53 protein-coding genes (2 of these 53 running past the window's edge) are annotated in these 55733 nt (G+C 70.4%); 38 read left to right on the top strand and 15 right to left on the bottom strand.

Annotated elements, in window-relative coordinates; genetic code table 11:
* Positions 1 to 935 carry the 3' portion of a cysteine synthase A gene (locus tag ACVBD7_RS09920; RefSeq protein WP_458097320.1) on the top strand. It extends 61 nt beyond the left edge of the window, so only the last 935 of its 996 coding nucleotides appear in the window; the start codon falls outside the window, past its left edge; it ends in the stop codon at positions 933 to 935.
* 24 nt (positions 936 to 959) lie between these two features.
* Positions 960 to 1592 (top strand): serine O-acetyltransferase, encoded by a 633-nt coding sequence (gene cysE / locus ACVBD7_RS09915; RefSeq protein WP_458097319.1) that lies wholly within the window; start codon positions 960 to 962, stop codon positions 1590 to 1592.
* Positions 1593 to 1620: 28 nt separating this feature from the next.
* On the opposite strand, the gene ACVBD7_RS09910 is transcribed toward cysE, so the two are convergent.
* On the bottom strand, positions 1621 to 2727 hold the full coding sequence (locus ACVBD7_RS09910; RefSeq protein WP_458097318.1) for an OmpA family protein: 1107 nt from the start codon (positions 2725 to 2727) through the stop codon (positions 1621 to 1623).
* 253 nt (positions 2728 to 2980) lie between these two features.
* Between ACVBD7_RS09910 and ACVBD7_RS09905 the strand changes: the two genes are divergently transcribed.
* Positions 2981 to 4000 (top strand): YncE family protein, encoded by a 1020-nt coding sequence (locus ACVBD7_RS09905; protein ID WP_458097317.1) that lies wholly within the window; start codon positions 2981 to 2983, stop codon positions 3998 to 4000.
* Positions 4001 to 4059: 59 nt separating this feature from the next.
* Here ACVBD7_RS09905 and ACVBD7_RS09900 read toward each other — a convergent pair whose 3' ends face one another.
* Positions 4060 to 6207, bottom strand: a complete 2148-nt coding sequence (locus tag ACVBD7_RS09900; protein ID WP_458097316.1) for a malate synthase G — start codon at positions 6205 to 6207, stop codon at positions 4060 to 4062.
* Positions 6208 to 6365: 158 nt separating this feature from the next.
* Here ACVBD7_RS09900 and ACVBD7_RS09895 point away from each other — a divergent pair, with 158 nt between their 5' ends.
* The 4 genes from ACVBD7_RS09895 (at position 6366) to ACVBD7_RS09880 (ending at position 11326) form a co-directional block, all read left to right on the top strand.
* Entirely contained in the window at positions 6366 to 7970 is a 1605-nt protein-coding gene (locus ACVBD7_RS09895; RefSeq protein WP_458097315.1) for a gamma-glutamyltransferase, read from the top strand.
* Positions 7971 to 8046: 76 nt separating this feature from the next.
* Positions 8047 to 9021, top strand: a complete 975-nt coding sequence (locus tag ACVBD7_RS09890; RefSeq protein ID WP_458097314.1) for a Bug family tripartite tricarboxylate transporter substrate binding protein — start codon at positions 8047 to 8049, stop codon at positions 9019 to 9021.
* Positions 9022 to 9065: 44 nt separating this feature from the next.
* Entirely contained in the window at positions 9066 to 9704 is a 639-nt protein-coding gene (locus ACVBD7_RS09885; RefSeq protein ID WP_458097313.1) for a GOLPH3/VPS74 family protein, read from the top strand.
* Positions 9705 to 9928: 224 nt separating this feature from the next.
* Positions 9929 to 11326 (top strand): amidase, encoded by a 1398-nt coding sequence (locus ACVBD7_RS09880; protein ID WP_458097312.1) that lies wholly within the window; start codon positions 9929 to 9931, stop codon positions 11324 to 11326.
* A gap of 15 nt (positions 11327 to 11341) precedes the next feature.
* On the opposite strand, the gene ACVBD7_RS09875 is transcribed toward ACVBD7_RS09880, so the two are convergent.
* A complete protein-coding gene (locus tag ACVBD7_RS09875; RefSeq protein ID WP_458097311.1) occupies positions 11342 to 12403 on the bottom strand; it encodes an SDR family oxidoreductase in 1062 nt (353 codons plus the stop codon).
* Between the two features lie 94 nt (positions 12404 to 12497).
* Here ACVBD7_RS09875 and ACVBD7_RS09870 point away from each other — a divergent pair, with 94 nt between their 5' ends.
* The 5 genes from ACVBD7_RS09870 (at position 12498) to ACVBD7_RS09850 (ending at position 16749) form a co-directional block, all read left to right on the top strand.
* Positions 12498 to 12908, top strand: a complete 411-nt coding sequence (locus ACVBD7_RS09870) for a winged helix-turn-helix transcriptional regulator (RefSeq protein WP_458097310.1) — start codon at positions 12498 to 12500, stop codon at positions 12906 to 12908.
* A gap of 85 nt (positions 12909 to 12993) precedes the next feature.
* The gene (locus ACVBD7_RS09865) at positions 12994 to 14193 is read left to right on the top strand and encodes a M20 family metallopeptidase (RefSeq protein WP_458097309.1); all 1200 of its coding nucleotides are present in this window, start codon (positions 12994 to 12996) and stop codon (positions 14191 to 14193) included.
* Positions 14194 to 14197: 4 nt separating this feature from the next.
* A complete protein-coding gene (locus ACVBD7_RS09860; RefSeq protein ID WP_458097308.1) occupies positions 14198 to 14491 on the top strand; it encodes a hypothetical protein in 294 nt (97 codons plus the stop codon).
* Positions 14492 to 14534: 43 nt separating this feature from the next.
* Positions 14535 to 15731, top strand: a complete 1197-nt coding sequence (locus ACVBD7_RS09855) for a diaminopropionate ammonia-lyase (RefSeq protein WP_458097307.1) — start codon at positions 14535 to 14537, stop codon at positions 15729 to 15731.
* 31 nt (positions 15732 to 15762) lie between these two features.
* Entirely contained in the window at positions 15763 to 16749 is a 987-nt protein-coding gene (locus ACVBD7_RS09850; protein WP_458097306.1) for a Bug family tripartite tricarboxylate transporter substrate binding protein, read from the top strand.
* A 4-nt stretch (positions 16750 to 16753) separates the two neighbouring features.
* On the opposite strand, the gene ACVBD7_RS09845 is transcribed toward ACVBD7_RS09850, so the two are convergent.
* Complete coding sequence (locus ACVBD7_RS09845) at positions 16754 to 17122, bottom strand: hypothetical protein (protein WP_458097305.1); 369 nt, start codon at positions 17120 to 17122, stop codon at positions 16754 to 16756.
* Positions 17123 to 17383: 261 nt separating this feature from the next.
* On the opposite strand from ACVBD7_RS09845, the gene ku reads away from it, so the two are divergent.
* Positions 17384 to 18325, top strand: a complete 942-nt coding sequence (gene ku, locus ACVBD7_RS09840) for a non-homologous end joining protein Ku (RefSeq protein WP_458097304.1) — start codon at positions 17384 to 17386, stop codon at positions 18323 to 18325.
* Here ku and ligD read toward each other — a convergent pair whose 3' ends face one another.
* The 3 genes from ligD to ACVBD7_RS09825 form a co-directional block, all read right to left on the bottom strand.
* Complete coding sequence (ligD, locus tag ACVBD7_RS09835) at positions 18326 to 20896, bottom strand: DNA ligase D (RefSeq protein WP_458097303.1); 2571 nt, start codon at positions 20894 to 20896, stop codon at positions 18326 to 18328. It abuts the gene before it with no gap.
* Between the two features lie 831 nt (positions 20897 to 21727).
* Entirely contained in the window at positions 21728 to 23155 is a 1428-nt protein-coding gene (locus ACVBD7_RS09830) for a M20 family metallopeptidase (RefSeq protein ID WP_458097302.1), read from the bottom strand.
* Between the two features lie 13 nt (positions 23156 to 23168).
* Positions 23169 to 24449: an ABC transporter substrate-binding protein gene (locus tag ACVBD7_RS09825; RefSeq protein ID WP_458097301.1), complete on the bottom strand. Its 1281-nt coding sequence runs from the start codon at positions 24447 to 24449 to the stop codon at positions 23169 to 23171.
* A gap of 189 nt (positions 24450 to 24638) precedes the next feature.
* Here ACVBD7_RS09825 and ACVBD7_RS09820 point away from each other — a divergent pair, with 189 nt between their 5' ends.
* From ACVBD7_RS09820 to ACVBD7_RS09795, 6 genes are all read left to right on the top strand, one after another.
* Positions 24639 to 25643, top strand: coding sequence for an NAD(P)H-quinone oxidoreductase (locus tag ACVBD7_RS09820; RefSeq protein WP_458097300.1), 1005 nt, complete (start codon positions 24639 to 24641; stop codon positions 25641 to 25643).
* 10 nt (positions 25644 to 25653) lie between these two features.
* Positions 25654 to 26514 carry a DMT family transporter gene (locus tag ACVBD7_RS09815; RefSeq protein ID WP_458097299.1) on the top strand — a complete coding sequence of 287 codons (861 nt, stop codon included), beginning with the start codon at positions 25654 to 25656 and terminating at the stop codon, positions 26512 to 26514.
* 10 nt (positions 26515 to 26524) lie between these two features.
* The gene (locus ACVBD7_RS09810) at positions 26525 to 27280 is read left to right on the top strand and encodes an alpha/beta fold hydrolase (RefSeq protein ID WP_458097298.1); all 756 of its coding nucleotides are present in this window, start codon (positions 26525 to 26527) and stop codon (positions 27278 to 27280) included.
* 148 nt (positions 27281 to 27428) lie between these two features.
* Positions 27429 to 28757, top strand: coding sequence for a cytochrome P450 (locus tag ACVBD7_RS09805; RefSeq protein ID WP_458097297.1), 1329 nt, complete (start codon positions 27429 to 27431; stop codon positions 28755 to 28757).
* On the top strand, positions 28750 to 29619 hold the full coding sequence (locus ACVBD7_RS09800; RefSeq protein WP_458097296.1) for a lysophospholipid acyltransferase family protein: 870 nt from the start codon (positions 28750 to 28752) through the stop codon (positions 29617 to 29619). Before ACVBD7_RS09805 ends, ACVBD7_RS09800 begins: the two co-directional genes overlap by 8 nt.
* A gap of 1 nt (position 29620) precedes the next feature.
* Positions 29621 to 30319, top strand: a complete 699-nt coding sequence (locus ACVBD7_RS09795; RefSeq protein WP_458097295.1) for a DUF7002 family protein — start codon at positions 29621 to 29623, stop codon at positions 30317 to 30319.
* A 6-nt stretch (positions 30320 to 30325) separates the two neighbouring features.
* Here ACVBD7_RS09795 and ACVBD7_RS09790 read toward each other — a convergent pair whose 3' ends face one another.
* Together ACVBD7_RS09790 and ACVBD7_RS09785 are read right to left on the bottom strand one after the other, a co-directional pair.
* Positions 30326 to 30970, bottom strand: coding sequence for a DNA-3-methyladenine glycosylase family protein (locus ACVBD7_RS09790; RefSeq protein ID WP_458097294.1), 645 nt, complete (start codon positions 30968 to 30970; stop codon positions 30326 to 30328).
* Positions 30971 to 30979: 9 nt separating this feature from the next.
* A complete protein-coding gene (locus ACVBD7_RS09785; protein WP_458097293.1) occupies positions 30980 to 32383 on the bottom strand; it encodes a hypothetical protein in 1404 nt (467 codons plus the stop codon).
* Between the two features lie 177 nt (positions 32384 to 32560).
* On the opposite strand from ACVBD7_RS09785, the gene ACVBD7_RS09780 reads away from it, so the two are divergent.
* From ACVBD7_RS09780 to ACVBD7_RS09770, 3 genes are read left to right on the top strand one after another with little or no spacing between them, the layout of a single operon-like run.
* Positions 32561 to 34102, top strand: a complete 1542-nt coding sequence (locus ACVBD7_RS09780; RefSeq protein ID WP_458097292.1) for a glucan biosynthesis protein — start codon at positions 32561 to 32563, stop codon at positions 34100 to 34102.
* The gene (gene mdoH / locus ACVBD7_RS09775) at positions 34078 to 36231 is read left to right on the top strand and encodes a glucans biosynthesis glucosyltransferase MdoH (RefSeq protein WP_458097291.1); all 2154 of its coding nucleotides are present in this window, start codon (positions 34078 to 34080) and stop codon (positions 36229 to 36231) included. The genes ACVBD7_RS09780 and mdoH overlap by 25 nt, the downstream gene beginning before the upstream one ends.
* Positions 36228 to 36734 (top strand): 2'-5' RNA ligase family protein, encoded by a 507-nt coding sequence (locus ACVBD7_RS09770; RefSeq protein WP_458097290.1) that lies wholly within the window; start codon positions 36228 to 36230, stop codon positions 36732 to 36734. The genes mdoH and ACVBD7_RS09770 overlap by 4 nt, the downstream gene beginning before the upstream one ends.
* Before the next feature lie 5 nt (positions 36735 to 36739).
* Here the strand turns inward: ACVBD7_RS09770 and ACVBD7_RS09765 are convergent, their stop codons facing one another.
* Positions 36740 to 37048, bottom strand: coding sequence for a hypothetical protein (locus ACVBD7_RS09765; protein ID WP_458097289.1), 309 nt, complete (start codon positions 37046 to 37048; stop codon positions 36740 to 36742).
* Positions 37049 to 37150: 102 nt separating this feature from the next.
* Positions 37151 to 38311: a M20/M25/M40 family metallo-hydrolase gene (locus ACVBD7_RS09760; protein WP_458097288.1), complete on the bottom strand. Its 1161-nt coding sequence runs from the start codon at positions 38309 to 38311 to the stop codon at positions 37151 to 37153.
* 291 nt (positions 38312 to 38602) lie between these two features.
* Here ACVBD7_RS09760 and ACVBD7_RS09755 point away from each other — a divergent pair, with 291 nt between their 5' ends.
* Both ACVBD7_RS09755 and ACVBD7_RS09750 read left to right on the top strand, forming a co-directional pair.
* Complete coding sequence (locus ACVBD7_RS09755) at positions 38603 to 39346, top strand: hypothetical protein (protein WP_458097287.1); 744 nt, start codon at positions 38603 to 38605, stop codon at positions 39344 to 39346.
* Positions 39347 to 39351: 5 nt separating this feature from the next.
* The gene (locus ACVBD7_RS09750) at positions 39352 to 40086 is read left to right on the top strand and encodes an aspartate/glutamate racemase family protein (RefSeq protein ID WP_458097286.1); all 735 of its coding nucleotides are present in this window, start codon (positions 39352 to 39354) and stop codon (positions 40084 to 40086) included.
* Between the two features lie 141 nt (positions 40087 to 40227).
* Here the strand turns inward: ACVBD7_RS09750 and ACVBD7_RS09745 are convergent, their stop codons facing one another.
* Positions 40228 to 40830 carry a transposase gene (locus tag ACVBD7_RS09745; RefSeq protein ID WP_458097285.1) on the bottom strand — a complete coding sequence of 201 codons (603 nt, stop codon included), beginning with the start codon at positions 40828 to 40830 and terminating at the stop codon, positions 40228 to 40230.
* 1026 nt (positions 40831 to 41856) lie between these two features.
* On the bottom strand, positions 41857 to 42609 hold the full coding sequence (locus ACVBD7_RS09740; RefSeq protein WP_458097284.1) for an alpha/beta fold hydrolase: 753 nt from the start codon (positions 42607 to 42609) through the stop codon (positions 41857 to 41859).
* Positions 42610 to 42716: 107 nt separating this feature from the next.
* Between ACVBD7_RS09740 and ACVBD7_RS09735 the strand changes: the two genes are divergently transcribed.
* The 6 genes from ACVBD7_RS09735 to ACVBD7_RS09710 all read left to right on the top strand — a co-directional run bounded on the left by ACVBD7_RS09735 (position 42717) and on the right by ACVBD7_RS09710 (position 48102).
* On the top strand, positions 42717 to 43838 hold the full coding sequence (locus tag ACVBD7_RS09735) for a glycosyltransferase family 4 protein (RefSeq protein ID WP_458097283.1): 1122 nt from the start codon (positions 42717 to 42719) through the stop codon (positions 43836 to 43838).
* Positions 43835 to 44752, top strand: a complete 918-nt coding sequence (locus tag ACVBD7_RS09730) for a glycosyltransferase family 9 protein (RefSeq protein WP_458097282.1) — start codon at positions 43835 to 43837, stop codon at positions 44750 to 44752. The genes ACVBD7_RS09735 and ACVBD7_RS09730 overlap by 4 nt, the downstream gene beginning before the upstream one ends.
* Before the next feature lie 117 nt (positions 44753 to 44869).
* A complete protein-coding gene (locus ACVBD7_RS09725; RefSeq protein WP_458097281.1) occupies positions 44870 to 45862 on the top strand; it encodes a TRAP transporter substrate-binding protein in 993 nt (330 codons plus the stop codon).
* Positions 45863 to 45866: 4 nt separating this feature from the next.
* Positions 45867 to 46403 carry a TRAP transporter small permease gene (locus ACVBD7_RS09720; protein ID WP_458097280.1) on the top strand — a complete coding sequence of 179 codons (537 nt, stop codon included), beginning with the start codon at positions 45867 to 45869 and terminating at the stop codon, positions 46401 to 46403.
* 6 nt (positions 46404 to 46409) lie between these two features.
* Positions 46410 to 47711 (top strand): TRAP transporter large permease, encoded by a 1302-nt coding sequence (locus ACVBD7_RS09715; protein ID WP_458097279.1) that lies wholly within the window; start codon positions 46410 to 46412, stop codon positions 47709 to 47711.
* 13 nt (positions 47712 to 47724) lie between these two features.
* The gene (locus ACVBD7_RS09710; RefSeq protein WP_458097278.1) at positions 47725 to 48102 is read left to right on the top strand and encodes a YkvA family protein; all 378 of its coding nucleotides are present in this window, start codon (positions 47725 to 47727) and stop codon (positions 48100 to 48102) included.
* Between the two features lie 79 nt (positions 48103 to 48181).
* Here ACVBD7_RS09710 and ACVBD7_RS09705 read toward each other — a convergent pair whose 3' ends face one another.
* Positions 48182 to 48577, bottom strand: coding sequence for a hypothetical protein (locus ACVBD7_RS09705; protein ID WP_458097277.1), 396 nt, complete (start codon positions 48575 to 48577; stop codon positions 48182 to 48184).
* Positions 48578 to 48721: 144 nt separating this feature from the next.
* On the opposite strand from ACVBD7_RS09705, the gene ACVBD7_RS09700 reads away from it, so the two are divergent.
* Both ACVBD7_RS09700 and mscL read left to right on the top strand, forming a co-directional pair.
* Entirely contained in the window at positions 48722 to 49993 is a 1272-nt protein-coding gene (locus ACVBD7_RS09700; RefSeq protein ID WP_458097276.1) for a TAXI family TRAP transporter solute-binding subunit, read from the top strand.
* Positions 49994 to 49995: 2 nt separating this feature from the next.
* Positions 49996 to 50472, top strand: coding sequence for a large conductance mechanosensitive channel protein MscL (gene mscL / locus ACVBD7_RS09695; protein ID WP_458097275.1), 477 nt, complete (start codon positions 49996 to 49998; stop codon positions 50470 to 50472).
* Positions 50473 to 50503: 31 nt separating this feature from the next.
* Here the strand turns inward: mscL and ACVBD7_RS09690 are convergent, their stop codons facing one another.
* The gene (locus tag ACVBD7_RS09690) at positions 50504 to 51826 is read right to left on the bottom strand and encodes a DUF445 domain-containing protein (protein ID WP_458097274.1); all 1323 of its coding nucleotides are present in this window, start codon (positions 51824 to 51826) and stop codon (positions 50504 to 50506) included.
* Between the two features lie 156 nt (positions 51827 to 51982).
* Here ACVBD7_RS09690 and ACVBD7_RS09685 point away from each other — a divergent pair, with 156 nt between their 5' ends.
* The 6 genes from ACVBD7_RS09685 to ACVBD7_RS09660 form a co-directional block, all read left to right on the top strand.
* Positions 51983 to 52126: a hypothetical protein gene (locus tag ACVBD7_RS09685; protein ID WP_458097273.1), complete on the top strand. Its 144-nt coding sequence runs from the start codon at positions 51983 to 51985 to the stop codon at positions 52124 to 52126.
* Positions 52123 to 52854 (top strand): metal ABC transporter ATP-binding protein, encoded by a 732-nt coding sequence (locus tag ACVBD7_RS09680; RefSeq protein WP_458097272.1) that lies wholly within the window; start codon positions 52123 to 52125, stop codon positions 52852 to 52854. The genes ACVBD7_RS09685 and ACVBD7_RS09680 overlap by 4 nt, the downstream gene beginning before the upstream one ends.
* Positions 52855 to 52858: 4 nt before the next feature.
* On the top strand, positions 52859 to 53755 hold the full coding sequence (locus tag ACVBD7_RS09675; RefSeq protein WP_458097271.1) for a metal ABC transporter permease: 897 nt from the start codon (positions 52859 to 52861) through the stop codon (positions 53753 to 53755).
* 76 nt (positions 53756 to 53831) lie between these two features.
* The gene (locus ACVBD7_RS09670; protein ID WP_458097270.1) at positions 53832 to 55142 is read left to right on the top strand and encodes a cation:proton antiporter; all 1311 of its coding nucleotides are present in this window, start codon (positions 53832 to 53834) and stop codon (positions 55140 to 55142) included.
* 69 nt (positions 55143 to 55211) lie between these two features.
* Positions 55212 to 55430 (top strand): hypothetical protein, encoded by a 219-nt coding sequence (locus ACVBD7_RS09665; RefSeq protein WP_458097269.1) that lies wholly within the window; start codon positions 55212 to 55214, stop codon positions 55428 to 55430.
* Positions 55431 to 55490: 60 nt separating this feature from the next.
* A protein-coding gene (locus ACVBD7_RS09660) for a RidA family protein (RefSeq protein WP_458097268.1) crosses the window boundary here: on the top strand, positions 55491 to 55733 show its 5' portion. It continues 108 nt past the right edge of the window; 243 of the gene's 351 nt are visible here — the first part of the coding sequence; it begins with the start codon at positions 55491 to 55493; its stop codon lies beyond the right edge, outside the window.

Below are 55733 nucleotides of genomic sequence, written 5' to 3'. Positions count from 1 at the left end.
GCCGCGCCTCCGAGGAGACGGGGTGCGAGATCCTCGGCAAGGCCGAGTTCATGAACCCCGGTGGCAGCGTGAAGGACCGCGCGGCCATCGGCATCCTGGGAGAGGCCGTGACGCGCGGCCTTCTCACCCCGTTCCAGCCCGGCACGGTGGTGGAGGGGACGGCGGGCAACACCGGCATCGGCCTGGCGCTCGCCGCCAATGCGCGCGGTTGGAAATCCGTCATCGTCGTGCCGCGCACGCAGAGCCAGGAGAAGCTGGACTTCCTGCGCATGATCGGTGCCGACCTGCGGCTGGTGGACCCGAAGCCGCTCGCGGATCCCGGCCACTATGTAAACTTCTCCCGCCGGCTCGCGGAGGAAATGGGTGCGGTATGGGCGAACCAGTTCGGCAATGCCGCCAATGCCACTGCGCATGAGGCGACGACAGGCGTGGAGATCTGGGAGCAGACGGGTGGCAAGGTGGATGCCTTCACCTGCGCCTGCGGCACGGGCGGCACGCTTCATGGCACCGCGCGCGCGCTGAAGGCGCGCAATCCCGGGGTCAAGATCGTGCTGGCCGATCCGCACGGCTCGGGCCTGTATTCCTGGGTGAAGACGGGCACGGTCTCCGCCGAGGGCAACTCCGTCACCGAGGGCATCGGTCAGGCCAGCAAGGTGCCGGCAGTGCTGCAGGACGCACCGATCGACGATGCCGTCCGCATCTCGGATACCGAGGCGCTGGAGCAGTGCTTCGCCGTTTTGGTGGAAGAAGGGCTGAGCGTCGGCGGCTCGGCAGGGCTGAACGTGGCCGCGGCGATCCGTGTGGCGAAGGATCTCGGCCCGGGCCACACGGTCGTGACGGTGCTGTGCGATGGCGGCGCGCGTTACCAGTCCAAGCTGTTCAACCCGGAATGGCTGCGCGAGCGGAACCTGCCGGTCCCGCCCTGGTTGGCATGACGGGGCTGGCGTGAAGGGCTTGCTATGATTGAGGCCCTTGAGATCGCGCGCAGTATCCGGGCGCGCGATCCGGCGCGGCCGACCACCATGGAATCCATTCTCTGCTATGCCGGGCTTCATGCGGTCGTTTGGCATCGGCTGGCGCACCGGCTGTGGCGCGCGGGGCTACGGGCGCCGGCGCGCTGCGTCTCCCATCTCTCTCGCTTCCTGACCGGCATCGAGATTCATCCCGGCGCACGGATCGGCCGGCGGCTGTTCATCGACCACGGCATGGGCGTGGTGATCGGCGAGACGGCGGAGATCGGTGACGACGTGCTGATCTACCACGGCGTGACGCTGGGCGGGCTGACCACGCGCCCCGGCAAGCGCCACCCAACGCTGGAGGATGGCGTGATCATCGGCGCGGGCGCGCAGGTGTTGGGCCCGATCCGCATCGGGCGGAACGCGCGCATCGGCGCCAATGCGGTGTGCGTGGACGCCGTGCCGGATGGCGTGACGGTGGTCGGCATCCCCGCCCGTCCACCGGGCCGGCCTTGCGAGGACCCGACCACGGGCTACGGCATCGCGCCCGGCGCGGTGGACCCGGTTGCGGAGCAGATCGCGGCTCTGCGGGCCGAGATCGCGGCGATGAAGGAGCGGGATTCGCTCCGGGCCTGAGCCCTGGTGCGGTGCGAGGTGCCCCCGCCTACCGCATGTTGATCTCGACTCGGCGGTTCTGCGGCTCACGCACGCCATCGGCCGTCGGGTACAGCGGACGGCTCTCGCCGAAGGCCTGGATCGTGATCTGGCTGCGAGCGATGCCCTGGCGAACAAGTTCCGCCGCGACCGTTTCGCCCCGCCGCTGCGAGAGGCGCCGGTTGTAGGCCAGGTCTCCCGACCGATCGGCATGGCTTGGCAGCTCCAGCCGGGTGGTACCCTGCCGGCGGGTGGTCTGCACTGCCTCGGTGATGATCTGCCGGCCTCTCTCGCTGAGCTCGGCACTGTCGAAATCGAAGAAGACGAAGTACCAAGCATCCACTTGAGCCGGGGCTGTAAAACGCGGTGCGGCGGCGGGCGCCGGGCTCGGTGCGTTGAAGGCGTAGCGCAGGCCGATCAGCAGGGAATGATTGAAGTTCCCCACCTCCAACCGCCCGCGGTCAATCACCGCACCGGTCGCCTGATTGCGCACGCTGACCTGCATCTCCGGCAGCAGTGTGCCGAGGAAGCGGTATTCGGCGGTCAGGGAAAGCCCGGGCGCCCCGAGCGGAAGCGAGAGGCCTGCGATGGCCTGATAAGCGAAGCGCCCATCCGTGTCGTCCACCACACCCTGAAGGGGCCCGAAGCGGCCGCGCAGCCCATCATACCGGTGCCAGACATAGCCGACGCCGAGGCCGAGGTAAGGTGAGACCGGCCAGCCCGGGACGGTGAAGTCGTACACGGCGTTGACCAGCGCGCCGTAGCTGCGGGCCCGCCCGCCCGTCGCCGTTGCCCTGCTGCCGTAGATGGAGACGCCATCGAGGTCGTTCTCCCGCAGATTGCCCTCGACCTCCAGGCGCAGCCCATTGCCAAAACCCCAACCGATCGAGGCCAGGCCGGCCCAGCCCGTATCCCAGCTCAGCCGCGAGCGGCCTGATCCGGCATTGCCGCCGAGGACGCGCAGGATCGGCAGGTCGACGTCGCTGCCCGAGCGCATCAGCCAGTTCGCGCCGGCGCCTGCGCCAACAAAGAGGCCCTCGGTCGGCTGCGCGCGGGCGGCGAGAGGCAAGGTCATCGCGGCAGTGGCCAGAAGGACGAGGCGGAACGTCAAGGACACGGTCTCCGATGCATGAGCGGAAGGAGCCGATAATCCCGGCCGGTTCTGCGATCCAGGGTTGCAGCGGACCTGCTGGTCCGAGCGCGGACGGGTGATGCGCCGGGGACGCACCCCGCCCCGTCAGGCTACGCACTCGTGCCCCGACGGGTTACCGAAGCGCGCCGCGCGCGTTGGGTCGGGTGGCGGAGCGGATCGCGGCGACAGAGGGGTGGGTACGCTCCGGGCCCGAACCTACGCCCCAGGGAGGATCGCCATGCATCGCAGAAACCTGCTCCTGACCGGCCTTGCGGCCTCCGTGCCGGCCATTACCCCAATTGCCGGCCCTGCCAGGGCGCAGGGACAGTCGGGAACGTTGCTTGTTATCGAGAAGGCGGGGCATCGCCTGGCTTTTCTGGATGCCTCTGATGGACGGCGCGTCGGTGAGGTCAGGCTGCCCGATTTCCCGCATGAGATGGTGGTGGATGCGGCGGGGCGGCACGCCTTCATCGGGCATTACGGGGTGGAGGTCTCGGCCAGCCCCGGCGAGGGTGGCCATTCCGTGTTCGTCGTCGATCTGGCCGCACGCCGGCTCCTCCGCACCATCGACCTGTCCCCCTATAGCCGGCTGCATGGCATGGCGATCGACAGCGCGGACCGGCTCTCGGTGCTGAGCGAGGATCGGGCGGTCCTGCTCACGCTGGACAAGCCGCTGGAGGATACGGCGCCCGCTTTCGCCGTCGCGGCGGGTGGCATCAAGACGCACCTCTTCGCCCTCTCGCGCGACGGAGAGCGCGCCTATGTCACCGGGCTGTTCTCCAACACAGTCAGCCTCGTGCGGCCCCGCGATGCCGCTGTCGCGCCGATGACGATCACGCTGGGGCGGATGCCCGAGGGATGCTGCCTCTCGCCCGATGAGCGGACGCTCTATGTCGGCAGCCGCCGCAGCGGCACGCTGAGCGCGGTGGATGCGGAGAGCATGCGGGTGCGCGCGACGCGGGAAGTCGGCGGCGACCCGCTGCGGGTCTATGCCTTGCAGGACGGGCGGCTGCTGCTGGCCGATCTGGCCCGGGGTACCCTGTCCCTTCTGCGCCCGGACATGGGCGAGATCTGGAAGCTCGAACTGGGTGCGAAGCCGAGCGCGGCCTCGCTGCATCCGGCGCGGCCCGTGGCCTATGTTTCGCTGGCCTCGGACGAAGTGGCGGTGGTCGATCTGGAGAGTGCGCGCATCGAGGGCAGCATGAAGGCCGGCCCGCAGGCCGATGTGACAAAGCTGCTGCCCAACCTGCCCGCCTGACTTCGGGCGACCTGCGCGCACGGCGACCGCGCGCCCAATCGGGCGCGCGGCGCGTGTCGTCAGCCCGCCTTCGCCTCGCGGCGCCGGCGGGTCAGCACGAACTCGGTATAGCCATTGGGCTGCGCCGCACCCTCGAAGACGAGGTCGCAGGCTGCCTTGAACGCCACGCCGTCGAACTTCGGCGCCATCGGGGTATAGGCGGGGTCGTCCGCGTTCTGCTTATCCACCACGCCCGCCATGCGCCGCATCGTCTCCTCCACCTGGGCGCGGTCCACGATGCCGTGGCGCATCCAGTTGGCGATGTGCTGGGCGGAGATGCGCAGCGTCGCGCGGTCCTCCATCAGCCCGACATCATGGATGTCCGGCACCTTGGAGCAGCCCACCCCCTGGTCGATCCAGCGCACCACATAGCCGAGGATGCCCTGGGCGTTGTTGTCCAGCTCCGCCTGGATGTCCTCCGGCGCCCAGTTGGTGTTCTCGGCCAGCGGCACCGTCAGCAGGTCCGCCAGCTTCGCCCGCGGCCCGGCCGCGGCCAGCTCCGCCTGCCGCGCCGCCACATCCACCTGGTGGTAGTGCATGGCGTGCAGCGTGGCCGCGGTGGGGGAGGGGACCCAGGCCGTGCTGGCGCCCGCCTTCGGATGCCCCACCTTCTGCTCGAGCATCGAGGCCATCGCATCGGGCGCCGCCCACATGCCCTTGCCGATCTGCGCGTGCCCGCGCAGCCCGCAGGCCAGGCCGACATCGACGTTGTTGTCCTCATAGGCCGCGATCCAGGCGGCCTTGCGCATGTCGTTCTTGCGGACGACGGCGCCGGCCTCCATCGCGGTGTGGATCTCGTCGCCGGTGCGGTCGAGGAAGCCGGTGTTGATGAAGAACACCCGCTCCTTCGCCATCATGATGCAGCGGGCGAGGTTCACGGTGGTGCGCCGCTCCTCGTCCATGATGCCCATCTTCAGCGTGTTGCGCGCGAGGCCCAGCGCGTCCTCCACCTCGCCGAACAGCCGCACCGCCCATGCCACCTCGGACGGGCCGTGCATCTTCGGCTTCACGATGTACACGCTGCCGGCGCGGCTGTTCATGCGCTTGCCGCGCAGGTCGTGCAGCGCGATCAGCGAGGTGACATAGGCGTCGAGGATCGTCTCCGCCGTCTCACGCCCGTCCAGCGTCACCGCATCCGTCAGCATGTGGTGGCCGACATTGCGGATGAGCATGAGCGAGCGGCCGGGCAGCGTCACCTCGCCACCAGCGGGCGCCTGGAAGACGCGGTCCGGGTTCAGCCGGCGCTCCAGCGTCTCGCCGCCCTTCTGGAAGCTGGCGGACAGGTCGCCGCGCATCAGGCCGAGCCAGTTGCGGTACACGCCCACCTTGTCCTCGGCATCCACCGCGGCCACCGAATCCTCGGCATCCATGATGGTGGACAGCGCGGCCTCCAGCACGAGATCGGAGACACCCGCCGCATCGGTGCGGCCGATCTGGTGGCTGCGGTCGATCACGATCTCCATGTGCAGGCCATTCCTGGCCAGCAGGATCGCGCTCGGCTCGGACTCGCTGCCGAGGTATCCGCGGAACTGCGAGGGATCGCGCAGCCCGAAGCTGGCGCCGCTGCCCTGCAGCACGCGCAGCACGCCGCCTTCCACGCGGTAGGCCGTGGCAAGGGCGTGGCTGCCCGCTTCCAGCGGCGCTGCGGTGTCGAGCACCGCGCGGGCGCGGGCAATCACGGCCGCGCCGCGCGTCGCGTCATAACCTCGGGGGCGCGGACCTTCCTGCGGGATGGCATCGGTGCCGTAGAGGGCGTCGTACAGGCTGCCCCAACGCGCATTGGCGGCGTTCAGCGCGTAGCGGGCGTTGTTCACGGGCACGACGAGCTGCGGCCCGGCCAGGCGCGAGATCTCGTCATCCACATTCGCGGTCGTCACCTGGAAAGGCGCCGGCGGGTCGAGCAGGTAGCCGATGCCGCGCAGGAAGGCCTCATAGGCCTCGCGGTCCACCGGGCGCGCCGGGTTGGCGCGGTGCCATTCGTCGATGCGGTCCTGCAGGCTGTCGCGCTCGCCCAGCAGGTCGGCGTTGACGGGGCCGAGGCCGCGCAGCGTCCGCTCCATGGCCGCCCAGAAGGCCGCGGCCTCCACCCCGGTTCCGGGAAGCGCCTCCTCCTCGATGAAGCGGCGGAGGACGGGGGCGACCTCCAGACCCTGGGCTGTTCCGCTCATGCCGCGTCCTCCATCACCTGTTCCCCGCCAGATAAGCCGGCCGGGCGGCGGCGGCAAACAGCATGGGAGGGGAAGGGGCAGCCTTGCCGGGCGGGCGCTCCGGCGCGACCCTCCCCCCGGCCGCTTCAAGACCACGCGCTTCCGAACCAAGGTGCCCGATGCCCGATCTCTCCGCCTACGCCCCCCCGCCGCATACCAGCCAGCACTGGGCCCTCGCCAAGCCGGCGGCCTCGGGCACCGGGGGCATCGTCGCCTCCCAGTCCCGCGCGGCGGCCGAGGCCGGGGTGGCGGTGCTGGAGGCCGGCGGCAACGCGGCGGATGCGGCGGTGGCGGCCTGCTTCGCGCTGGCCGCGGTGGAGCCCTGGAACAGCGGGCTGGGCGGGATCGGCTTCGCCCTCGTCCACCGGCCGGGCGCCCCGCCCCAGGTGGTGGATTTCGGCCCCGTCGCCTCCCGCCACGTCGATCCCTCGGCCTATCCGCTCACGGGCAAGTGGAAGCAGGACCTGTTCGCCTGGCCGGAGGTGGTGGGCGACGTGAACATCCACGGCCCGCTCTCCTTCGTCATCCCCTCCTCGGTGGCCGGCTACGACCTGCTGCGGGAGCGTTTCGGGACCGGGATGGGGCTGGATTCGCTGTTGGGCCCCGCGGTCGCGCTGGCGCAGCGCGGCTTGCCGCAGGACTGGTTCACGCTGCTGAAGGTGTCCTCCTCGGCCAAGGTGCTGCGGCTGTACGAGGAGAGCGCGCGCATCTACCTGCCGGACGGCCTGCCGCCCAACCCGCCCTACCAGGGCGCGCCCGGCTTCTTCCGCCTGGGCAACCTCGCCGACACGCTGGCCCGCCTGCGCGACCACGGGTTGCGCGATTTCTACGAGGGCGGCGTGGCCGCCGATCTGGCCGCCGACATCGCGGCCATGGGCGGCGCGGTGGCCGCGGACGACCTCGCCGCCTGCCGCGCGGTGGTGCGGGACGCCACCCCGATCGCCTGGCGCGGCACCCATACCATTCACACCGCCGGCGGGCTGACGGCCGCGCCCACCATGGCGGCCGTGATCGCGCAAATGGAAGGCGTGGCGCTCTCGTCCGGGCTCGGCGCGGATTGGTATCGCGGCTTCGCCAGGGCGATGCGCGCGGGCTACGCCGAGCGTCTCGCGGGCCTCGGCGCCGCGACCGCGAAGGAAACGGCGGAGACCTGCACCACCCATCTGACCGTCTGCGACAAGGATGGGATGATGGTGTCTGTCACCACCACGCTGCTCTCCTCCATGGGCAGCCGCGTGGTGCTGCCGCGAACCGGCGTGCTGATGAACAACGGCATGATGTGGTTCGACCCGCAGCCCGGCAGCGCCAATGCCATCCGCCCCGGCGCGCGCCCGCTCTGCAACATGAGCCCGGTGACGGTGACGCGGGCCGGCGACGACGCGAACCCCATTCTCGCCGGCGGCGCCTCCGGCGGGCGCCGCATCCTGGCGAGCGTGATGCAAATGCTCGCCTTCCAGCTCGATTTCGGGATGGGGCCCGAGGAAGCCGCGCATCTGCCGCGGATCGACGTCTCCGGCCCGGATGGCGTCACCGCGGACCGGCGCCTGGCCGCGGAGGTGTTGTCCGGCCTGGCCGAGGACGGCCCGCTGGAGGTGGTGGAGCACGCCGTGCTGCCCGTGAACTTCGCCTGCCCGAACTTCATTGCCCGCGATGCAGACGGGGTGGCGGTCGGGATCACCGATGTGATGTCGCCCTGGTCCGCCGCGCTCGCGGCCAGCGCATAGGACGTTCCGGGCCCGGCACGGGGTTTGCTGGGGAGGCCTTCGAACGGGCGCATCGCCCGAGACGAAGGACCTCCCCATGATCCATCGCCGCTCCCTGCTCATCGCCGGCGCGAGCAGCCTTGCGCTGCCAGCCCTGGCTCAGCCCACCTGGCGCCCCCGCCAGACCATACGCCTCATCGCCACCTTCCCGCCCGGCGGCCTGGCCGATGTGGTGGCGCGTCTCGTCGCCCCTGCGATCGGTGGGAATCTCGGCGCCACCATCGTGGTGGAGAACCGCCCCGGCGCCGGCGGCACCATCGGCGCCGACACCGCTGCCAGGGCTGTGCCGGACGGGCACACGCTGGTCATCAGCCATGCCTCGCCCCACGGCATCGCGCCGGGCATCTATCCCAGCCTGCCCTACGACCCCGTGGCGGACTTCACCCATATCGCCATGCTCTGCGACACGGCGAACGTGCTGATGGTGAACAAGGGCTCGCCCACGCCGAACCTCGATGCCTTCCTCGACAAGGCGCGGGGCCCCGGCGCGCGCTACGGCTCCTCCGGCATCGGCTCTATCACCCATCTCATGGGCGAGGTGCTCACGCGCGAAGCACGCGCGCCGAAGCTGGACCATGTCCCCTATCGCGGCAGCGCGCCCGCCATGCAGGACCTCTTCGCCGGCCATATCGAGAGCGTCTTCGACCCGCTGACCACCAATGTCGCGATGATCCGCGACGGCAGCGTCACCGCGCTCGCCGTCTCCTCCGCCGCGCGCGTGCCGGCGGTGCCGGATGTCCCCACCTTCGCGGAACTCGGCCTGCCCGCGCTCACCGCTACCACCTGGATCGGCATCTCCGGCCCGAAGGGCCTATCCACGCCCATGGTCGATGCGGTGCGGGAGGCGACACTCGCCGCCATCGCCCAGCCCGAAATCCGCGCGAAGATGGCCGACCTTGCCTCCTACGCACCGGCCCAGCCGCTGGTCGGCGCGGAATACACCGCCATGATCGCGCGCTTCGCCGCTTCCTGGACCGCCGTGGCGCGCGGAGCCGGGATCACCGCCGCCTGAATCCCATGCCCGCGCGGGGACCTTCCGCTAGGCTCCCGCGCGCCATGAGCCCGATTCTTCCGATGCCGGAGGAGATCCTTCTCCTCACCCTCGACGACGAGACGGGCCGCCCTCACGGCGTACCCGCCGCGGCCGTCTCCCTTGCCCTGGCAGGGGCGGCGCTGATGGAACTGGCCCTCACCGGCCGGCTGGACAGCGACCCCGACCACCTCTTCGTCACCGATGGCTCGCCCTCCGGTGATCCTCTGCTCGACCCCGTCCTGGCCCGCGTCGCCGCCGGTCCTGCCGGCCGCGACAGCCGCTGGTGGATGGGCGAGCTCGCGCGCGACACCACGGCCCTCCGCCGCGCCCTGCTGGATCGCCTGGTCGGGCGCGGGCTGCTGCGCGTCGCGGAGCGCCGCCGCTTTCTCCTCCTGCGGGATCGCCATTACCCGAAAGCCGACCTCGCCATCGCCCGCGCCGGCCGCGACCGCCTGCGCACCGTGCTGCTGGAGGACGGCATCCCCGACGCCAGGGACTGCCTGATGACCGGCCTCTGCCGCGCCACCGGCCTGATCGCCCTCGTCCTGTCCGGAGCGGAGGCGGAAGCGGCCGCTGCCCGCATCGCCGCCGTGGCCGGGCTGGAGGAGATGAGCCGATCTCTCGTTGCCGAGACGCGGGACCGGCTGGCGGCGGGGTACTAAGACCGGTGCCGGAGGAGTGGGAGTTGCCCTGCTAGACCTCCCTCATCTTTGTTTAAGGGGCACGGCGGCAGGCCTATTGCTGGGTGCCGGTGCCCCGTCGGGGGGTGCATGGAGCTAATCCCCTGCCGGCTGGCTCGCACACCCTGTCCCCGCCCAGGGGTTCCGCCTCACGGCCCGCAGGTTCATCCTGCTCGCCACTCTTCGCATCCCGTTCCAGGACCTGCATGACCGATACCGATCCCGCGCTGATGAACGCGGAAACGCTGCTCGCCCTTTACGCCCGCCGCGCCCTCAGCCCGGTCGAGGCGCTCAAAGCGGTGATGGAGCGCATCGCGCGCCACAACCCCTCGATCAACGCCTTCGCCGTGATGAATCCCCATGCACTGCGCCAGGCCGGGGAGAGCGAGGCTCGCTGGGCGGCGGGGCGGCCGCTCGGCGTGCTGGACGGCGTGCCCTGCACGGTGAAGGACCTGCTGCACATGGCCGGTTTCCCCACGCGCCGGGGCAGCCGCACCAGCGACCCCCGTCCGCAGGCCGAAGATGCACCGGCGGTGATGGGCCTGAAATCGGCGGGTGCCGTGATCATCGGCAAGACGACGACGACCGAGTACGGCTGGAAGACCCCGGGCGACTGCCCGTTGCACGGCATCACCCGCAATCCCTGGAACAACCGGCGCACCACGGGCGGATCGTCCTCAGGTGCCGGAGCGGCGGCCTCGGCGGGATTTGGTCCGCTGCATATCGGCACGGATGCGGGCGGCTCCATCCGCATCCCCGCTGCCTACTGTGGCATCATCGGCTTTAAGCCGAGTTACGGTCGCGTGCCGCAATGGCCGCATGGGGCCTTCTCGGCGGTTGCCTGCGCCGGGCCGATGACACGCACGGTGCGGGACGCCGCGCTGATGCTGAATGCGATTGCCCGCGCGGATGTGCGGGACCCGCTCTGCCTGCCGGACGAGCCGCGCGAATGGCGCCTGGGCATCGAGGACGGGGTGCGCGGCATGCGCGTCGCCCTCGTCCGCCGCTGGGGCTACGAGCCGCCGCTGGATGCGGATGGCGAGGCCGCATTGCAGCGCGCCGCCGATACGCTGCGGGCCGAGGGCGCGCTGGTGGAGGAGGCGGATCCGCAGCTGCCGGATACGCGCCACATCTTCGGCCGCGTCTGGGGCGTTGCGCTGGCCAAGCTCGTCGCCATGACGCCGGAGGACAAGCGCGGCGATCTGGATTCCGGGCTGCTGGAGGTGGCGCGGCGCGAGGGCGACCTCTCCGCGATCGACTTCCTGAACGCCGATGCGATGCGGGTCGAGGCCGCGCACCAGATGGGCCTGTTCCACCTGCGCTACGACCTGATCCTGACGGCGGCGACGCCGACGGCCGCCTTCGCCGCCGACCAGCCGACGCTGAAGCCCACCGAGGCGCTGTGGCGGGATTGGGCGCCCTGGACCTTCACCCAGAACCTGACCCGCCAGCCCGCCATCGCGCTGGCCGCCGGGCTGGACGGGGAGGGGATGCCGCGCGCCGTGCAGATCGTCGCTGCCCAGGGACGGGACGACCTGTGCCTGCGCGGCGCACGGGCGCTGGAGCGGGCGCTGGAGATGCCCGAAGCCAACCCGATGGCGTGAGGGAACGGCCCCGCGTCAGGGGATGATGCGAGTGGTCCGGAGACGCTCGAACAGGTCGAAGAAGGCGTCGTCGGTCGGCTGGTAATCGAGGAAGCCCAACCGCCGGCTCTTGCCCATATCCGTCACCACCTCGATCGGGCGGCCGAGATCGGCATCGGTGTGCCAGGCGGAGGCCAGCCGGCTGAGATCGGGCTCGGCCAGCCCGTGCCTCGCCGCGATCTCCGCCCAGACCGGCCCGGCATCCGCCAGCTGCGTCTCCAGCGGCGTGCCCTCGCCGGGGAAGGGCGCGGGCTCCAACCCGAACCAGCCGGCAATGCGGCCCCACATCCAGCTCCAGCGGAAGACGTCGCCGTTAACCACGTTGAAGGCCTGGTTCCGCGCGGCCGGCGTCGTTGAGGCCCATTCCAGCTGGCTGGCGAGCAGCCGCGCATCCGTCATGTCCGTCAGCCCGTTCCACTGCGCGGCGGAGCCGGGGAACAGGAAGGGGCGGCCGGTCTCGCGGCAGATGGTCGCGTAGGCCGCGAGCGTCACGCCCATGTTCATGGCGTTGCCGAGCGCGTAGCCGATGATGGTGTGCGGCCGGTGCACGCTCCAGCCATATCCTTCCCGCGCGCTGGCCGCGAACACCTCGTCCTCCTGCGAATAGTAGAAGTTCTCGATGTCCAGCCGCGGCTGCTCCTCGCGGAAGGGCGTGGCGGGCAGCGTGCCTTTTCCATAGGCCTCGAACGGGCCGAGATAGTGCTTCAGCCCCGTCACCAGCGCGACATGCTGCACCTCGCCACCCCGTAGCGCGTCCAACAGGTTGCGCACCATGGCGGCGTTGACGCGGATGTTCTCCGCCTCCGTCGGCTGGCGCATCCAGGTGGTGATGAAGACATGGCTGGGCCGGGTGCCGGACAGCGCGGCCTTCAGCCCGGCGGCATCCAGCAGGTCGGCCGCGACCGGTCGCAGCCCCTCGATATCCGCGGGCGGGCGGCGGGCCAGGCCGCTCACCTCCCAGTCGCGCCCTAGCAGCCGCCGGGCGAGGTTGCTTCCCACGATGCCGCTTGAGCCGACGACGAGTGCGTGATGGGCCATGGTGCTGCCTTCCGATGCTGGCGCGGCAGGTAGGCGGCCAGCGCCAGCACCGCTAGAAGGCACCCGGAGGGGACATAGTCACCTCGAGGTGCCCATGACGCGCAGCCTGCCCGAGACCCATGAGGAGGACTGCGCCCCGCGCCGGGTGCTGGAGCTCTTCGGCGCCAAATGGACGAGCATGGTGCTGCACGCCCTGCACGCGATCCACGGTGGACGCTGCCGCACCGGCGAGCTGCAGCGCAGCCTGCCCGGCATCAGCAAGAAGATGTTGACCCAAACCCTGCGCGAGATGGAGCGGGACGGCCTGCTCTCCCGCAAGGTGTTCGATGTCGTCCCGCCACGGGTGGAGTACAGCCTGACCGAGTTGGGCCAGGAGTTCATCGAGCCGATCGAGATGCTCTACGACTGGGGCCGGCGCCACGCCGATGCCCTCGACCGGCTCGGCCGCCGCCCGCGCTCCCGCCGCGCGGGCACAAAGGGGGAGAGGCCGGGCACGCCGGGGTAGTGGCGGCCCGGCTTGCAACGACCCGGCTTGCGTCCCTCGGCCGCCGGGTCCATCCCCGGGGTCCCTCATGCAAGGAGCTGACCCGATGAGCGCCAACACCGAGGCCCGCATCCTGGACTGGCTGTCCGGCCAGCAGGACGAGATGCTCGCCGTGCTGGAAGCCATGGTGAACACCGATGGCGGCTCCTACGATAAGGCGGGCGTCGATGCCGTGGGCGCCCAGGTCCGCGCCTTCTTCGACGCGCGCGGCATCCCCGTCGAGACCGTCCCCGGTGCGCGGTTCGGCGACTGCCTGCGCGCCACGCTCCCCCCTGTGAACGAAGCCGGCGACGATGCGGGCAACGAGGGCAATGCCCGGCGCAACATCGTGCTGATGGGTCACCGCGACACCGTGTTCCCCAAGGGCGAGCCGGAGCGGCGGCCCTTCCGCATCGAGAACGGGATCGCCACCGGCCCCGGCGTTGCCGACATGAAGGCCGGGCTGGTGATGAACATGTTCGTCCTTGCCGCCTTCAAGGAACTCGGGGGCGCGCCCGGCCCGATGGTCGCGCTGTTCACCGGAGATGAGGAGATCGGCTCCCCCGAAGGCCGCCCGGTGATCGAGGCGGAGGCCCGCCGCGCCCGCGCCGTGTTCAACTCCGAGCCGGGCCGCGCCAATGGCGGCATCGTCACGGGCCGCAAGGGCGGCGTCTTCATGGCCGTGGAGATCGAGGGCCGCGCCGCCCATTCCGGCGGCAACTTCGAGGCCGGGATCAGCGCCATCGGCGAACTGGCGGCGAAGGTGACGGCCATCCACGCGCTGACCGACCTAGCCCGCGGCATCACCCTCAATGTCGGCCTCGTCAGCGGCGGGCAGAGCGTGAACACCGTGGCCCCCTCCGCCCAGCTGCAGATCGACCTGCGCTATGTCGAGCCCGCGGACCGCGAGGAGGTGATGGGCAAAATCCACGACATCGTCGGCCGCTCCTTCGTGCCCGGCACGCGGGCCGCAATGACCATTCGCGGCGAGTTCCTGCCGCTTACCCAGACCCCCGCCGCCGCGCGCATGTTCGAGATGTATCGTAGCGCCGCCGGTGAGAGCGGGCTGTCCATCACTGGCGAGTTCTCCGGCGGCTGTGCCGATAGCGGCTTCACCGCGGCCATGGGCGCGCCCACCCTCTGCGCCGTCGGCCCTGTGGGCGGCAAGGCGCACAGCCCGGAGGAATACCTGGAGGTGTCGAGCCTCGTGCCGCGCGCCCAGGCACTTGCCCGCGCCATCCTGCGGCTCGAACAGGCGGGGCTGTAGCCGGTTGCTGCACCGCGCCCGCCTTCTGGCCCCGCTGCTACTCGGGCTTTCAGGCCCGGTGCCCGCGGCCGCCCTGTGCGACATGCCCACCGCCCAGGTGCCCGCCGTTCAACCAGCGCCCGCGCCGCCGCGGCGCTGCGAGGGCGGGCGGGACACGGTGGCCTTCGGGCGGCTGCTGGTCGATTACGGCGTTTCCACCCTCCGCTACGGCGTCGGCATCGTGCTCATCTTTCTCGGGTTGGTGGTGATGGCGCTGGGCTACCTGCTGGTGCTGATCGACCTGCTGTTCTGCTGGTAGGGCCAGTTGTCGGCCGGCACGAGGCGTGACCATCTGCGCTCCCATGACCACCCCGCCGTTCCGCCTCCTCCCGAACACCCGGCACGGCGTGCCCGGCGTGGTGGTGCTGCCCGAGGGCGGGTGGCGGCGGGCGCGGGATGCCATCACGGCCTGGCCGGGCTACGCGCCGACGCCGCTCCTCGCTCTGCCCGATGTCGCGGCCGCGCTCGGCCTGGCTGCCATCCACCTCAAGGACGAGTCCTCGCGCTTCGGTCTGGGTTCCTTCAAGGCGCTCGGCGGAGCCCATGCCGTGGCCGGGGTGATCGCGCGGGAGCTGGCACGGCTGGGCGTGGCCAATGCCGCCCCTGCCGCGGATCTCGAATCCGGCCGCTTCGCCGCCGAGACCGCCGGCATAACCGTCACCTGTGCGACGGACGGCAATCACGGCCGCAGCGTCGCCTGGGGCGCGCGTCGCTTCGGGACGCGCTGCGTCATCTTCGTCCATCCCGGGGTGAGCGGGGGGAGGCGAGACGCCATGGCCGCCTTCGGTGCCGAAGTGCGGGAGGTGCCGGGTACCTATGACGATTCCGTCCGCGCGTCCGAAGTGGCGGCGCAAGAGGGCGGCTGGCACCTCGTTTCCGACACCTCCTGGCCCGGCTATACGGAGATCCCGCGCGAGGTCATGCAGGGCTACCGGCTGATGGCCGAAGAAGCGTTGGATGCCATGCCGGCTGCGCCGACCCATGCCTTCATCCAGGGCGGGGTCGGCGGCGTCGCTGCCGCCGTCTCGGTCGCGCTCCGGGCCCGGCACGGCCGTGGGCCGAAGCTCATCGTGGTGGAGCCGGACCGCGCCGCCTGCCTGCTGGCCAGCGCCGAGGCCGGTGCCCCTACCGCCGTGCCGGGTGAACTGGACACGATCATGGCCGGGCTGGCCTGCGGCGAGCCGAGCCTACTCGCTTGGCAGGAGCTGGAGCGCGCCGCCTTCGCCTTCATGTCGGTTCCTGATTCCACGGCCATCGCCGCCATGCGCCTCCTCGCCGGGCGAAACCCGGCGGTGGAGGCCGGGGAGAGCGGGGCGGCGGGCTTGGCCGGGCTCGCCCTCGCTGCCCGGGATCGCGCGGCGAGGGAGGGGCTGGGGCTCGGCCCGGAGAGCCGAGTGCTGCTGTTCGGCACCGAGGGCGCGACGGATCGCAACCTTTATGAGCGGCTCGTGACCGGAGGCGGCGTTGACTCCGGCCCCGTGTCCCCCCTTTTGGGCTAACGAAACCTCCATCTTTTGGGAACACTGCCTGATGATCCAGCGCCGCCACCTCATCGCCGGGGCCGCGGGCCTCGCGGCCGCGCCGCTTGCCGCCCCCGCCCTGCGCGCCCAAGGCAGCTGGCCGAACGCGCCCGTCCGCCTTGTGGTTCCCTTCGCCGCTGGTGGCCCGACGGACATCCCGGCGCGGCTTCTGGCCGATGAGTTGTCCAAGGCCCTGCCGCAGCGCGTGATCGTGGAGAACCGCACGGGCGCCGGCGTCGTCGTCGGCTCCGATGTCGTCGCGAAGGCGCCGAAGGACGGGCAGACGCTGCTCTACACCACGATCGCGCACTCCACCCTGCGCGCCATCTTCCCGCGCCTGCCCTTCGATCCGGTGGCCGACTTCACGCCCGTGGCGCTGACGGGCGTCATTCCGATGCTGGTGATGGTGAACAAGGACCTGCCTGTGAACTCCCTCCAGGAGCTCATCACCTTGTACAAGGCGAATCCTAACAAGTACGACTACGCCTCCACCGGCAACGGCGCCGCGCTCCACCTCGCGACCGAGCTCTTCCTGCGCCAGGCCGGTGACCTGAAGGTCAACCACGTGCCCTATCGTGGCGAGGCGGCGGCTATGCCGGACCTGCTGAATGGCACCGTTTCCATGATGATCTCCATCGCCAACAACGCGCTGCCCTTCGTGACGCGTGGCGAGGTGAAAGGGCTGGCCATCACCTCCCCCCAGCGCATCCCGCAGCTCCCGAACCTGCCGACCGTGTCCGAGGCCGGCGTTCCCGGATTCGAGGCCTATACCTGGCACATGGTGATGGCGCCGAGCGGCACGCCCGAGCCGCTGGTGCGCACGATCAACGAGGCGGTGAACAAGGTGATGGCGATGGAGAGCGTGAAGCAGCGCCTCTCCGACCTTACCCTTACCACCCGATCTGACACCACGCCGGCCACGGCAAAGACCTGGCTGGATGGTGAGATCGCGAAGTGGGAGCCGATCATCCGCGCCGCCGGCATTAAAGCCGACTGACGGTTCAGGCCGAGAGGCGCAGCGGCGAACGGGCGGGGCACGCCCCGTTCAGCCTTATGATGCGCCGGACCGAGCGGACGCCCTCCCGCCCGATCCGGTGCCCATCGAGGAGAAGGTATCCCGGCTCGTCGGGGAGCGGCACGGCCAGCGCACACTGCGTCGCGCCGAGTTCGAGCATGTGGTGCAGCACGATCGCGGCCAGCGCCTCGCGCGTAGCCTCGGTTCCGCAAGAGGCGAGGGTGAGGGAGGTGACCTCTCCATCCTCGCCTGGGAAGAAGGCACGCGGCGTCGCACCCTGCCGTCCGGGCTCGGACAGGATCTGCTCGACCCCGTCCAGCAGGGCTTCGAGCCGTCTCGCGCCTGTCTGGATCATGTCGCGCATTCCCGCGTTGCTGCCGACGTAACGCGGGGAGGGCTTGGTGGATTCACCTCACCCCGAGGCTGCGCCTGTCGGGCGCAGAAGCCGCTTTCGGGCTTCTTCTTCACACGACACCGCAGGTCCGCCCCCTACGGGGCTCATCCGCTTCACTCTCCCGAGGACGTCATATCCATCGACTAAGATTCGGAATTTGCTGGAAAAACCGGTGGCTGCATCCTTCGTTGAGTGAACGGATCAGTCGCTGGGGATGCCGATATGCCTGCTCGCCCGACCTGGGAGGGACATCTTCGCCTGTCACTCGTCAGCTGCCCCGTGACGCTTCACAAGGCCGTGGGGGAGGCGCCGGAAGCGGTTCATTTCCATCTGCTCAACCCCGAGACCCATAACCGGGTGAAGCAGAAATGGTGCGATCCCGAGATCAGAAAGCTCATCGAGCGTCGCGACCTCGTCCGCGGCTTCGAGGTGGAGAAGGGCGAGTACATCATCGTCAGCGACGACGAGCTGAAGGGCATCAAGCTCGAGAGTACGAAGGTGATCGACATCGAGCGGTTCGTGGACGCGGCTGAGATCGACCGCCTGTACTGGGACCAGCCCTACTACATGGTCCCTTCGGGCAAGACCGCGGCCGAACCCTTCGCGGTGATCCGCGAGGCAATGTCCGGGCAGAACCGCATCGGCCTGGGCAAGGTGGTGATGGCCAGCCGGGAGCGGCAGGTAGCCATCGAGGTGCGGCGCAATGGCATGCTGGTGAGCACACTGCGCTCACATGACGAGGTGCGGTCCGACAGCGAGATCCTCGACACGGTGCCCGAGGCCCGCGTCACGCCGCAGATGGTCGAGATCGCCCGCCAGATCATCGCCCAGACCGCCGGCCCCTTCGACCCCGAGGACTTCCGCGACCGCTACGAGGACGCCGTGCGCGAGTTGGTTCAGGCCAAGGGCGGCACCAAGGCACCCAAGCGGCGCGCCGAGGAACCGGAGGAGAGCAACGTGGTGGACCTGATGGAGGCGCTGAAGCGCAGCCTGAAGGGCCAGCCGCCCCGTGTGGTGCCCGCCAAGACTCCGGAAAAGCATGTAGCAAAGGCGCCTGCAAAGTCCGCAGCGAAAGCCCCGGCCAGGGTGGCAGCCGCCGCGCGCAAGCCCGCCACCAAGGCCGAACCGAAGCCCGCCCCTGCCAAGCGCCGCAAGGCCGGCTGATCAGCCGGGAAGCGGCGCCGCGGCCTCCGCATAGCCAGCCCAAGGATCGGCACGCTTCAGCTGTGCGGGGGCGGTCACGATGGTGAAGGCGCGCGGATCCAGCTTTGCGGTCACATCACGCCAGGACAGCGGCACGGATACCGTCGCCCCCTCCCGCGCGCGGGGCGACCAGGCGGCGACAGCGGTCGCGCTTCGCTCGTTGCGGAGATAGTCGAGGAAGATGCGCCCGGCCCGTGCCTTCTTGGCGAGCGCGGTGGTGTAGCGTTCCGGGGCCTCCCGCGCGATCGCCTCGCAGAAGCCGCGGCAGAATGCCTTAACCTCCGGCCAGGCGGCGCCCGGCACCAGCGGCACCACCACATGCAGGCCCTTGCCGCCCGTGGTCTTCACGAAGCCCGTCAGCCCCATTGGTGCCAGCCGGTCCCGCACAAGCTTTGCCGCCTCGATGACGCGAGAGAAGGGCAGGCCTTCCTCGGGATCAAGGTCGAAGATCAGACGGTCGGCATGCTCCACATCCTCGGCCCGCGAACCCCAGGGATGGATTTCCACGGTGCCGGACTGGGCGAGCGCGATCAGCCCTGCCACATCGTCCACCGCCAGATGCGGCTTCTCGTCGCCCTCCACCCGCACCAGCCGCAGCAGCGAGGAGGTGCCAGCCCCGGCATGGCGCTGGTGGAAGCGTTGCCCGGCGATGCCGTCCGGCGTGCGGACGATCGTCAGTGGCCGTCCCCCGGCATAGGCGAGCAGCGGTCCGGCGACCTTCTCTAGATATTCCGCCAGGTCACGCTTGGTGAACCCTTCCTCCGGCCAAAGCACCTTCTCGGGATGGCTGAGCGCCACCCCGGCGACGATGCTGCCGCCCTTGGACCGGACGGGCGGGGCGGCGGGCTTTGCCACATCCTCCGCCGGCTTGTCCTCCCGCAGAGCGCGGAACCGGCCCTGTCGGACCATCCCTTCGCCGGTGAACCCGGCATAGCCGATCTCGGCCACGAGCCGCGGCTCCACGAATGTGGCGTCACGGCCGCCGGCGCTGGCGAGGAAGGGTGAGGTGTCGCGGCGGAGCGGGGCGAGCCGGCGCAGCAGGTCCCGCACCGTCGCCTCGGACAGTCCGGAGCCGACGCGGCCGAGATAGACCAGCTCGCTCTGCCGCCAAGCGCCCATGAGCAGGGTGAGCGAGCCCTTGGCCCCGGTTGCATGGCCGCCGATAACGAACTCGTCCCCGCCCGCGCATTTGGATTTCACCCAGTCCGGCCCGCGGCCGGGCCGATAGGGCGCGTCGGCACGCTTGGAGATGATCCCCTCCAGCCCCAGCCGGCAGGCCGAGCGAAGCAGCGCCTCCCCCGGCACCTCAAAGGGTTCGACCAGCTGCACGGCGGCCGGCGGCTCTCGCAGCAGCTTGGCCAGAGCGGCCTGTCGCTCCGTCAGCGGACGCGCGCGCAGATCCTCCTCGCCTTGGATAAGCAGGTCGAATCCGAAAAACCGCAGGGAAGCCGTGCGCCCGGCCTCAATCGCTGCCTGCAGCGCCGGAAAGTCCGGGTTGCCTTCCGCATCGGGCGCCACCAGCTCGCCGTCGATCGTCGCGTCCGGCAGCTTGCCAAGGGCAGCGGCTACCTCGGGGAAGCGCCCCGTCCAGTCATGGCCGTTACGGGTGAACAGTTGCGCCGTGCCGCCCCGGATGCGGGCCTGCATGCGGTAGCCGTCCAGCTTCACCTCATGCCGCCATCCCGCCCCGCTGGGAGGGCGCGCCGCAGTCTCGCAGAGTTGCGGGGGCAGGAAGTCGGGGTCGGCCGGAGTGGCGCGTGGTTCCGAGGCTTTGCCGCGTGCCCAGCGGGAGCGCTTGCGCTCGGGCGCCGCCGGTTCTGTGGCCGAAGGCGCCTTCGCAGGCTCGGCCTCCAGCGCCGGGATTACCTTGGCGCGGGCCGCGGGCTTGCCAGCGGCCTTCGCGCGGCCTGCCGGCTTCGCGCTGCCCTCCGGAGCGGGTGCTGGTGCGTCCCCGCCGCCCATCTCGGCGAGTGTGCGACCGCTCGCCACCGAGGTCCCGTTATCCGCCACCAGCGCGTCGCCCGATCCCGGCCGGGCATGGTCGTCCCGGTCCTTGATCAGCAGCCAGTTCGTCCGGCGCTCCCCGGCGCGCGGCTTCATGCGCACGAGCGCCCAGCGCCCCGTCATGCGCTCAGCCGTCACGTCGAACTTCAGGTGCCCGGCCGCGAGCTCGGCCGCCGGGTCCTCGCCCACCGGCGACCAGTTCCCACGGTCCCACAGGATGACGCTGCCCTTGCCGTAGCCGGAGGGGATCACTCCCTCGAACGCCGCGTAATCGACAGGGTGGTCCTCCACCTCGACCGCCAGGCGCCGCTCGGCCGGGTCCAGGCTCGGGCCGCGCGTGACGGCCCAGGACTTCAATACACCATCCAACTCCAGCCGCAGGTCCCAATGCAGCCGCGTGGCGTCGTGCATCTGGACGACGAAGACGCGCTTCGTGGCCCGGCTCCGGCGCATCTTCCCCGCCGGCTCCGGGCTGCTGGTGAGGTCGCGTTTGGCGCGGTAGGCGGCGAGGGTGTCCTTGGTGGGCATGCGGCGGGACCCTTGTTCCGCCCGAAGCAGATCATGGCGGCCCCGCCTTGCCCAGGCCGGCTTTCGCCGGAGCCGAGGCGGGCACGTTCGGCCCCTGGGCCGCCCGCGTTACATCCGGCCCGCAGGCAACGGCCCCGTACGGACCGGTGCTCGGCCCCGCGACCATTGCCGCCCACGCCCAAATTCGGCGTCGTGTTGCCGCATCACCCGATCGCCCTCTACCAGGCGACGACGGGCGGGACATTCGGGCGCAGACGGCTGGAGACTGCCACACTGCCGCCACGACGGAACCGGATCTGCGACCACGGCTGGCCGATATGGAATGACGCGGCGGCCACGTTCTGCGAGCCGCACGCGCCCTATGCCGTGCCTTGCACCTTGCCGGCTCAGCCAAACGCGAGGCCTATTACGTCCGCCGCATCAAAGGCAGGAGCTTCCGCGCCGGCCTTACCCGGGGCGTGGCGCCGCCGAGGGGCGCTGAGGCAGGGCGGCGACCCCGGTTTTCCTCGGCCCGTCCGGTATGATGCCCCTATAAGTCGCCCCGGGTAGTGCATCCTGCCAGAGAGGAGGATGGCTGTCCCGATGGCGCCCGCCGGCGGGCAATGGTCGCCCAGGTCCTCGCCACGGACCTCCTCCTCTCCATGGATGCCGCTACCATCCAGCCCGCGGCAGCGGCTGGCTACGTCAACAAGCGCTCCCTGGATGTCGGCATCCTTCCGGACGTCGACGCGCTCCCCGACCCGATAATCGAGCACGCTCTCCGGCAGGTGGCCGGGCAGCTGCGGAACACGATGATCCCGGGGGGCGGAGCCCCCGGGACCTTCGGCCCTGTCACACGCCCTGGCCCATCGCCCGGATCGGCGGCGACAGGTCCTTCGGCAGCGGGGACTCATAGGGCTTCCCGCCCGTCCTCTCCTTGAACTCCGCCTTGGCGCGTTCGACCAGCGCGGGGTCGCGGATCGCGTCCACCGCCGTGCCCGCCATCACCTTGGCCACATGCAGCATGCCCTTATGCGCGTGCGAGGACTTGCCCTGCGCTGTCAGCTGCCAGGAATGAAAGGGCGTGCCGATGGCGCAGGTCGCGCCGCGGGCCTGCACCGTCGGCACAGCCCAGGAAACGTCTCCGACATCGGTGGAGCCGACGCCGCCCTCACCGCGGTTCTCCAGCGGCACGATAATGTCGCAGAGCGTCTTGCCCGGCTCCACCTTCAGTCCGTGGCGGCGATGCGCCGCGGCGATGTCGGCCTCGCTCAGAGTGGCCTGAATCTGCGCTGCGTACTCCTTGTCCTCCTCGTCGAACTGCGGCGGGCCGAGGCGCTGAAAGTTGTCGTACATCGCTTTTTCGAGCGGCGAATTACCGAGGAGGTTCGACACGGCGCTGACCACGGCGGTCTCGACCCGCGTTTCCGTCATCAGCGCGGCGCCCTCCGCGATTTTGCGCACGCGGCCGACCAGCATGTTCAGCTCCGGCAAATCGCGCGCACGGATGAGGTAGCGCACTTTCGCGCGGGACTGCACGACATTCGGCGCGATGCCGCCGCCATCCAGCATGGCGTAGTGGATGCGCGCATGGTCTGGCATGTGCTCGCGCATGTAGTTCACGCCCACATTCATCAGCTCCACCGCATCCAGCGCGGAACGGCCGAGTTCCGGCGCCGCCGCGGCATGGGCGGACTTGCCGTGGAAGGTGAAGTCGATGCGCGTGTTGGCGAGCGACACCGCCTCGTTCACGCCGGAGAAGGATGCCGGGTGCCAGGAGATGGCGATGTCCACGTCGTCGAAAATGCCGTCGCGCGCCATGAAGCCCTTGGCGGCGCCGCCCTCCTCGGCCGGGCAGCCATAATAGCGCACGCGGCCGGGGATGTTGTTCTCGCGCAGCCAGTCCTTCACCGCGGCGGCCGCCAGAAGGGACGCGGCGCCGAGCAGGTTGTGCCCGCATCCATGGCCGGGGCCGTTCGCCTCCACCTCCTTGTGCTCGGCGATGCCGGCTTCCTGCGACAGGTTCGGCAGAGCATCATACTCGCCGAGGATGGCGATCACCGGCCCGCCCTCACCCCATTCGCCCATGACGGCGGTCGGGATGCCGGCCAGCTCCTTCGTGATCCGGGCGCCCTCCTTCTCCAGCATGGCGATATGCTCGGCGACGGATCGGGTCTCGGTGTAGGCGATCTCCGGCATGTCCCAGACGCGGTCGGAGAAAGCGGTGTAATCCTCCTTGCGCTCATCGACCGCGCGCCAGACCTGTTCGTCGTTCCGCATCGTGCTCTCCTCTCTAATCGGTCCCGAGACGCGCGCGCGGCAATGCCACGGCGGCGGCCTCGGGGTGAATGGTGACGAGGCGTCCGTCCTGCCACTGCATCAGCCAGGGGCGGGCACGCGTGTTCTGGCCGCGCTCGTCGAAAGCGGCGCCCCAGCCGGTCGGGCTGGTGCCGTCCGCAATGTCGGTTGCCAGCACCGCGGCACGCAGCCGGTCCTTCTCGGTACTGCCGGCGCGCTGAATCGCATCCAAGGCGATGCGCGCGCCGAAGTGGTTCGCCAACGAGTGGCCCGACCGCGGATCGGCGCCGTAGCGGCGCTTATAGGCCTCCGCAAAAGCGGCGTTACCTGGCGCGGCGCGCTCGGCAATGGCCAGGCCCGCGAGGTCGATGTTCATCACCCCCTCGATCGACGGGCCCAGCGCGCGCGCCGTGTCCGTCAGGCTGTAGCCCCCGCCCATGCCGATCACCATGCGCGGCCGCCAGCCCGCCTCGCGCAGGTTGCGGAACAGGAGGATGACGTCATTCTGCCCGGCGGCGTGCAGCAGAACCTCCGCCCCGGCCTCGCGCAGCCGCTGCAGCACGGGGCCGAGATCTGTGGGGCGCGGCGGATAGGCGATGCTCTCCACAACGGGAATGCCTGCCTCGCGCAGCCGGGCCGTCTGCAGCTCGGCCAGCGAGGCGCCACTCGGCCCGTCCTCGTGCAGCAGCCCCGTGCGAAGCGACGCGCGCGGCAGGCTGAGCAGCGCGGGCAGCACGTCCCGCAACGCTTCGGACGTGACGCGGGCGAAGTCGCTGGCCCGCGGGCAGGTGCGATAGAGGTTGCGGAAGCCGCGCTCCGTGATGTCTTCCGCCGCCGCACCGAGTTCGAAGAAGGGAACGCCCTGGGCGTCGCTCACCTGGGTGGCGGCGGTGGAGAGGGTGGAGCCCTGGCTGCCGAACAGCACGGCCGCGCGCTCTGCCCCCATGAGACGCCGCGCCTCGCCCACGGCTGCCGCCTGATCGGGAGCGTCGGCGCGCAGCAGACGGATGGGGCGGCCGAGCAATCCGCCGGCCGCGTTGCGCTCCTCCACCGCCATCTCCAGGCCGCGGTAGGATTCGTCGCCGAGCAGGGCAGGGCCGCCGGAGAGCGGGTAGATCGCCCCGAAGCGCCACTCGACCGCCCCGGTGGGAGAAGCGGTCTGGGCGCCCGCGACCTGCGCCCGCGCGGTACCCGATCGGGGGCCGAAGCCGGGTGCTGCGGTCAGGGCGGGGGCGAGCGCGGCAAGGAGGCTGCGGCGCGGCGCGGCCGGGCGCATGATCCCTGTGTTCCTCTCGCGTTCCATAGGATGGGCCAATGGTCGCGCCTGGGGCGCCCCGGCGCAAGGCCGGGAGCGGGACGGATCGCATCGCGCATCCGCTTCCGTCCCCGGAACCGGCCTGCGCTTGACGGCCGATCCCCCCGCGCCGACCTTCCGCCGCCTGCCCGCCACGTCGAGGAATGCCCGATGTCCAGCCTGCCCGAGACCATGACCTTTATCGCCCATGGCGCCGGCGGCGGCTCCGAGGTCCTGGCCCCCACCACCGGCCCGCTGCCCGTGCCTGCCGCGGACGAGGTGCTGATCCGCGTGCTGGCCGCCGGCGTGAACCGCCCGGACGTGCAACAGCGTAAAGGCCTGTATCCGCCGCCCAAGGGCGCCAGCGCGATCATCGGGCTTGAGGTGGCCGGCGAAGTGGCGGCCGTCGGCGACGCGGTCACGCGCTACCGCTTGGGCGACCGCGTCTGCGCCCTCACCAATGGTGGCGGCTATGCCGAGTACGCCGCGGCGCCCGAGGCCCAGACCCTACCCTGGCCCCAGGGCTATGACGCGGTCCGCGCGGCCGCCGTGCCGGAGACCTACTTCACTGTTTGGGCGAACCTGTTCGGCCACGGGAAGCTGAAGGAAGGGGAGGCGGTGCTGATCCATGGCGGCACCTCCGGCATCGGCTCCACTGCCATCCAGCTCGCGCGCGAATTCGGCGCGCGCCCCTTCGCGACCGCCGGCAGTGCGGAGAAGGTGGCCGCCTGCCTGCGTTTCGGCGCCGAGGAGGCCTTCGACTACAAGACGCAGGACTTCGTGGAGGAGATGAAGCGCATCACCGGCTCGCGCGGCGCCGATGTCGTGCTCGACATGATCGGTGCGCCCTACTTCCAGCAGAACCTACGCGTGCTGGGCATGGATGGCCGGCTGGTGATCGTGGCGACCATGGGCGGCAACGAGGTGGAGAAGGCCGATATCCGCCCGATCATGCTGCGCCGCCTGATCGTTACCGGCAGCACGATGCGGCCCCGCACCACTGCCGAGAAGGGCGCCATCGCCCGCGCGCTGGAGGAAAAGGTATGGCCCGCCCTCTCCGCCGGCCGCTGCGGCCCGCATATCCACGCGACCTTCCCCTTCGAGAAGGCGGCGGAAGCGCACGCACTGATGGAGAGCAGCGCGCATATCGGCAAGATCGTCCTGACCCGGGCCTAGGGCAGAAGGGTTGAACCCGGCGGATCTTCGCCTCCTCGCGCTCGCGGTCCTTCTCTTCGGCGGCGTCTGGCCGATCACGAAGGACGCGCTGCGCGATGCGACGCCGATCTGGTTCGCGATCAGCCGCGCGGGGCTGGCGGCACTCGCCTCGGCGGCGATCCTGCTGCTCCTCGGCCGGCTGCGCTGGCCGGGGCGGCGGGACATGCCGGCCGTGCTGGCTCTCGCGCTGTTGCAGCTCGGCGGCTTCTTCGTGCTGACGCATCTGGCACTCGCCGTGCTGCCGGCCGGGCGGATCGCGGTGCTCTCCAACGTCACCATCTACTTCCTGGTGCCGCTCTCGGTGCTGGTGCTGGGAGAGCGCGTCTCGGCCATGCGCTGGGCCGCGGCAGCCGTTGCCCTGGCGGGTGCGGCCGTGCTCGTCGGGCCGTGGTCGGTGCCGTGGTCGCGCCCCGGCGTGTTGATGGGCAACGCGCTGCTCGTCATCGCCGCCCTGGCGTGGAGCATCGCCATCGTCGTCACGCGCCTCCGCCCGCCGACGCGGCCGATGATGGAGTTGCTGCCCTTCTGCTTCGGCATTGCCACCCTTGTCATGCTGCCCGTCGCCCTGTGGCGGGAACCGGATGGCGGCATCGGCCCGGGCGCCTGGCCGCACGCCGCGTTCATCGGGCTGATCGCCGCGCCGATCGGCACCTGGAGCGTGATCGAGGCCGGGCGCCGCCTGCCCTCCACCGTCGCCTCGGTCGGGTTCATGCTTGTGCCGGTTCTGGGGGTGTCGGCCAGTGCGCTCTGGCTCGGGGAGCCGGTTGGATGGGACCTTTGGCTCGGCGGCGCGCTCATTGCGGGAAGTGTGGCTCTGGCGGTACGCGGATGAGGAACGGGCGATGATCCTAAACGCGATCGAGGCGGGGGAGGGGGCGCCCGTCATCCTCCTCCATGGGCTGTTCGGCCAGGCACGCAATTTCGGTGCCCTGCAGCGTCGCCTCGCCGCCGGCGGCCGGCGCGTGATCGCTTTCGACCTCGCCAATCACGGCACCAGCCCGCACGCGCCCATCACGGACTACCGTTCCATGGCCTCGGATGTTGCGGAAAGCCTTGCCGCACGCGGGATTCCTTCGGCGGAGGTGATGGGCCATTCCATGGGCGGCAAGGTGGCGATGATGCTGGCCCTCACCCGGCCGGAGACCGTCTCCCGCCTCGTCGTCTCCGATATTGCGCCCGTCACCTACCCCGCGCGCTGGACGGCGCTTCTGGCCGCGATGGAGGCGATCCCGCCCGGCACCGCCCGCGCCGCCGCGGATGCGGCACTGGCCGAGGCCGAGCCGGATGCCGGCGTGCGCGCTTTCATCCTCACCAACCGGCGGCCGGACGGCTCCGGCTGGCGCATCGGGCTGGAGGGGATCGCAGCCTCCCTGACCTCCATCATGGGCTGGGAGATGCCCGATCCGGCCCGGTACGAGGGGCCGACGCTCTTCGTCTCCGGCGAGCGATCGGACTACATACGGGCGGAGAACCGGCACCTGATCCGCGCCGCCTTCCCCGCGGCCCGCTTCCTCGCCGTGAAGGGCGCCGGCCACTGGGTGCATGCCGACCAGCCAGAGGGCTTCGCCGCCGTGCTCGAGGCCTTTCTGCCGGCCTGAACAGGGGGCCGTTCAAGCCGGGGCCACGATGCGCTACCCTGCGCGTTAGGCCCAGCAGCCCGGAGCGCCGCCGCTGACCACCCAGACCGCCGAGCAGACCCGGGCGGAGGCGCCCTTCGTCCCGCCCTACCCCGACCGGCCGCGGCGCATGCCACCGCCGCGGGAGCTGCTGCGCCGCCTGCGCCGCTCCTTTCTCGACATCTGGCCGGCCGGGGCCTTCGAGAAGGACTTCCTGCATCGCCGCGTGCTGATGCGGGAGGTGTTCATCTGCAACAGCCCGGAGACGGTGCAGGCCGCCTTCATCGAGCAGGCCGCCATCTTCGAGCGCAAGTCGCCACAGATGCGCCACGCGCTGAAGCCCCTGCTGGGCGACGGGCTCTTCATCTCCGACGGCCCGCTCTGGAAGGAACGCCGGCGCGTGGTGGCGCCGGTGACGCATGTCTCCCGCCTCGCGCAGCTTACCCCGCCCATCACCGAGGCGGCTGAGGAACGCGCCAGTGCCTGGGCCGCCCGCGACCCTGCCACCCCGGTCGACATGCTCGCCGAGATGGGCCACCTGACCGCCGAGATCATCTGCCGCACCATCTTCGGCCGCAGCCTCGGCCGCGAGGCGGCGGCGACCGTCGTTTCCGCCTTCGCCGAGTACCAGCGCGTCGTCGGTCAGAGCGACATCCTCTCCCTCCTCGGCCTGCCGGACTGGATGCCGCGGTACCAGCCGCTGGCCGCCCGCCGTGCCAGCCGCCGCATCGCCGAGGTGCTGGACGGGCTGATCGAGGGCATTCTGGGCAAGCAGGATAGCGGCGAGGCCAGCCTCATCCGCTCCATGGCCGAGGGCGTGAACCCCGCCACCGGCCGCAGCATGGACCGCGCCGCCTTCCGCAACGAGGCCGCCGTGCTGTTCATGGCCGGGCACGAGACCACGGCCAATACACTTGCCTGGGCGTGGTACCTGCTCAGCCAGTCGCCCGCGGTTGCGGCGCGGCTGCGGGCGGAGGCGGACGCGCTGGACGGCGCCGCCACCTTCGAGGACCTGCCGCGCCTCCCCTACACCCGCGCCGTGGTCGAGGAGACGCTGCGTCTCTACCCGCCCGTTCCCATCCTGGCGCGGGAGGCCACGGCAAGCGGCCAGCTCGCAGGACGCACCGTGCCGAAGGGATCCCTCGTCATCGTGGTGCCCTGGCTGCTGCACCGGCACCGCAAGCTGTGGACCCACCCAGACGCCTTCATCCCCGAGCGTTTCTTGCCCGGCGGCGAGGCCGCGACCAAGCCACGCTATGTCTGGATCCCTTTCGCCATCGGCCCCCGCGTCTGCACCGGCGCCGCTTTCGGGCTGACGGAGGCGGTGCTGTGCCTCGCCACCCTCTCGCGCGGCTTCGCCCCAAGGCTGGTGCCGGGCACGGAGGTTTACCCGGTCTGCCGCCTTACCCTGCGCCCCGGCGACGGCCTGCCCATGCTGCTCGAGCGCCGCCATGGATAAGGACAGCCGGCTCGGCCGCTTGCTGGAACGCCTCGACGGTGCGAAGGACATCGCGCTGCACGAGGCGATGCGGCTGCTGCCGAGTGCGGCGGCCTCCGATCTCGGCGCCGGCCTTGCCTCGCTCAGCCTGCGCTTCCGCAACGCCGACAAGATCGGCCGCGCCATGGCCGCGCTCGCCCATATCCGCCCCGAGATGGGAGAGGAGGAACGGCGGGTGATGGCCGTCGCCAACCTGCGCAATGCTGGCCGCTCACTCGCCGAATTCTCCAGCCTTCACCGCTTCTGGGACGAGGGGCGCATCACCATCGTAGGGCGAGAGAACATCACCGCCCCGAACGCCGTTCTCGCACTTCTCCACCTCGGCAACTGGGAATCCGGGATGGTGGCGATCCGCGGCATGGGGATGAAGCTGCGCAGCATCTACCAGCCGCCTTCTCGCCCGGCGCAGCTCGCCATTGCCATGCGCGTCCGCCGCTCGCTCGACAACGACGCAATCCCGGGCGACGCCATGGCGATGCGCGAGGCACTGCGCGTGCTGGCGCGCGGCGACACGATGATTGGCCTGTTCATGGACGAGTTCAAACACGGCCGTGTCAACGCCCCCGCCTTCGGCCGCGCGCCGGCCCGCGGCGGCAACATCGCGATGGCCGCGCGCCTGGCCCTTCGCGCCGGTGTGCCCCTCGTGCCCGCCTTCATGAGCCGCGCGCCCGGCCCACGCTTCACCGCCAACTTCCTGCCGCCCCTTCCGCTCACCGGGGATGCGGCGACGGACCAGGCGAGCATCGAGGCCACCATCGCGCCGATTGTCCGACGCCACGCGGACCAGTGGCTGATGCTCTACGGCTGGCGCCCGGACCGATGACGTGAACGGGGACGAACTGGCCGAACTGCTGCGGGACTGCCCGGTCCTCTACCATATGGCAGAGCGGGGAAGCTGGCCCTCCATCCGCCGCCACGGGCTACTCAGCACCTCCGCGCTGCTCGACCTCTATGGCGTGACGGGCGCGGCCCGCACGGCCCTTGAGGCGGAGCGCCGACCCGAGGGTGTGTTGCTGGAGGAGCCCGGCCTCGGCCGCGCGACCATCCGCGACCAGAAGCCGATGGACGATGCCGGCCTGCGCCGCTGCTTGCAGGATGGGCTGACGCCGGAGGACTGGTACCGCCTCCTCAACGGCAAGGTCTTCCTCTGGCCCAGCCGGGAACGCCTCTCCCGCTTGCTCTCCGCCAAGCCCTACCGCCTGCTGGAGCACGACGTGTTGGAGCTGGATGCGGCCTCGCTCGTGCGGGAGTACATAGACCGGATCACCCTCTCGCCGATCAACAGCGGCACGACCAGGCCCTTCCCCGTGCCGAGGGGCCGCGACACATTCCTGCCAGTCGCGGAATACCCCTATGCCGCCTGGCGAGCGCGACGGCGTCGCGGCGAACGGGTCGTGGAGGTGACGGTCGAGGGCGGCATCGCGGAGGTCGAGCGCTTCACCTTCCGGGTGACCCGGATGCGCGGCGACGAGGTAATCGAGACCCTGTTCGAGCGCCCGGGCGCGGGGCAAGCCGCGCCATGACGGTGTTCAGATCGCCGCCGGCGCCCTGAACCGACCTTCCTTGCTCAGATCCGCGGCCCGCCAGAGATACCACGCCGCCGCCGAGCGGTACGGCGCCCAGCGCGCCCCGATCGCCGCCAGTTCCTTCGGCTTCGGCTGCGTCTCCAGCCCGGCCGCGATCCGGTAGCCCTCGCGCACGCCGAAATCGTCCACCGGCAGGATGTCCGGCCGGCCCAGGGTGAAGATCAGCAGCATCTCCACCGTCCACCGCCCCACGCCGCGCAGGGCGACGAGCCGCTCGATCAGCGCCTCGTCCGAGAGGCGCGCGGCGGCGCGGCGGCTTGGCACCCAGCCGGCGGCGGACTTGTGCGCAATGTCGAGGATCGCCGCCTGCTTGGCACCGGAGAAGCCGCAGGCCCGCAGCGCGCCCTCCGGCAGCGCCAGCACCTGCTCGGGCGAGGGAAAGGGCTGGTGCGGCACATGGGCGATCAGCCGGTTCAGCATCGCCTCCGCCGCGCGCCCATGCACCTGCTGATGCGCGATGGCCCGTAGCAGCGCCTCATAGGGCTCGCGGTCCCGCACAGGCTTGAGCGTCATCGCCCCGACCTGGGCGATGACAGGGCCGAGAACGGCATCGGCGGCGAGGTGCAAACGGGCGGCGCGGGCGCTCATCGTTCCGGCTTACGCCAGGCCACGCAGGATGGCCACGGCCGCCCAGCCGATGATTGGCACAGCAATCAGCGCGGGCAGCACGGCGCGCCACAGGGCAGGCGGCCGCGTGCCGTCGGCGAGCAGCCCGCAGATCAGCGCGGTGACGGCGAAGGAGAAGATGGCCCCGGCCCCGCCCGAGAAGTTCTGGATGCCCGGCGCGAGCCAGGGCGGCAGGCCTGCCGCAAGCCCAAGATCGGCCTGCAGCGCCATCATGGCAGAAGCCGCGCCGACATTACTCCCTGTGACGATCCCCCCAATCATCCCGAGCGGCGGGATGGCATAGGGCGCGAGCGGGCCGAGGCCGGTCGCGATCCCATGGGCGAGCCCGGTCGCCGCGCCGGAGCCGGCCAGCCAGCGGCCGAGCAGGACATAGAGCATCATGGCCCCGGCCGGCCGGCGCATCCGGGCCATGGCGTCGCGCAGCCGGGCGGGGTTGCCGCGCCGGGCCAGGAGAAAGCCAAGCGACACCACCCAGAGCACGACCGCCACATGGGTGACCGGCAGGGCAGGAAGGTCAAGGAAGGGGCGCCATGCCGGCGCGCCCTGCCAGCCTCGCGCGGCCAGGAGACAGGCGGTGAGCAGTGCCCAGGGACCCACCGCGGCCAGGGCCCGCTGCCGCGCGGCCGAATCTCTCGGCGGCGCGAGAAACCAGAGGGCAGGCACCAGCACCGCGCCGGAGGCAACGACGCCCACGGTCTCCGGCGGCACGACATGGCCGACAACAAGCACAAGCACGGCAAAGACGCCCTGCAGCCCGAGTTGGGCCAGCCGCTCACCCCGCGGCACCGGCATCCCGCCCCGCCGCAGCAGGGACCAGATCACCGGCGGGGCCACCATAAGCCACACGGAATGGGGCAGGGCGGTGACGAGGGAGACCTCGGCCATCGGGCGATGGGCGAGCGCCGCGCCCAGGGCCAGCCCCGGCGATAAACCACCCCAGGGCGCGAGCCAGAGGGAAAGCATCCCGAGCCCGCCCGCCGTGATCCCTCCGATGCCCATGGAGCGGAGCCCCGCCAGGGTGAAGACTGCGCCGACCCCGAAGCCGGTGACGCATTCCACGAAGGAGCCCGCGAGCACCGTCAGATAGGCGCGCCGCGGAGAGGCAATGACTGGCCCCGCCGCATGGGGGGCGGCGACGAGGCTGAAGAGCAGTCCGCCGGAAAGGGTGGCGACGGGAAGCGCACCGAGGAAGGCCGCGCGGAGGGTCTCGAGGGCCAGGAAGCGGGGCAATGGAAGATCCGGCGGCAGCGAGACGGAAATTCCCGGCAGGGACGCGGCCAAGGCAATGAGGCAGGCCGGCATCGGCGAGACCCGCCCCGAGCCCAGCAGCACGAGCAGTAGCATCAGCGGCAGAGCCTGGAGGATCATATCCATGCGGGGTCGCGTCCTCCCACTCTCGCCCGTTGCCGTGCGGGATCCGCCCGGCGTGCCCCTGCGGACACGGACCGGTCATATCGCATTGCAGCATGAAACCATCTATGGGAGGGCCGTTGTAGGCCCGAAGCCTGGCGTTTGTTCGCATAGGTTAACGCAATTTCCGGGAGTTTCCCCTTGCATCGCCGCGCCCTCATCGCCGGACTCGCCATGGCCGGGTTCCTGCCCCGGATCCCCGGCACCCTGTCCGACCGTGCGGAGGCCGCGGATGATCCCGTGCGCCCCTTCGACGACACCACCGTCCGCCAAATGGCGCGCGACCTGGCGGCCAAGCCCTACTCCGCGCCGGAGGAGCGCCTTCCCGGCGGCCTGGCGGACATCGGCTACGACCAGTACCGCACCATCGAGTACGACCGGCAGCGGGCGCTTTGGCGACCGGAGAACCTGCCCTTTCGGATGCAGCCCTTCCATCGCGGCTTCCTGTTCAAGCAGCGGGTCGAGCTGTTCGAGGTGGCCGACGGTCGCGCCACCCCGATCGTCTATGATGCCAGCGCCTTTCGGCTCACCGAGGTTGGCGGGCCGCAGCCGGGCGATCTCGGCTTCGCGGGTTTCCGGCTGACCAACCCGCTGAACCGCCCTGACCATTTCGACGAGGTCGCCGCCTTCGTCGGCGCCTCCTATTTCCGCGCCCTCGGCAAGGGCCATGCCTATGGCATCTCCGCGCGCGGGCTCGCCATTGGCACCGCCGAGCGCTCAGGCGAGGAGTTTCCGGTTTTTCGCGCTTTCTGGCTGCAGCGGCCGCAGGCCCAGGGCAATTCGGTGGTGGTGCACGCTCTGCTCGACAGCCCGAGCACCACGGGCGCCTTCCGCTTCACGATCCGTCCGGGCGAGGAGACGGTGTTCGACGTCGAATCCCGCCTTTATCCGCGGGTTGAGATGGCGACCGCTGGCATCGCGCCTCTGACGAGCATGTTCCTGCTCTCCCCGCTCGACCGCCTGGGTGCGGATGACTACCGCACCGCCGTGCATGACTCGGACGGGCTGATGCTCTCGACCGGCCGCGGCGAGGCCATCTGGCGCCCGCTCGCTAATCCGCGCGAGCTGCAGATCAGCGCCTTTTCGGATGCCAACCCGCGCGGCTTCGGCCTGATGCAGCGCCGGCGCGGCTTCAGCGACTACAACGATCTCGAAGCCCGCTACGAGCGCCGCCCGGGTTGCTGGGTGGAGCCGATCGGTGATTGGGGCGAGGGCGCCGTACACCTCGTGGAGATCCCGACCCTGGAGGAGATCCACGACAACATCGCCGCCTTCTGGCGCCCGCGCACGTCGCTGCGCCCTGGCCAGGAATACAGCTATGTTTACCGCCTGCACTGGGCCAGCGGCGCCGCCTTCGGCTCCCCGGGGCGCCCAGCGCCCGCCCAGTTCAGCGAGGCCCGGCAGGGCGGCAAGCCGCGCGTGCCCGGCACCCGCCTCTTCATCCTTGAGGCCGCGGGCGGCCGACTGGCGGCGCTGCCCGAGGGCGCGCAGCCCGTGCTCGACGTTTCGGCCAGCACGGGACGCATTGATAACGCCGTGCTCCAGCGGAACCCGGAGACGGGCGGCTGGCGCCTGTCCTTCGAACTGGTGCCCGGCAACCAACGGCTGGTAGAGCTACGCGCCTTGCTGAAGGACGAGGCCGGGCCGTTGACCGAGACATGGCTTTTCCGCTGGACACCCTGACCCCTCTGCGGCCCGCCGCGCTTCCCTCCATGCCGGAGGAAGCGCCGCTGGACATGCCGGTGCAGGACCTCCGCGCCCGCCCCGCCCGCCCGGTCCAGCCGGAGACGGGTCCGGCGCGGATGGGATGGCGTCGCGCCTTCGTTCTCGTCGCGACCATCCTGCTGACGCTGTTCGGCGCGCAGGAAATGGCGTTGGTACTCGGCATCTCCACGATGTTCACGCCCGGCGCCGTGGTGCTGGCGCTCTTCGTCCCGCTGTTCGCCTGGATCGCGCTGTCCTTCGTCAGCAGCCTCTGCGGTGTGGCGAGCGTGATCGCCGGTGGCGGCCGCGCCTTGGGCATCGATCCAGCGGCCCCGTTGCCCGCGCTGACGGGCCGCACCGCGCTGCTCATGCCCGTCTACAACGAGGACCCGCGCCGCGTGCTGGCCGGGTTGGAAGCGATCCGCGAGGCGCTGCGCGACGCCGGAGTGGCCGACCACTTCGACCTCTTCATCCTCAGCGACACCACCAACCCCGACGCCTGGGCGCGGGAGGAGGAAGCATTCCTCGCACTGCGGACGCGTGTCGGTGCTGGCGCGCGCATCTTCTACCGCCGTCGCGCCAAGAACATCGACCGAAAGGCCGGCAACATCGCGGACTGGGTGCGTCGCTACGGCGGCGCCTATCCGCAGTTCCTGATCCTCGACGCCGACAGCGTGATGTCGGCCGACTCCCTCATCCGCTTGGCGGCCGCGATGGAGGCGCACCCGACCGTGGGGCTCATCCAGAGCCTGCCGGTTATCGTGAATGGCCGTTCGCTCTTCGCCCGGATGCAGCAATTCGCGGGCCGCCTCTATGGCCCGATCATCGCCCACGGCATCGCCTTCTGGCATGGCGCGGAGGGCAATTACTGGGGCCACAACGCCATGATCCGCACGGTGGCCTTTGCCTCCGCCGCGGGCCTGCCGCACCTGCCCGGCCGCAAGCCCTTCGGCGGCACGGTGATGAGCCACGACTTTGTGGAGGCTGCGTTGATGCGTCGCCAGGGCTGGGCGATCCACTTCGTCCCCGCGCTGCCCGGCAGCTACGAGGAGAGCCCTCCGGCGCTGTCCGACCTCGCAATCCGTGACCGTCGCTGGTGCCAGGGCAACCTGCAGCACCTGGCCGTGCTGCCGACCCGCGGACTGCACCCGATCTCGCGCTCCCATCTCCTCGTGGGGATCGGCTCCTACATCACCGCGCCGCTCTGGCTGCTGTTCCTGGTTTGCGGCGTGCTGCTGGCCCTGCAGGCGCGCTTCGTGCTGCCCGTCTACTTTCCGAGTGGCCCCGCGCTGTTCCCGGACTGGCCCGTAGTCGATCCCGTGCGCGCGAAATGGGTGTTCATCGGCACCATGGCGATGCTGCTGGTGCCCAAGCTGCTGGCATGGGCCGCGATGCTGATGGACGGGCCCTGGCGCCGGGGCCATGGCGGCGCGCTGCGCTCGATGGCCAGCGTGGTGGTGGAAACCGTGCTCGCCGGGCTGCTCGCGCCCGTCACGATGCTGACGCAGTCGGTGGATGTCGTTTCGATCCTGCGCGGGCGGGATTCCGGCTGGTCGGCGCAGACGCGCGACGATGGCGTGCTGCCGCTCAGAGACGTCGCGCGATTGTACTGGCGCCACACCGCCTTTGGTCTTGCCTTTGGCATCGCCGCCTTTCTCGTCTCGCCCTTCCTCGCTGCCTGGATGTCGCCCGTGGTGCTCGGCCTTGCGCTCGCCATCCCGCTCGCGGCCTGGACTGCGCGGCGGGGGGCGGGACAGGCGCTGCGTCGCGCCGGATTGCTGCTGATCCCCGAGGAGCGCGAGCCGCCCACTATCCTGCGCCGCACCCTTGCGCTGCGTGCGGAGTGGGAGGGGCTGGCACCCGAGGGCGAGGCGCTGGGCCGCCTTCGCGCCGACCCCGCGCTTCTTGAGGCGCACCGCGCGATGCTGCCGCGCCCGGCTGCCGCCCGTCCCGATGCGCTCGATTCAAACCTGGTGATGGCCCGCGCGAGGGTCGCTGCATCCGCTTCGGCACCCGAGGCCCTTGCCGCGCTTACGCGCCCGGAGAAAGCGGCGCTGCTGGGCGATGCCGAGGGGTTGGACGCGCTGCTCGCGTTGCCTGCGCGGTGAGCGCCCCGCTCATCCTGACACTCCGCTTCGATGCGGAAACGTTCGAGAGGTTGGACGCGCTCCGGCGGGCGCATTTTCCGGCGGAGCGGAACTTCATCCCTGCCCACCTAACCTTGTTCCATGCCCTACCCGGAGAGGCACTGGAGGAGATCACGGCCAATCTCCGCGCCGCATGCGCTGGGATGGCGCCGGTGCAGCTGCGTTTCACGGGCCTGCGCCCCCTCGGCCGCGGCGTGGCGCTGGCGGTGGAAGCACCGGCGCTGGTCTCTCTACGTCGGGAGCTGGCGCGGCACTGGCATGGCTGGCTGACGCCGCAGGATGCGGGTGGCTTCCGACCGCATGTCACCATCCAGAACAAGGTGGCGCCCGAGGAGGCGCGCGCCCTTCTCGCCGCGCTGGAGACGGAGTTCAGCCCCTGGGACGCGCGAGGCGCAGGCCTTCTTCTCTGGCACTACCGCGGCGGCCCCTGGGAAGCCGCCGCGGAATTCGCCTTCGCGGGGTGAGCGGTTCAGCGCGCCCTGGTCGCGCGGCTGGCGGGGCGGCGCGGCTGGGCCGGAGCCTCCGCGGTCTGGCCACGCGCCGCGGCGGCGCGTTGGCGGATGATCTGGTTGCGGGTCAGCGGCGCACCCTGGCGGTCGAAGTTTGAACTGGGTGCTTGGCCGCGGGACCAGCCCGGGCGCGAGATCGAACCGGTCGAGCCACCTACCGGGGCTGCACTGGTGGAGAACTGGGCCTGAGCAGGCTTCGTGGGCAGGCCGCCGAACAGCAGTGCAGCGGCGAGGCCGAGAACCGGCAGGGCGTTGAAGGGCTTGGTCATCTGTTGCGTCCGATACGTGTTCTGGCCGCCACCGGACGTGCGGCGTAGCGGCATGTGCCGACTGGGGCGTCGGCGCACCACCTTCCCTCGTACGGCCTGGATTCAGACATGGGCAAGCAGGCCTGCCAGGAGCTTGGCGCGGGGCACTAGGCTGTCTTCCCGGATGTACTCGCCGAGTGTGTGATAGCCCGCGCCGAGGACGCCGAGGCCGTCCAGGGTGGGGATGGACAGGGCGCCCGTGAAGTTGCCATCGGAGCCGCCGCCGGCGCTCTCATGGCCCATCTCGAAACCGAGCTGGCCGGCAAGCGCGCGGGCCTGGGCGTAGAGGGCCATGACGGAGGCGTCTGGTTCCCAGACCGGGCGCGTGACACCGCGACGGACCTCGAGCGCGACGTCGGAGGCGGAGGGGGCGAGGGCGAGCATGCGGTCTACCGCGTGGTCCAGGTCGGCCTGGCGCTTGGCCATGCTCAGCGCCTCGGCGTCGCAGTGGGTGGCCACGCAGTTCACCCATTGGCCGCCATGGATGACGCCGACGGAGAAGGTGGCGGCCTCGGTCGTCATCCCCTCGATCGCGAGGATCTGGCGGCACATCTCGCGGATGGCGGAGCGGCCGTCTGACAGCTTGGCGCCAGCGTGGCTGGGGCGGCCGGTGGTCCGGAGATTGAAACGGGCGATGGCGTAACGGCCCGTGACGACGCCGCCCATGGGGCTGTCCCCCTCCGGGCGGCCGGGCTCGGGGACGAGGACGACGGCGTGGCGGGCGGCCTCGGCCTCGATCAGGTCGCGGGTGGAGGGGGTGCCGACCTCCTCATCCGGCGTCAGCAGCACGGTGACGGGGCGGGAGGTGGGAATACCGGCGCGCGCGAGTTCCCGGATCGCCTCGACGGCGAGAAGGGTGCCGCCCTTCATGTCGCAGATCCCAGGGCCGTAGCAGCGGCCGTTCTCCCGACGGAAGGGGAGGGCGTTCAGGGTGCCGACGGGGTGGACGGTGTCGAGATGGGCGAGGACGAGGATGCCGGGCATGTCGCCTGCAGGATGAGGGAAGCGGGCTCGGACGCAGCCGCCGAAGCCCATGCGGCCGGGGATGCGGTCGATCCGTGCGCCCATCATGGCAAGGTCCCGGGCGGCGAGGTCCATCATGCGGTCGACGGCGGCGGCGTCGAAAGTCGGGCTCTCGCATTCGACCCAGGGGCGGAGGCGGGTAAGGATGGACTCCGCGTCGAAGGGCAGATCGAGGGCGGGGGAGCGGGGCAGGGCGTCCATGGGCGCGGGTCCTCTGGCCGGGTGGCCGGGTAGCCTGCGCGATCGAGGGGCGGGGGTGAAGGGGTTCGGCGGTGCGTGGATGAACGTCGGGCCGGGGCGGGCGCGGTGTGTACAAAGGGTGGGTTTGCTGCCCGGCGCGGATCGGCCGCAGCGGGTGCCGTATCCTTGCGCGATGGAGTGTGTGCCGGGCGCGGGGTGTCGCGTCGGCGGGGTGCGAGGGGGCGGCCTTGGGGCTGGGGCGACCCGCATGGGTTTTGGCGCGGGGCGGGGCGCTGGGGTATGCCGGGTGTGATGACCGATCCCCTGAATATCGTTCCCCGCCGCCTGGTGCCGCTGGTGGGACCTATCCTCTGGGCAGCGGGGGAGCTGGCGCCGAACGCGCAGATGATCCCGCTCGGTGCGGAGCATGGGGCGGAGCTGGAGGCGGCGCGGCGGGATCTGGCGGCGGGGTTGCCGGGCGCGGCGACGCCTCGGCTTGATGGGCTGGTCGAGGAGCTGCGGGGGCGGCTGGCGCATGGGCGGGGATTCGCACTGCTGCGAGGGCTTCCGCTTGCGGAGGCGCCGGAGGCGTTGCTGCGGGTGTTGGCAGTGCGGCTGGGCACGCCCGTGGAACCGGGGCCCGTGACCGGAAGCCGGCATGTGGAAGCCTGCGACGGGCTGCTGTTGGCGGTGACCCAGCCGGGGTTGGCGCGGCTGCGGTCGGCCGCGACGGTCCATAACGCCTTGCTGGCGGAGGACCGAGCGGGGCTGGCGGCGCTGTACGAGGCGCGCGGTGAGCCGGCGGTGCCGGTGTTCTCGGGCGAAGGCGGGATGTTCGCGGGGCGGTGGGATGACTCTGTGCTGCCAGCGGACCGGCTGCCGGCGGCAATCGAGGCGGCAATGGGGGAGCCGCTCGCGCTCAGCCTTCGAGCGGGGGATATCCTGGCGCTGAACCCCTTCCTGGTGTGGGCAGACCGGGTGGCCGGGGCCGTGGCGGCAGCGTATCGGGAGGAGCCTTCCCGACTGGACAGCCCGGGCTTTGCTGCGCTTCGGTAGTGGCCATGCGGATCCTTGTTGCGAATGCGAACACCACTGAGGCCATTACCGCGCGCTGCGCGGAGGCGGCGCGGGGGGCGGCCTCCACTGGTGTGGAGATCGTGGCGGGGACGCCGCGCTTCGGGCCTGCGGTGATCTCCTCGGGGCTGGAGAATGCCATCGCGGCGCATGGGCTGCTGGAGCTGCTGGCGGAGCATACCGGGCGGGTGAATGCGGTGGTGCTGGCCGTTTCGCTGGACACCGCGCTGGATGCGGCGCGGCAGATGATGCCCTGCCCGGTGGTGGGGATGACGGAGGCGGCCTGCCTGGCGGCGCTGATGCTGGGGCCGCGCTTCGGGCTGGTGACCTTTGGGGGGACGGAGAGCTATCGGCAGCTGATCGCGCATTACGGGTTGGCCGGGCGGTGTTCGGGGCTGGTGGGGGTGGATTTCACGCCGCAGCGGGCGCTCTCGGACCCCGAGGGGGCGGTTCGGGCGGTGGGCGAGGGGGTGGCCCGGCTGGTGGATGGCGGGGCGGATGCGGTGGTGCTCGGCGGGGCGGCGCTGGCGGGGATGGAGCCGGTGCTGCGGGCGGGGTGCCCGGTGCCGTTGCTGGACGGGATGGCCTGCGGGGTGCGGATGGCCGAGGCGCTGGTGGGGCTGGGGGTGCCGAAGGCGCGGGTTGGGCCGATGGCGGCGGTGCGGGGGCGGGAGTCGGTGGGGCTTTCGGGGGCGCTGGCGGGGGTTTTGCGGGGCGGGTGAGGGGGGTGCCTGCTTCCAGGCGGTGGAGCGGGGGTGCGTGGGTGGGGTGGGACAACGCTGCGCGTTGCCCTGGTGGCGGTCCTTGCACTGCCGATGGGCGACAGCGCTTCGCGCCGCGCATGAGACGATGCGGAGCATCGCTCAAGGCGAAGCCAGGCGGACGGTGCGGGGGATGCGGCGGCGGCCCCCGGCGGCTTTTTGCAGCCAGGCGAGGGATTTCAGGAGGGTTTTGAGAGTTTGCAGCGCCTCCGTTCCCGTGGGGGGGGTGCGGGGGGTAAGGCGCGCGCAGGTTTCGGACAAAAGGGGATCGGGGAGGAGCCAGGGCGGGCCGTTCAGAGCCGTGCGGAGATCCAGCTTTCGGATCAGGAGGAGGAGGGCGGGGCCGCCGATGCGGGCGGCTCGGCGGGTGGCGCGGAGGATGGCGTATTCGATCTGGCGCAGGGGGTGGTTGGGAGCGGATTCCTTGAGGGCGTGGAGAAGGCGGGGCCAGAGGCCGTTGTGAGTGAGGCGGCGGAAGTAGCGGGAGACGGTGTCGGCGCGGCCGAAGCTGGCGGGGAGGGCGTGCCAGGGGTGAGCGGGGGTTTGGGCGATGTGGAAGATGGCGTCCATGCGAGCGCGGAGGTCGGCGATGGGGCGGCCCTGGGGGGAGCGGGGGAGGATGTAGGGGAGGAGGGCGTGCCACTGGAGGTCAGTGAGTGGGGACCAAGGGCGGGGTGGGGTGAGGGGGCAGATGGGACGGAACACTGTGCGGGCTTCCTCAGGACACCAAACGTGTAAAAAGGAATTTAGTCTTAGTGTCAGGGTCGGGTTAAGGACAGCCGGGTATTGCTGCATCTCGTTGCAACGTGGGCTGGCTAAGCAATCAAAGTATTCCTAGAGAACTGAAGCATCGCTCCCCGACCGATCCGGTGAAAACCAACGATTGCGCAAAAACACTGCTTTGATTCACTCTGTCTGCTCGCGTTATGCGGTATTGGACGAATGCGGGATACGTCGGAGTTTTCTCCAAGCGGAAACTAGAGCCTGCTAAGCCGCTCTCCAGCGTTTTTTCGGATATACACGAGATCTCGGGGAGGCGTAATATGGCTGCCGTCGTTCGAGGCGAGGGCGCTCCGCTGTTCGTAATTTCTGGAACATCAAGTTCAAACCTCGACTTTGCTGCGAGTGACCCGGCCATTGTGGGCTCCAATACGATAAATTGGAGGCCGGATGACTGCCAGTACCGACGAGACCGGGCGAGAGGAGATCCAAAGATCATCGAAATCTCGTTGGCATCGCTTAGGTTCAAGTTGCCCAACAGGCTCGCGAGTTGAGAGAGAGTGGTGCTATCAGGCTGACCGAGGCTGAGCGGCTGTATGGATACGACGCTCGATCGTCGAGCCTCATCGGAACAAGAAACCGAACTGACGAATGCTGAAACTATAGAGATGGTTAGGAACCATCGACGGGAAGCTGATTCCATGTCCAATTCCCTGCATTGATGGCCGATAAGACGTCCAGTCGGCACGGCAAAGAACTGCCTTGTTAATGTTGTCTGCTCTGAAGCGGTAACCCAGCCTGCTTGGGTCAAGCATGCTGTCGATTTAAGGTTTACAATGGCGCTACTCGGGTACTCTAGGTCTGGGTTCCGCCCAGTTCCGTGGCCCGCAGAAGCCTGTTGGACCAGCTTTCAAACAGTCTGTTGATTGTGCGGGTCCAGGGGCCTCAGGCTCCTGGCGGATGGGGGTATCGGGGGAAGGCAGGGCCTTCCATCGGGCCGTGTGCGCGACTTCAGGTCGTCAGTAGCTCGTCCAGCGTGGCCGTCAGGCGGGCCAGATCCTGGGGGCGGGAGAGGCGGTGGTCGCCGTCCTTGATGAGGGTGAGGGTGACGTCGGGGCCGGGGAGGGCTTCCGCGATGCGGAGGGCGTGCTGCCAGGGGACGTCGGGGTCGGCCATGCCCTGGAGGAGGCGGACGGGGCCTTCGTAAGCGATGGGGCCGGGGAGGAGGAGGTGGTTGCGGCCCTCTTCCAGCAGGTGGCGGGTGATGGGGATGGGTGCGCCGTACTCCGAGGGGCGGTGGAGGATGCCGGTGCGGGCGAGGGTTTCGCGGTCGGCGTCCGTCAGTTCGGGGGGGATGAGGGTTTCGGTGAAGTCGGGGGCGGCGGCGAGGCCGATGACGGCGCGGACGCGGGTGGGGCCCCAGCGGCGGGCGAGAAGGAGGGCGATCCAGCCGCCCATGGATGAGCCGACGAGGATGAGGGGGCCGGGGGCGAGGGCTTCGATGAGGTGGGCGGCGTCCTCGGCCCAGGTGCCGATGGAGCCGTGTTCGAAGATGCCGCCGGAGATGCCGTGGCCGGAGTAGTCCAGGCGGAGGAAGGGGCGGTTGGTGTTCGCGCAGTGGTCGCGGAGGTGGAGGGCCTTGGAGCCTTCCATGTCGGAGCGGAAGCCGCCGAGGAAGACGGTGGTTGGGCCGTGTCCCGGGAGGGTGGCGTAGGCGAGGGGGGTGCCGTCCGGCCGGGGGAGGGTGCCGCGCTGTTCGGTCATTCGGTTTCGGTAGCCGCCGGGGGTGGGTGGGGGCAAGGTGCGGGCGGGGGTTGCTCGCGTGTTTCCGGGGGCGGTGACGGGGCGGGCGGGGCGGGGTATGGCGGGGCATGCCGTCCCCACCGCCGACCGTGTTGCAGGTGCTGCCCGCGCTCGGTTCGGGCGGGGTGGAGCGGGGGACGGTGGAGATCGCGCGCGCGCTGGTCGAGGCCGGTGGGCGGGCGCTGGTGGCCTCGGCGGGCGGGCCGATGGTGGCGGAGCTGGAGGCGGTGGGGGGGCGGCATTTCCTGTTGCCGCTGGACCGGAAGACGCCTTGGGCGCTGGCTGGGAATGCGGGGGCGTTGGTGCGGCTGGTGCGGGCGGAGGGGGTTCGCATCGTGCATGCACGGAGCCGGTTTCCGGCCTGGTCGGCGCTGCGGGCGGTGCGGGTGACGGGGGCGCGGTTCGTGACGACCTTTCACGGGGTTTACAGCGAGGATCTGCCGGGGAAGCGGCTGTACAATTCGGTGATGGTGCGTGGGGACCGGGTGATTGCCATTAGCGAGCATGTCGCCGGGGTGATTCGGGCGCGGTACGGGGTTGGAGGTGACCGGCTGCGGGTGATTCCGCGCGGGGTGGATGTGGAGGCGTTCGATCCGGCGCAGGTTCCAGCAGGGCGTATCGAGGCGTTGCGGGCGGAGTGGGGGGTGTCGGCGGGGGTGCCGGTTGTCCTGCTGCCGGCGCGGCTGACGCGGTGGAAGGGTGCGGGGGTCTTGTTGCGGGCGCTGGCGGTTCCGGGTGTTGCGCCGGTGTTCGCGGTGTTGCTGGGTGACGGGGATTACCGGGGGGAGCTGGAGCGGGAGGTTGCGGCACTCGGGCTTTCGGGGCGGGTGGTGATGCCGGGGGTTTGCCGGGACATGCCGGCGGCGATGCTGGCGGCGGATCTGGTGGTGCATGCGAGCGTGAAGGCGGAGCCGTTCGGGCGGACGGTGATTGAGGCGCAGGCGATGGGGCGGGCGGTGATTGCCTCGGACCTCGGAGCGCCGCGGGAGACGGTGGAGGACGGGGTGACGGGTTGGCGCGTGGCGCCAGGGGATGCGGAAGCTTTAGCCGGCGCGATCGGGCGGGTGCTGGCCTTGCCGGCGGAGGCGCGGGCCGCTGTTGGGGCCGCGGGGCGTGCGGCGGTGCTGGCGCGGTACACGACGCGGGCGATGCAGGACGCGACCCTGGCGGTTTACGGGGAGCTGGCGTGAGCGGGCGGGTTCTCGTCATCAAGCTGGCGGCGCTGGGTGATTTTGTGCAGGCCTTCGGGCCTTTCGCGGCCATTCGGGCGCATCATCCAGGGACGCAGATCACGCTGTTGACGACGCCACCCTTTGCGGAGTTGGCGCGGCGGAGTCCGTGGTTCGACGAGGTTTGGACGGATGGGCGCCCGCGGTCTTCGGATTGGCGGGGGGTGTTGGGGCTGGCGCGGCGTTTGCGGGCGGGGCGGTTCGGGCGGGTTTATGATCTGCAGACCTCGTCGCGGTCGTCGCGCTACCGTTGGCTGGTGGGGCGTGGGGCGGAGTGGTCGGGGATAGCCTGGGGGTCGAGCCATCCGCATGCCAATCCGGCGCGGGACTTGATGCACACGGTGGAGCGGCAGCGGGAGCAGCTGGAAATGGCGGGGGTTTCCGCGTTTCCGGCCCCGGACCTGTCCTGGTTGGATGGGGGGCTACCGAAGGTGGCGCTGCCTGGGCGGTTCGCGCTGCTGGTGCCGGGGGCGAGTCCGTCGCGTCCGGGAAAGCGGTGGGCGGGATTTCCTGATCTCGCGGGACGGTTGGGGATGCCTGTGGTGGTCGCCGGTGGGCCAGGGGAGCGAGGGCTGGCGGCGGCCATCGGGGCCGTGGCTTCGGATGCGGTGGATCTGACGGGGCGGACGAGTTTGCTGCAGTTGGCGGCGGTGGCGCGGCGGGCGGCGGTGACGGTGGGGAACGACACGGGGCCGACGCATCTGGCGGCGGCCGTCGGGTGCCCGACGCTGGCGCTGTTCGGGGGGGAGAGCGATCCGGCGTTGTGCGCGCCGCGCGGGGCGGCGGTGGAGGTGATCCGGCGGGAGCCGTTGTCGGCGGTTCCGCCCGAAGAGGTGGCAGAAAGCGCGCTTCGGATCGCACGGGTGGCGCGATAGGGGGCAGGCGGGCGCGCGGGGCCGGGTTTCGGCCGATGTTCCGCCCTTGCGCCGCGCCGGGGCTGGTGCCGATGATGCGGCCGGAATCGGACGGCCGAGCGAGCGGAGCAGGGCATCATGGTGTTTAACCGACGGAACCTTCTCGCGGCCGGTGGGGCCGGGATCGCGGGCCTTGCCGCGCCGGGGCTGGCCCGGGCGCAGGGGGCGCGGTGGCAGTTCGCCACGCCCTATGCGGATGCGAACTTCCACACGCGCAACGTGAAGGCCTTCGTGGAGGACATCCAGAAGGCCACAAACGGGGCGCTGCAGGTGCAGCTGCACACGAACGGGTCGCTGCTGCCGATGGCGCAGATCAAGCGCGGGGTGCAGCAGGGGCAGGTGCAGCTCGGCGAGGTGCTGATCTCCGCCTATGGCAACGAGGATGCGTTCTTCGAGGTGGACGGAGTGCCGCTGCTGGCGCCGAGCTTCGAGGCGGCGGTGAAGTTGGCAACGCTGGCGCGGCCCTATGTCGAGGCACGGTTCAACCGCACGGGGCTTTCGGTGCTGTACAACGTGCCCTGGCCTCCCGGCGGGTTCTACAGCAACGCGCCGGTGGAGAGCCTGGAGGCACTGCGCGGGACGCGGTTCCGCACCTTCAACACGATGACTAACCGCTTCGCGGCGCTGGTGGGGGCGAACCCGACGCTGGTGCAGTCCGCGGAGGTGCCGCAGGCCTTCGCGACGGGCGTGATCAACGGGATGGTGACGAGCGCGGCGACAGGCGTGGACACGCAGGCCTGGGATTACTGCAAGGTCTTCACCCCCGTGAACTTCAGCTACACCAATAACTTTGTCTTCGTCAGCCGCCGCGCGTTTGAGGCGCTGCCGGCGGCGCAGCGGGCCGCGGTGCAGGAGGCCGCTGCCGCTGCGCAGACGCGCGGGCTGGAAATGGCGCGGGCGTCCGAGAAGGAGGCGCAGGACACGCTAGCGGCGCGCGGGCTGAAGATCGAGCAGCCGAGCCAGGCGCTGAAGGACGGGCTGATGCGGATCAGCGCCACCATGACTGACGAGTGGGCGGCCAAGGCGGGCGAGGACGGACGCAAGCTCGTCGACGCTTACCGCGCCGGCTGAGCGGGTGATCAGGCGGGGGCTGGACGCCCTCTATGCGGCGGGCGCGGCAGTGGCCGCGCTCTCCCTTCTCGGCATCTTCCTCGTGATGATGGGGCAGGTGGCGCTGCGCTTCCTGAACATGCAGTTCCCGGGGGCCGATGACATCAGCGCATATCTGTGCGTGGCGACCACTTTCTTCGCGCTGGCGCTGACCTTCCGGCGAGGCGAGCTGATCCGTGTGGGGCTGGTGCTCGAGCGGCTGTCTCCGGGGCCGCGGCGGATCGCGGAGATCGTGGCGCTTCTGTTTGCCGCGGCAGGGACTGCCTATGCCGTCTGGTGGACGTTGGATGACGTGTTCTTCTCCTACGAAATCGAGGACATGGCGCAGGGTCCGCTGCCCGTGCCGCTATGGATCCCGAAGCTCGCGATGCCCGTGGGTGCCGGGATCCTGCTGATCGCGATCCTGGACGAGCTGGCGACGGTGCTGCGGGGCGGCCGGCCGGCTTACGTCGTGGCGGCCGAGGAACGGGCCGCGCGCGGCGACTTCTCGGCGGAGGTGTAAGGCGCGATGGGATTGCTGGAACTTTCGGGCCTGCTCCTGCTGCTGCTCGGGCTGCTGCTGGCAGGCGGGCTGTGGATCGGGATGAGCCTGGCCTTCGTGGGCTTCATCGCGGTCACCTTCGTGGAGCAGCCGGCGGGGACCTATCTGGCGAGCGCCTTCTGGGAAGCGACGGGGTCCTGGACGCTCGCGGCGCTGCCGATGTTCGTCTGGATGGGGGAGATCCTGTTCCGCACGAAGCTGTCGGAGGAGCTGTTCAACGGGTTGGCGCCCTGGGTGCGGCGGATCCCTGGCGGGCTGATGCATGTGAACATCCTGGCCTGCGGGATTTTTGGCTCGGTCTCGGGTTCGTCGGCGGCGACCTGCGCGACGGTGTCCAAAATCGCGCTGCCGGAGCTGAAGCGGCGCGGGTATGACGAGGATATTGCGATCGGCAGCCTCGCCACCTCGGGGACGCTCGGGATCATGATCCCGCCCTCGATCATCATGGTGGTTTATGCGGTGGCGGCGGAGGTTTCGATTGTCCGCGTGTTCATCGCGGGGTGCATCCCCGGGCTGATCGTGATGCTGCTGTTCAGCCTGTACATCGCGGTCTGGGCGTTGCTGAACCCGAAGAAGCAGCCGCCGCGCGAGCCGGCCATGTCTTTCATGGAGAAGATGCGGGAGTCGGCGCAGCTGATCCCCTGCGGGATCCTCATCGTCGCGGTCATTGGCTCGATGTTCGTGGGCTGGGCGACGGCGACGGAGGCGGCGGCGTTCGGGGTGCTGGGGAGCCTGATCCTGGCGGCGGTGACGGGGTGCCTGAGCTGGGAGAGCTTTCGCGACAGCCTGACGGGTGCCACGCGGCTGTCCTGCATGATCATGTTCATCCTGGCGGGCGCTGCCTACCTGACCAAGGCGATGGCGCTGACGGGGATTCCGGCGGCGCTGGCGGCGGCGGTGGCCTCGATGGGACTTGGGCCATTCGGGATCATCGCGATGCTGACGGTGGTCTATGTGCTGCTGGGAGCGGCGCTGGACGGGACCTCGATGATCGTGCTCACCACCTCGATCGTGGTGCCGATGATTCAGCAGGCCGGATTCGACCTGGTGTGGTTCGGCATCTTCATCGTGCTGCTGGTGGAGATCGCGGAGATCACGCCGCCCGTGGGGTTCAACCTCTTTGTCATGCAGACGATGACGGGGCGGGAGCAGACGGCGGTGGCCAGGGCGTCCATGCCCTTCTTCCTCATGCTGGTGGTGACGGTGGCGATCATCACGGTCTGGCCGGCGACGGTGACCTGGTTGCCGGACGTCCTGCTCAGCCGGTAGCGGGAGGCGCGGCATGTGGGCGCGCCTGCTGGCATGGGCGCGTTCGCTCCGGCGGGAGGTGCACGCGCTGTGGCTTGCCGCCCGCAACCCGCGCACGCCCTGGTACGCCAAGGCGTTTGCGCTCGTGATCGCGGCCTATGCGCTCTCGCCCATCGACTTAATTCCCGACGTGATTCCAGTGCTGGGCCTGCTGGACGAGGTGCTGCTGCTGCCACCGGCCATCTGGCTGGCGGTGCGAATGGTGCCTGTGGAGGTGATGGCAGAGAGCCGCGCCGCGGCGCTTGCGGCGGAGGGGCGACCGGTGAGCCGGGCCGGAGCCATGCTTGTCGTGGTGGCCTGGGCGCTTGCGGCGGGGGTGATGCTCTGGCTGTGGCTGGACGCCGCGGGATAGCGGGGCAGGAAACGCGAAACGCCGCCGGCAGGGCCGGCGGCGTCCAGAAAGAGAGCGGCCCGGGGGGCTGCCCCGCTGCTCACATCACCGGGCGCAGCGAACCATCGGCCGCACGCTCATAGACCGCGCCACCGCCCATATAGGCCGCGTCGGGGTTCTGAGCGGCGCGGCGGTCGGCGCGCATCTGGCGACGCTCCGCGCGCATGCCGCGATGGCCGCGCATGGCGTGATGGCGGCGCATGCTGCGGCCGCTGCCCATCGAAGCACCGCCCATCGGCGCGCCGGCGCTGGCCGCGGAGCCGCCGGTCATGGCCGAACCGCCCATCTGGGCGCGGCTGCCCATGGTCGAGCCGCCCGGCACGGAGCCGCCCGGCGGGATCATGTCGCTCTGCGCCTGGGCATTGGCGAGGGAGCTGGCACCGATGATAGCGCTGAAGGCGCAGGCGGCGGCGAGAAGCGCGAACTTGCGGGACATGCGGAGTCTCCTGTTGGATCGATTCCGCTTCCCGGCGGTCGATGCCGTGGCGGATCGGCAACGCAACGTGCCGAGACATCATGGGGTTTCCGAGACGGTTCTCCCGGGCGGCAACCCTGCCAGGGAACCGCCGTTGCGGAAGGCATGTGGGAAGCCATCAAAGCCTTCATCCGATCCTGGGGCCTCGTGGTCCTGGTCACCGTCGTCGGCCTTGTGGTCGCGTGGCGATTCGTCTCGCCCGCGCCGCCGGATACTGTCCGCTTCGCTGTGCCGGCCGATCCGAACAGCAGCTACGCGCAGACCGTGGACGAGTACGAGAAGCAGCTGCGCGCTGAGGACTTCAAGGTGGAGCGCGTCACGAGCCAGGGCTCGGCTGACAATGTCCGGCTGATCCGCGAGGGGCGCGTTGACATGGCGCTGGTGCAGGGCGGCGTGGCGCCTGCAGCGGGGACGGAGCGGCTGGTGACCCTCGGCCAGGTGTTCTTCGAACCGGCCTGGGTTTTCGTGCGTGCGCAGCAGGGCGGGGGAAGCCCGGTGCAGGCGCTGCGCGGGCAGCGCGTGGCGGTCGGGCCCGAGGGCAGCGGGACGCGGGTGTTGGCGATGTCGCTGCTGGCCGCGAACGGGCTGGGAGCGGATGCGATCCAGCCGGTGCCGCTGGCAGGCAACGAGGCTGCAGAGGCGCTTGCCACGGGGCAGGTACAGGCGGCCGTGCTGGTGGCTGCGAGGCCGACGGATGCGATCAACCGGTTGATCCGGACCGAGGGGGTGAACCTTCTGAACTTCGGCAGCCGGGCGGATGCCTATGCGGTTCACCTGCCCTATCTGACGCCGGTTCGTCTGCCCAATGGCAGCCTGAGCCTGGCGGAGGACCTGCCGCGGGGCGACGTGACGCTGATGGCGCCGGCGGCCTCCCTGCTCGCGCGGGACGATCTCAATCCGCAGGTGGCGGCGCTGATGATGCGCATCCTGCGCGACACGCATAAGGGGCGGACGCTGTTCTCGGCCGAGGGGCGCTTCCCGTCCGGCCTCAGCCACGAGGTGCCGCTGCAGGAGGATGCCGCGCGGTTCTATGAGAAGGGCGTGTCCTTCCTGCAGACCTATTTGCCCTTCTGGCTAGCGATCACGGTGGAGCGGCTGTGGGTGCTGCTGATCCCGCTGGTGACGCTGCTGCTGCCGCTCGCCCGGATCGCGCCGCCGATCTACACCTGGCAGATCGAGCGGCAGCTCTGGGGCATCTACAATAAGCTGCGCAAGATCGACGAGGAGAGCGAGAAGGGGCTGTCCATGCAGACGGCGGCAAAGCTGGATGCGCTGGACAAGGAGGCGCAGGAGCTGAAGCTGCCGGACAGCTATGCCGATCGGATCTACCAGCTGCGGCATCAGATCTCCTGGCTCCGGCAGCGGAAGGCGGCGTGAGGATGGCAATCCCCATTCGGAAGCCGAGTTGGTTCGGAGACTTCGCGGCCTTCATCGCGCGTGGCAACGTCATTGACCTTGCCGTGGGCGTGGTTATCGGTGCGGCGTTCACGGCGATCGTCAACAGCTTGGTGGAAGACTTGTTAAACCCGGTGATCGGGTTGCTGGTAGGTGGGATCGACTTCTCGAACCTGTTCGTCGTGATCTCGGGCGAGCGCGGGCCGTCCCTGGCAGCAACGCGGGCCTCCGGGGCGGCGGTGCTGGCGGTGGGGCAGTTCATCAACGCCATCATCAAGTTCATTATCGTTGCCTTCGCCGTGTTCTGGCTGGTGCGGCTGGTGAGCCGGCTGCATGCCTCGCCGAAGAAGGACGAGGCGCCGCCGCGCGAGCAGGTGCTGCTGCAGGAGATCCGGGACGAGTTGCGGGCAGCGCGGGGTGTCGGGCGGGACGAGCCGCCGCGTGTGCCAGGGCCGGCCTAGCCTTCGGCTCGCCCCGCCTGCTGGGTGAGCCTTAGAAGGCCACCCGGCCGAATATGGCGTGGAGCAGGGCGAAGAGGGTACCGCCGGCGAGTGCGCCGACGAGGGTTCCGTTGATGCGGACGTATTGCAGGTCCCGCCCCACGCGCAGCTCGATCTTGTCCACCACCGTCGCGGTATCCCAGCTCGCCACGACCTCGGCGATGAAGCCGGAGATACGCCCCTGGGCGGCGGGAAGGACAGCGAGAAGGGTGGTTTCAACGAAGCGGTCGACCCGGGCGCGGGCGGCAGGGTCGGCGTCCAGCAGGTCGCCGAGATTTGCGAGGCTGTCCGCAATGAGGGTGACGGTGCGGCCTTCGGGACGGGCGGAGTCGGCCTCTAGTGCGCCGCGGAGGCGGGACCATGCGTCCATCAACCAGGCGGAGACAGCAGGGTGGGCGAGGGCGCCGCGGAGGGCGGCGCCGATGGCCTCGGCTCTGGCGGGGTCGGATTCCAGGCGGTCGATCTCGGCCTCGACCCATGTTTCGAAGGCAGCGCGGAGTTCGCTGTCGTCGGGCTCCATGCCCTCCAGCTCGGCATTGAGGGCGGACAGGACGCGGCGGGCGACGGCGGCGCCGGCGACCCAGCCGACGAGGGCGCCGCCCTCGGCGCGGACGCGGCCGGCAATGGCGGCTTTGAGGCTTTCTTCCTTGGCTGCGACCACCGCCTTGATCTGAGAGAGGGCGAGGCCGAACACCTCCTGGTGCCGGCCACCCTGGACGAAAAGGCGCAGTGCGCGGGCGGTGACGCGGGCGGCAGCGGGGCCGGAGACCATGCGGGGCAGCAGCCGGAGAAGGAGACGCCGGGCGCGGCCGTCCTCGAGGCTGCGGAGGATGCGGGGGAGGGAGGAGGCGATGGCCTGGGCGGCGGGGCGGACGCGGTCCGGGTCCGAGAGGAAGCGGCGAAGGAGGGCAGGGGCATCGATGCGGCCAGCGACGCGGCGGACCTCGGCCTCGGTGAGGACGTGATTGGCGACGAAGCGGCCCAGGCCCTGGCCGAGCCGCACCTTCTCGTTCGGGATGATGGCGGTGTGCGGGATGGGCAGACCGAGGGGGTGGCGGAAGAGAGCGGTAACCGCGAACCAGTCGGCGAGGCCGCCGACGAGGCCGGCCTTGGCAGATGCTTGGAGCAAGTCGGTCCAGTAGCCCGGGGGAAGGGCGTAGGAGCCGAGGGTGATTCCGGCCATGCCGGCCAGGAGGCCGGTGGCGAGGCGCTTGTGATGCTTGAGGCGGACGCGAAGGGCATCCTCATCTGTCGCGGGACGGAAATTAGGGGCCTGGGTGGGCGTGGCCGGGCGGTTGTCCGCGGGGTTGGGCAAGGAACTGTCCTGGGTAGAGGCCGGGGGGCGAGCAGGGGCGGCGGTCTCGGGGGGCATGTGCATCGTGTCGGGGAGAGTGGCGATCCGCGCGCGGCTTCTCCAGGGCCAGGACGTTGAAGGAGCGGGGTGTGAGGGCGTATGTTATGTCGTAACGCCATGCCCATCCCTCGCCGCCTCAGACCTGACGACCCGCTGGCCCTCTCGGCCGGGGCCTTGCCGCGGCTGGGCTGGGCAGTGGTTGTCTCGGCCCTGCTTTGGGGGGCGGTGCTCTGGGCGATGTCGGGCGGGGCGCCGGCATGAGCGGCGCCATCCGGCTGCGGGACGTGACGCTTTCGCATGAGCGGCATCCGGCGGTGCATCACCTCACGGGCGAGTTCGCGGCGGGAAGCCTGACGGCGATCGTCGGGCCGAACGGGGCGGGGAAGACGACGCTGTTGCGGGCGATTGCCGGGCTGCATCCGGTGGATGAGGGGCGGATCGAGCGGCCGGCGGGGCCGATCGCTCTTCTGCCGCAAATGTCGGCTCTGGACCGGGGCTTCCCGATTTCATGCCTGGATGTCGCAATGTTCGGGCATTGGCGGCGGTGCGGGGCACTTGGGGCAATCGGTGCGGCCGGGCGGGCGCAGGCTGAGGCGGCGCTGGAGGCCGTGGGCCTGGGCGGGTTGGCGCGGCGGCCGGTGGGCAGCCTTTCGGCTGGGCAGTTCCAGCGGCTGCTCTTCGCGCGGCTGCTGGTTCAGGATGCGCCGGTGATCCTGCTGGATGAGCCCTTCAACGCGGTGGATTCCCGCACGGCGGCAGACCTGCTGCGGCTTGTGCGGGGCTGGCATGGCGAGGGGCGGACGGTGGTTGCCGTGCTGCATGACTTGGAGTTGGTGCGGCGGGAGTTCCCCGAAACGCTGCTGCTGGCGCGCGATCCCGTGGCCTGGTGCGGGACGGAGGCAGCGCTGGGCGCGGCCAACCGGCTGCGGGCGCGGATGATGGCGGAGGGCTGGGACGAGCGCTCCGGATTCTGCGAGCGGGCGGCCTGATCGCGTGCTTCCCGATGCCGTTCATGCGCTTGGCGCGTGGGACCTGCTGATCGCGCCTTTCGTCGAGTTCGGCTTTCTGCGCCGGGCGCTGGTGGGATGCCTGGCACTGTCGGTGGCGGCGCCGCCGCTGGGGGTGTTCCTCGTGCTCAGGCGGATGAGCCTGACCGCGGATGTGCTGGCGCATGGGATCCTGCCCGGGGTGGCGGCGGGGTTCATCCTGGCCGGGCTGTCGGTGGCGGCGATGTCGCTGGGCGGGCTGATCGCGGGGCTGATCGTGACGGTTGGCGCGGGGGCGATCTCGCGGGCCACCGGCGGGCGGGAGGACTCGGCGCTGGCGGCACTGTATCTCGTCGCGCTGGCGCTGGGTGTGGCGATGGTCTCGGCCTCGGCGGGATCGGTGGAACTCACCCATCTGCTGTTCGGCAGTGTGCTGGGGGTGGACGACCCGGCGCTGCTGATGATGGCAGGGGTTTCTACGCTGACGCTGCTGGCGCTGGCCTTCGCGTGGCGGCCGCTGGTGCTGGAGTGCTTCGATCCGTCCTTCGCGGCGGCGGAGGGCGCACGGGGCGGGGCCTGGCACCTGCTGTTCATGGCGCTGGTGGTGCTGAACGTGCTGGCGGCCTTCCAGGCCCTGGGGACGATGATGGCGGTGGGGCTGATGATGCTGCCGGCCGTCGCGTCGCGGCACTGGGCGCGGTCGGTTGGAGGGATGGCCTATGCGGCCTGCTTGATCGCCATTCTCGCCTCGGTGGCGGGAATCCTGGTGTCCTATCACCTCGACGTGCCGACGGGGCCGGCGGTGGTTCTCTCAGCGGGGGCGGTGTGGGTGGCTTCCGTGCTGGCCGGGCCGGTGGAGGGCGTGCTGGTGCGGCTGGTGAGGCGGCGGCATCTGGCGGGCTAGGCGCGCGCGGCCGGGTTGACGGCGCGCGGATGACGATTTCTGCCGAACGTGGACGCTTCTCCATTGTTACGGCTGCATGGAACTCGGTGACCTGCTGCCCTCGACCTATATTCTCGCGCTGACCGGGTTCGGCATTCTTATCGCGCTGGTTGCCTGGCTGCCTCTCGCGCTGAAGCGGCTGCCACTGTCCCTGCCGATCGTGTGCATCGGCATCGGGGCCGCGATCTTCTCGCTGCCGCAGGTGACGCTGCGACCACTGCCGATCAACTATCCCGAGATCACCGAGCGGTTCACCGAGTTCGTCGTCATCATCGCGCTGATGGGGGCCGGGCTGAAGCTGGACCGCCGCTTCGGGTGGCGGCGCTGGGCCGTGACCTGGCGGGTGCTGGCGGGGACCATGCCGCTCGGGATCGCTGCGATCACCCTGCTGCTGGGCTGGGGGCTTGGCCTGCCGGTGGCGGTGGCGCTGCTGATGGCCGCCAGCCTGGTGCCGACGGACCCGGTGCTGGCTGCCGATGTTCAGGTCGGGCCGCCAAAGACGGGCGAGGAGGATACGGTACGCTTCGGCCTCACCTCCGAGGCCGGGTTGAACGATGGACTGGCGTTTCCCTTCGTTCATCTCGCCATCATGCTCTCGGCCGTCGCCGCTACGGGCGAGCCGTGGCTCGTGGAGTGGCTCTCCTACCGCGTGGTGTGGGAGGTCGGTGCCGGGGTCCTCGGTGGATGGCTGGTCGGGCGGGCCTTCGGCTGGCTGACCTTCCATATCCCGGCGGAGACGAAGCTTGTGCGAACGGGGGACGGGCTGATCGGGCTCTCGGCGACGCTCGTCTCCTACGGGCTGACGGAGGTCATCCACTCCTACGGCTTCCTGGCGGTTTTCGTGACCGCACTGACCTTCCGGCACACCCATCGCGAGCACGAGTTCCAGCTGCGGATGCATGAGGTGACGGAGCAGATCGAGCGGCTAGCCATGATGGTGCTGCTGCTGCTGTTCGGCGGTGCGCTGGTAAGCGGCCTGCTGGCGCCCGTTACATGGGCGGATGCGGGGATTGCGGCGGTGATCCTGCTCGTTCTCCGGCCCATCTCGGGGATGATCGGGCTGATCGGGTTCCCGGCCACGCTGACGGAAAAGCTGACGCTCGCCTTCTTCGGGATCCGTGGCGTCGGGTCCTTCTACTACTTGGCCTATGGGCTGAACCACATGGAGGTGGCGAATGGCGAGCGGCTCTGGGGGCTCCTCGGGCTCGTCGTGCTGATGTCCGTGCTGCTGCACGGCCTGACGGTGACGCCGATCATGCGGTTGCTCGACCGGCTGCACGGCCGCGACCCGGATGCGGAGGAAGCGACGCCGCCGCCGGGTCTGCAGGGGCCGGGGGCGCATGGCTGAGCGCGGCGGGGGCAGCGCGGACGGGGGCCAGACGTTCTCCCTGTCTGGAACGACAGGTGGAGGCAGGTGATGGCAATGAGGTGGGACGACCGGCTGGAGGAGGCGGCGCGGACGCGGGGCACGGTGACCATCCTCTGCCGGGAGGGCGAGAAGGCGGAGATTGCCGCGGCGGCGGAGGCCGTGGGGTTTCGTCACCGCCTTCGGCCGCAGATCGACCGCGCTCCGGCGGACGGGATCCGGGTGGGTTATCGGGACGAGCACGCGACGGAGGATTCGCCCATCGTCTGATCCCTTGCCGCAGAAGGTGGCCGTGCGCACCCTCGGGTGACGACAGATTGGAGGATTCGCATGGATATCCGTCGGCTCGCGGAGGAGGAGCGCCTGAGTGGCGCGGTGGTGGCCGGGGGCTTCGTCTTCCTGGCCGGGCAGGTGGCGGATGACGCCACGCTGGATGCCGAGGGGCAGACCGCCGACATCCTGGCCCAGATCGACGCGCTTCTGGCCGAAGCGGGAACGGACAAGCGGGCGCTGCTGCAGGTGCAGATCGTTCTGGCCGATATCGCCGACGCGCCGGCGATGAACCGGGCCTGG

Source organism: Roseomonas sp. WA12 (genome assembly GCF_054165765.1).
Note: the sequence above shows the minus strand (reverse complement) of the source record. Positions and strands in the feature narration are given on the sequence as shown.

Coding starts and splice junctions, on each gene's coding strand:
- ACVBD7_RS09725 (WP_458097281.1), top strand. CDS start 44,870: ATGGTGTTTAACCGACGGAACCTTCTCGCGGCCGGTGGGGCCGGGATC.
- ACVBD7_RS09750 (WP_458097286.1), top strand. CDS start 39,352: ATGCGGATCCTTGTTGCGAATGCGAACACCACTGAGGCCATTACCGCG.
- ACVBD7_RS09700 (WP_458097276.1), top strand. CDS start 48,722: ATGTGGGAAGCCATCAAAGCCTTCATCCGATCCTGGGGCCTCGTGGTC.
- ACVBD7_RS09735 (WP_458097283.1), top strand. CDS start 42,717: ATGCCGTCCCCACCGCCGACCGTGTTGCAGGTGCTGCCCGCGCTCGGT.
- ACVBD7_RS09760 (WP_458097288.1), bottom strand. CDS start 38,311: ATGGACGCCCTGCCCCGCTCCCCCGCCCTCGATCTGCCCTTCGACGCG.
- ACVBD7_RS09665 (WP_458097269.1), top strand. CDS start 55,212: ATGGCAATGAGGTGGGACGACCGGCTGGAGGAGGCGGCGCGGACGCGG.
- ACVBD7_RS09875 (WP_458097311.1), bottom strand. CDS start 12,403: ATGGCCCATCACGCACTCGTCGTCGGCTCAAGCGGCATCGTGGGAAGC.
- ACVBD7_RS09820 (WP_458097300.1), top strand. CDS start 24,639: ATGTCCAGCCTGCCCGAGACCATGACCTTTATCGCCCATGGCGCCGGC.
- ACVBD7_RS09895 (WP_458097315.1), top strand. CDS start 6,366: ATGCCCGATCTCTCCGCCTACGCCCCCCCGCCGCATACCAGCCAGCAC.
- ACVBD7_RS09800 (WP_458097296.1), top strand. CDS start 28,750: ATGGATAAGGACAGCCGGCTCGGCCGCTTGCTGGAACGCCTCGACGGT.
- ACVBD7_RS09885 (WP_458097313.1), top strand. CDS start 9,066: ATGAGCCCGATTCTTCCGATGCCGGAGGAGATCCTTCTCCTCACCCTC.
- ACVBD7_RS09830 (WP_458097302.1), bottom strand. CDS start 23,155: ATGCGGAACGACGAACAGGTCTGGCGCGCGGTCGATGAGCGCAAGGAG.
- ACVBD7_RS09785 (WP_458097293.1), bottom strand. CDS start 32,383: ATGGATATGATCCTCCAGGCTCTGCCGCTGATGCTACTGCTCGTGCTG.
- mdoH (WP_458097291.1), top strand. CDS start 34,078: ATGGCTTTTCCGCTGGACACCCTGACCCCTCTGCGGCCCGCCGCGCTT.
- ACVBD7_RS09705 (WP_458097277.1), bottom strand. CDS start 48,577: ATGTCCCGCAAGTTCGCGCTTCTCGCCGCCGCCTGCGCCTTCAGCGCT.
- ku (WP_458097304.1), top strand. CDS start 17,384: ATGCCTGCTCGCCCGACCTGGGAGGGACATCTTCGCCTGTCACTCGTC.
- ligD (WP_458097303.1), bottom strand. CDS start 20,896: ATGCCCACCAAGGACACCCTCGCCGCCTACCGCGCCAAACGCGACCTC.
- mscL (WP_458097275.1), top strand. CDS start 49,996: ATGGCAATCCCCATTCGGAAGCCGAGTTGGTTCGGAGACTTCGCGGCC.
- ACVBD7_RS09710 (WP_458097278.1), top strand. CDS start 47,725: ATGTGGGCGCGCCTGCTGGCATGGGCGCGTTCGCTCCGGCGGGAGGTG.
- ACVBD7_RS09825 (WP_458097301.1), bottom strand. CDS start 24,449: ATGCGCCCGGCCGCGCCGCGCCGCAGCCTCCTTGCCGCGCTCGCCCCC.
- ACVBD7_RS09865 (WP_458097309.1), top strand. CDS start 12,994: ATGAGCGCCAACACCGAGGCCCGCATCCTGGACTGGCTGTCCGGCCAG.
- ACVBD7_RS09755 (WP_458097287.1), top strand. CDS start 38,603: ATGACCGATCCCCTGAATATCGTTCCCCGCCGCCTGGTGCCGCTGGTG.
- ACVBD7_RS09855 (WP_458097307.1), top strand. CDS start 14,535: ATGACCACCCCGCCGTTCCGCCTCCTCCCGAACACCCGGCACGGCGTG.
- ACVBD7_RS09845 (WP_458097305.1), bottom strand. CDS start 17,122: ATGATCCAGACAGGCGCGAGACGGCTCGAAGCCCTGCTGGACGGGGTC.
- ACVBD7_RS09740 (WP_458097284.1), bottom strand. CDS start 42,609: ATGACCGAACAGCGCGGCACCCTCCCCCGGCCGGACGGCACCCCCCTC.
- ACVBD7_RS09900 (WP_458097316.1), bottom strand. CDS start 6,207: ATGAGCGGAACAGCCCAGGGTCTGGAGGTCGCCCCCGTCCTCCGCCGC.
- ACVBD7_RS09905 (WP_458097317.1), top strand. CDS start 2,981: ATGCATCGCAGAAACCTGCTCCTGACCGGCCTTGCGGCCTCCGTGCCG.
- ACVBD7_RS09670 (WP_458097270.1), top strand. CDS start 53,832: ATGGAACTCGGTGACCTGCTGCCCTCGACCTATATTCTCGCGCTGACC.
- ACVBD7_RS09680 (WP_458097272.1), top strand. CDS start 52,123: ATGAGCGGCGCCATCCGGCTGCGGGACGTGACGCTTTCGCATGAGCGG.
- ACVBD7_RS09880 (WP_458097312.1), top strand. CDS start 9,929: ATGACCGATACCGATCCCGCGCTGATGAACGCGGAAACGCTGCTCGCC.
- ACVBD7_RS09890 (WP_458097314.1), top strand. CDS start 8,047: ATGATCCATCGCCGCTCCCTGCTCATCGCCGGCGCGAGCAGCCTTGCG.
- ACVBD7_RS09765 (WP_458097289.1), bottom strand. CDS start 37,048: ATGACCAAGCCCTTCAACGCCCTGCCGGTTCTCGGCCTCGCCGCTGCA.
- ACVBD7_RS09850 (WP_458097306.1), top strand. CDS start 15,763: ATGATCCAGCGCCGCCACCTCATCGCCGGGGCCGCGGGCCTCGCGGCC.
- ACVBD7_RS09685 (WP_458097273.1), top strand. CDS start 51,983: ATGCCCATCCCTCGCCGCCTCAGACCTGACGACCCGCTGGCCCTCTCG.
- ACVBD7_RS09715 (WP_458097279.1), top strand. CDS start 46,410: ATGGGATTGCTGGAACTTTCGGGCCTGCTCCTGCTGCTGCTCGGGCTG.
- cysE (WP_458097319.1), top strand. CDS start 960: ATGATTGAGGCCCTTGAGATCGCGCGCAGTATCCGGGCGCGCGATCCG.
- ACVBD7_RS09790 (WP_458097294.1), bottom strand. CDS start 30,970: ATGAGCGCCCGCGCCGCCCGTTTGCACCTCGCCGCCGATGCCGTTCTC.
- ACVBD7_RS09870 (WP_458097310.1), top strand. CDS start 12,498: ATGACGCGCAGCCTGCCCGAGACCCATGAGGAGGACTGCGCCCCGCGC.
- ACVBD7_RS09810 (WP_458097298.1), top strand. CDS start 26,525: ATGATCCTAAACGCGATCGAGGCGGGGGAGGGGGCGCCCGTCATCCTC.
- ACVBD7_RS09805 (WP_458097297.1), top strand. CDS start 27,429: ATGCCACCGCCGCGGGAGCTGCTGCGCCGCCTGCGCCGCTCCTTTCTC.